Origin of the sequence: Budvicia aquatica DSM 5075 = ATCC 35567 (assembly GCF_000427805.1) — a bacterium.
Classification (GTDB): Bacteria; Pseudomonadota; Gammaproteobacteria; order Enterobacterales; family Enterobacteriaceae; genus Budvicia; species Budvicia aquatica.
Genome location: NZ_ATYS01000002.1, coordinates 1 through 57,671, shown reverse-complemented (window position 1 = coordinate 57,671; position 57,671 = coordinate 1). Strand labels below are relative to the sequence as shown.

The following is a 57,671-nucleotide window of genomic DNA, read 5'->3' as shown; positions in this document are numbered from 1 at the left end:
TTATGTTCCAGCAAAGCCTTAAAGCCTCTTTGCTTCACAGGAGAATGATATGTCTGCTTTTTGTCCGGCCAGCGAAGTAATACTACGCCACACCGACGAATTTACCGAACGTCGCGTACTATTTGCCGGCGACCTACAAGATGAACTGGCCAGCCAGTTTGAAGCTCAGGATGTTCGCGTCCACTGCTCCCAGTATCACCACTGGCGCCAGATTCACCGCGTACTCGGTGACAACACACAGTTTGGTTTATTGCCTCAGCCTGAGCTGGTTAACGGCTGTGACACTTTGATCTATTACTGGCCTAAAAGTAAGCAAGAAGCTCAGTTTCAGCTCAGCTCATTGCTCAGCCAGCTACCGGTCGGCAGTGAAATGTTTATTGTTGGTGAAAACCGCAGCGGCGTTCGCAGTGCAGAAACCCTGCTGTCCGACTTCGGCGGAATTGCCAAAATAGACAGCGCCCGCCGCTGTAGCCTCTATCATTTCCGTTTAGACCATCAGGCACAGTTCAATCTGGCTGAGTGGTGGGATGAATATCAAATTGAAGATACCACGGTTAAAACGTTGCCGGGCGTATTCAGCCGGGACGACCTTGACTTAGGCAGCAAGCTTCTGCTTTCTGTGCTCGACACGGCCAAAGGCAAAGTACTTGACGTGGGCTGTGGTGCCGGCGTGTTATCTGCCGTTTTGGCTAAGTTAGCCCCAGAAATTGAATTAACCTTAAGTGATGTCAGCGCCAGTGCTATTGAATCCAGTAAAGCAACGCTGGAAGCCAATGGCCTGAAGGGCAACGTTATCGCCAGCGACGTATTCTCTGATGTCGAGGGTCGGTTTGACTTAATTATCTCGAATCCGCCGTTCCACGATGGGATGCAAACCAGCCTGACGGCGGCGGAAGCCCTGATTCGCGGAGCAACTAAACACTTGCAGCTTGGCGGGCGATTGATCATTGTTGCTAACGCCTTCCTGCCGTATCCGGATATTCTGGATGCCACCTTCGGCAGCCATGAAGTTCTGGCTCATACCGGACGATTTAAAGTTTATCAGGCAATACACGCACGCCCGACTTATGCACCTAAAGGTAAAAAGCATAAAAATAAGCGTTGATAGTCAGTCATCGGCGGGTTTCAATTAGAATGATTCAACGCTGAGCTTTGCGTTTAAACTAAAATGGCCGGCATTAAATGCCGGCCATTTCTATTTCATCACGACTGAACTGTAGGGTACAGGCGGTGATTAGCTACGAACGGCAATAACTTCGATTTCGACTTTAGCATCTTTCGGTAAGCGGGCGACTTCAACGCAAGAACGTGCAGGGAACGGTGCGTTATGTTCAGTGAAGAAGGCTTCATAAGCGGCATTCACCGTACCGAAATCATTCAGATCTTTAACAAATACGGTTGTTTTAACAATATCAGCCACTTTCAGGCCAGCAGCTTCAACAATCGCTCTCACATTTTCTAAAGACTGGCGCGCCTGAGCTGCCACATCAGCAGGGAACTCACCGGTCTTAGGATCAATAGGAAGCTGGCCAGAGGTAATGATCATGCTACCCAGATCTACGCCCTGAACATAAGGGCCGATTGCTGCTGGTGCTTTGTCAGTATTAATAATACGGGACATGAATTCTCCTTTATTTTTTAATGTATATTAGATAGATCGCGCCCGCTATTATAGAGCGCTTATTGAAAGATGCACTATAAGCCTGCATACAAAGCGTAGAAAATAATGATATTCGTCTATGATTATGCAGAAAAATCAGTCATATAATCTCCATTGCTACCTCGGCTTGGCGCAGCGATATATCCCCAACCAACAAATAAATCTAAAACCGACAGGCCTGTCGGTTAAAACTCAGTGAGTTTATTCCCGGACCCATATAGAATATAAAACGGCATTTCATTTTAAATAGGAGTCGTCATGATTATCGGTAATATCCACCATCTGGAACTTGTCCCTTACCTTCCGACAAAGCTGAAACAAGCTATTGAGTACGTTAAGAAAAATATCACTCAAGACACCCCGTTAGGTAAGCACGATATCGAAGGGAATAACGTATTCGTTTTAGTGTCTAATGACAGTACCGAAGCCTTTGAAAAGCGCCGGGCTGAATACCATGAACGCTATCTAGATATTCAAATCGTGTTAAAAGGTCAGGAAGGAATGACATTCAGTAACCTACCTGCCGGTGAGCCAACGGACAACTGGCTGGCGGATAAAGATATCGCCTTTTTGCCTGCCGGTGAGCAAGAACAGCAAGTGATTCTTCAGGAAGGTGACTTTGTTGTTTTCTATCCGGGGGAAGTTCACAAACCGTTATGTGCTGTCGGTGAACCTGCCCACGTCCGTAAAGCCGTAGTCAAAATGCTGGTCAGCCAACTATAGCAATACTGATTGCTGATGGGATTTCATCTCCATTCGGCTAACCCCGAATGGAGCTTTTAATCATCACTAGCCTAAGGTGGCAACCATCACCGCTTTAATGGTGTGCATACGGTTTTCAGCCTGATCAAACACAATGCTATGGCCTGACTCAAACACATCATCAGTCACTTCCATTCCACCCTGTAAGCCATACTGCTGGGCCATTTGCTTACCCATTACGGTGTTATCATCATGAAATGCCGGCAGGCAGTGCAGGAATTTCACCTGCGGATTTTGGGTCAGTTCGATCATTGCCTGATTAACCTGATAAGACTTCAGTAAGGCAATTCGTTCTTTCCAAACCTCTTTGGGTTCTCCCATTGAGACCCAAACGTCGGTATACAAGTAATCAACGCCGTTGACGCCTTGAGCGACATCTTCGGTTAGCGTTAGCTTAGCGCCGGTGACTGTGGCAACCTGTTGGCAGTGGGAAACCAGAGCAGCATCAGGCCAGCAAGCCTTAGGTGCAACTAAGCGTAAATCGATACCCATCAGGGCGGCTCCTTCAAGTAAAGAGTTCCCCATGTTATTACGCGCATCACCTAAATAGGCCAGCTTCATCTCAGACAGATCTTTACCCGGCAAATGTTCCTGCATCGTCAGTAAGTCAGCCAGAATTTGCGTCGGATGAAATTCGTTGGTCAGACCGTTCCATACCGGAACCCCCGAATATTCAGCTAAAGTCTCTACGATTGTTTGGCCAAATCCGCGATACTGAATACCGTCATACATGCGACCTAATACCCGAGCGGTATCCTTAATCGACTCTTTATGTCCGATCTGGCTACCGCTTGGACCTAAATAGGTCACTCTGGCGCCCTGATCAAAGGCCGCTACTTCAAAGGCGCAGCGAGTGCGGGTAGAGTCTTTTTCAAAGATAAGAGCAATATTTTTACCGGTTAATCGCGGTTGCTCACACCCACCTTTCTTATCTTTTTTTAATTTAGCCGCTAATGTAAGTAATGCAGATATTTCATTTGGTTTAAAATCAAGTAACCGAAGTAGATGACGCTGAGAGAACTGAGGCATATGCATGTCTCCTGAATGCCGATTAAATTGAATATTAACTCAATTTACATGAATTAATATTCACACTCAACCTTACTAAAAAGAAATCTTTAGCTTTAGAGTGGAGCTACTGGTTGCACTGTGTGAGAATACCGTTAATTAACTATCATAAGTGAGACAAATATCATGCCTAATGACGAGCTAAATGCCCTGCTAGACGAACAACGTGAAGAAACCCGCCTGATTATTGAAGAGTTACTGGAAGACGGTAGCGATCCTGATGCGCTGTATGCCATCGAACATCACCTTTCTTCCGAAGATTTCAACATGCTGGAAAAAGCAGCGGTGGAAGCATTTAAGCTAGGTTATGAAGTGACTGACCCTGAAGAGCTTGAAGTTGAAGAAGGGCTGGTGGTCATGTGCTGTGATGTGATCAGCGAAGTCGGCCTGAACGTCGACGTTATTGATAAACAGGTTGAGCAATTAATTCGTTTAGCCGATCGCTTTGAAATCAATTACGACGGTTGGGGTACCTATTTTGAAGATCCTAACGGCAGTGATGATGACGAAGATGAAGACGGTGATGACGAATCGCAGGATCAGGACGATAACGGAACCCGCCATTAATTTTCATTAAATTGAGGTTGATAGCATGGCCAGACAAAATATGCGCTACATTGCCCTGCCGAGCGGAGATGACGTTCCGGTCTTTGGTCAAGGCACTTGGTTTATGGGAGAGCGTAGCTCCGACATTCCACGGGAAATATATACCTTACAGCAGGGTATCGAGCGGGGATTATCTCTAATCGATACGGCAGAAATGTACGCTGACGGTGGTGCTGAGGAAGTCGTCGGCGCTGCCATCAAAGGGCGGCGTGATGATGTATTTTTGGTGAGCAAAGTGCTCCCCGGAAATGCCAGCTTAAAGGGAACGGTGGCGGCCTGTGAAGCCAGCTTAAAGCGTCTGGATACTCATTATATCGACCTCTATTTACTCCATTGGCGCGGCAATATTCCGTTAGAAGAGACGGTCGAAGCCATGGAGAATTTAGTTGAGCAGGGGAAAATTGGTCAATGGGGAGTCAGTAACTTCGACGTCAGCGACTTAGAAGAACTGCTAACCATCGTCGATAATGAGCAACTGACCACTAATCAGGTGTTGTATAACCTCTCACGCCGCGGCATTGAGTACGATATGTTGCCCTGGAGCAGAAGCAATAGCCTGCCGATTATGGCCTATTCGCCGATTGAGCAAGGCCGCCTGTTAGAGCACCCTGCCCTGACTGAAGTAGCTAAACGCCATCATGCCACACCGGCTCAGATAGCGCTGGCTTGGGTAATGCGCGATCACAACGTGATAACCATTCCAAAAGCTTCAACCATTGAGCATATGCAAGAAAATATCGGCAGTTTAGCCATTACGTTACAACATGAAGATTACCTTACGTTAGACGCTGCATTCCCACCTCCTCAGCGTAAAACACCGCTGGAAATGCTCTGACCGTATTAAAACAAAGTGGGTAAGCTGTTGATACATTTTATCCACTTTGTCATTATTTCAACTGGTTTAAATTCTATTTATTTATTTACATCACCATCTTTATTATATAAATCATTTAATTAAACATATCTTCTGGATAAATGCTTATTCTAAGGGCCAATTCAACATAGAAATGCCCGTTTAAGCCAATCATCATTTCTCAAAGGTTGAATATCAGTAGTTGCGTTAATGATTAAATCAATTAATATCGTGGAATCGTTTAATAGAAGTTATCTCCATATTCAGTAAGGATGCATATGAGAAGACTGCCGATTTATCTCGTGCTGGACACTTCCGGCTCGATGACTGGTGAGCCCATTGAAGCCGTAAAAAATGGTGTTCAGACGTTGTTATCAACGCTACGTCAAGATCCCTACGCATTAGAAACCGCTTATTTATCCGTCATCACTTTTGATTCTTCTGCCCGTCAAGTTACCCCACTCACTGAACTACTTAATTTTAAAGCCCCTGACTTAGTTGCCACCGGCACCACTGCGTTCGGTGAAGCGCTGTCACTATTGGGCAGTAGCATTGAGAGTGAAGTACAAAAAACTACGGCAGAAATTAAAGGTGACTGGCGTCCGCTGGTGTTTATTATGACCGACGGCGCACCTACCGATGACTGGCGTAAAGGCTTAGCTGACTTCAAAAAAGCCCGTACCGGCGTAGTCGTTGCCTGTGCCGCCGGCCAACATGCTGACACTTCAGTTCTGCAAGATGTCACTGACGTTGTACTCCAACTCGATACTGCCGATTCGAACTCAATTAAAGCCTTCTTTAAATGGGTTTCAGCCAGTATTTCCGTTGGCAGTCAAAAGATCGACTCAGGGCAAAAAGAAGTGACAGGCCTGAGTGATTTACCCCCACCCCCACCAGAAGTTAACGTTGTACTTTAAAGGAATTAAGGAGAAGTTATGGCTGTTAGTTTAAGCAAAGGACAAGGCGTCAGTCTTAAAAAGAACGAGCACGATCTGTCTACCGTGACAATTGGCTTAGGCTGGGACATCAATGAAGAGAAAAAAGGATTTTTCAGTAGCCTGTTGGGCGGAAAAAGCGAAGAGTACGATTTAGACGTAGCTGCTTTTTTATGTGATGAGAACGGTAAAGTAAAAGATCTGGGTAATGAAAGTGACGGCCGCCCGACGCTGGTCAACGGCGATATCATTTTCTTTAACAGCCAAAAGCATAAATCTGGCCAAATCTGGTTAACCGGCGACAACCGTACCGGCGAAGGTGATGGTGATGACGAGCAAATTATCGTTAAGCTAAACACCCTTGGCGCAGAATATGCCAAAATTATTTTCATCGTGCAGATCTATAATGGTCAGCAGTTGAAGCAGAATTTCGGCAAAGTTAAAAATGCCTACATTCGTGCAGTTGATGCCAAGAATGTTGAAATGGCACGTTTTAACCTGTCCGGCGGTGCGGCGTATGCCGACCAATGTTCACTGCTGTTTGCTGAATTAGTCAGAGAAGAAGGCGGCTGGAAGCTTAATGCTATCGGCGAACCATCACCGTCAGACAGCTTCGTATCTTATCTGAAGGATTACGTTTAATGAGAAGGCTACCCGTCTATATTTTGCTGGATACATCAGGCTCAATGCGAGGGGAGCCTATTCATTCGGTTAATGTCGGTATTCAGGCCATGCTCAATGCACTAAAGCAAGATCCCTATGCTTTAGAGAGCGTACATATTTCGATTATTACCTTCGATAACGAAGCCCGGGAATATGTACCGCTTACCGCACTTGAAAACTTCCAGTTTACCGATATAGAAGTCCCCAGCGCAGGCGGGACCTTTATGGGCGCAGCCCTTGAATTATTGATTGAATGCGTAGATCGCGATGTAAAACGTTCGACAGAAGATCAAAAGGGAGACTGGCGGCCGCTGGTTTTCCTGATGACCGACGGTAGTCCGTCTGACGTCCATGCTTATACCCAGGCTATTCAACAAATCAAGAAACGCCCGTTTGGTTCTATTATTGCCTGTGCGGCGGGACCTAAAGCTAAGCATGAACATTTGACCCAGCTAACCGATCAGGTGGTTTCTCTCGATACGTTAGATTCCGTTGCCTTTTCAAGCTTCTTCAAATGGGTCTCTGCCAGCGTGTCCGTCGGAAGCAGCAGCGCAGGAATTGCTGAAACACAAAGCACCCTACCGCCTCCGCCGCCGGAAATTCAGCTAGTATTATGACCGAACGGCAAAGCTCATGTCATATTGAGCTTTGCCGTTTCTATTTCCGTACTCCGCCTATGTTGAATACCGTTTTATCTCTTTTTTTAACTAAGGATCATTCAAGCTATCGATGGCCTTTAGTTAAAAATCGCCCTCAATTGACACAAAGGATTTTGTTATGAGAAGACTGCCCATTTTTTTCGTTCTCGATTGTTCAGAGTCAATGATCGGAGAAAATCTAAAAAAATTAAATGATGGTCTGCAAATGATCATCAGCGATCTAAAGCGAGATCCTCACGCACTGGAAACCGTCTATATTTCTGTCATTGCCTTTGCCGGGGTAGCAAAAACCATCGCGCCTCTGGTTGAGGTCGTGTCATTTTATCCGCCAAGGCTTCCTTTAGGCGGCGGTACCAATCTCGGCGGCGCATTGGATGAACTGGCCAGCCAAATCGATCGTAATGTGATTAAAACCACCGCCGACCGCAAAGGCGACTGGAAGCCCATTGTTTACCTGCTTACTGACGGTCGCCCGACTGACGATTACACCGCCGCCGTTAAACGCTGGAAAGAACAGCACGCCAAAAAAGCCAATTTGATTGCCATCGGCCTCGGCCTGTCGGCTGATTTAAATATTTTAAGGCAGCTAACGGATAACGTTCTGCTGTTTGAAGACACCAGCGAAGGTGACTTTACCAAGTTTGTGAAATGGATTACTGCGTCAGTGGTTGCCCATAGCCGAAGCGTCGGAGATGAACCACCGCCATTATTAGCAAAGACGGATCAAATCGTCCGCCTGGCTAAAGACGAAGTCGCCCGCGCCTATGATGATAGCTGCGTCACGCTGGTCGGCCGCTGTAATAAAACCCGCCGCCCTTATCTGATTAAATACGAACGCCCGAATGTTAATCTTTCATCGCTGAATTTTAAGGTAAATCTAAACCGGTTTAACTTAACCGGCTGCTTCCCGATAGATGAGGATTATTTTTCATGGAGTGACAACTCGGTGTCGGCATTACAGGTCAATACCTCAGAGCTGGAAGGCGTGCCGGGCTGCCCGCACTGTGGGAATTCAACCGCCTTTGCCGTTTGTGGCTGTGGAAAACTGGTTTGCGTTAATGGTCCGGAAGAAGTGAACTGCCCGTGGTGTCAGAAAAACATCCAGTTCAGAGACAATGGCGGTGACTACGATTTTGATGTGAGCAGAGGAAAAGGTTAATGATAAAAAAAGCTAACAATACCCGATCGCTGCTTAACGCTGCATTGGCACGCCTGATGCCACAGCTATCAGAGCTTGAATTAAGAAGCCTGACGGAACGGCAGGATCTTCAGCAAATTGCCGAACAGTTTATCCTGAGCCTGAGTGAAAAAATCGAACCGTTAAATACATCCTCTTATTTAGATGTTAAAACAACGCCGGATAATGAATCGACGTCATGGGAAATACCGGTTGAACACCATGAGCCGTTATCCGACGTTACTAAAATACCGGCTGCCGCTTTGCCCCTAAAACCGGGACAGATTCCGACGCAGTCACTGACTCCGGCCATCGCACCAAAGGAAGCCCTTATGCCAAAAGCCAACTTTAACTTTGCCAATGCACGGGTCGGGGCAGCCTATTTATCCAAAATTGAATCGTCCTGCCATACCGGTGAGCAGGTGACTATTCAGGAAATTAAATTTAGCCAAGATATTGGCATCACCTTTAATCCTGAAACCCAGGAACTGTCCGGCACGCCAACGACTGACGGTGACTATCGCCTGTTTATTAAATGGACCACTGACGGAAAAGCCTCACATTCAGCAGAGGTACCGATCATTGTCAATCCGGATCCCCGTAGCCTGTGGAAAATTATCGAACCGCCGGCGGATGATAAGTATTTTAAAACCAATACCGACAATCAGATAATTAACGAAAATGGCGTCAGAATTGTGGCAGCCAGCCGCAGAGGACGCTCCCATGAACACGTAGGTACATTCAGAGATGATGATTTCTTCATTGCCCACGATGCCGACAGTGACTGGAGCATCATGATCGTCGCCGACGGTGCGGGCAGCGCACTCAACTCCCGTCAGGGCGCAAAGATTGCCTCAGAAACTGCCGGTAACCATCTCAGCAAACAAATGAAAGGTGAGCTCGGGCAGACGCTCAAGGCGCTGGTTCAGGACTGGCAGCCTGAGTCGCAAAAGCAGGTCGGCCCGCTGTTCTCTGAGTTATATAAAAATGCCGCTACGCTGGCAGTCAAAGCGATAGAGATTGAAGCCATTAATATGGCGCAAACGACCAAGTCTTACTCCACTACCCTGCTGGCAACCGTCTCAATCCGTTTTGGTGATGAGCTATTTGCCGCCGCATTCTGGATGGGCGATGGGGCAATTGCCGCTTACGGCCCTGTGGGTAAAGTACGCTTACTGGGTACACCGGATAGCGGAGAATACGCCGGCCAAACGCGTTTTCTTGATAATGATGCGATCAATGACAGTAGCTTTAATAACCGCATAATGATTGGTAAATGGAAAGATATTACCCACCTTATTCTGATGACCGATGGTGTATCAGATCCCTATTTTGAAACGGATAACGGCCTGCTCTGTGCCGAAAAATGGGATAACTTAGTTAATGAAATTCTGCCTTACCTTCAGCCTGATGAAGCCGCAGAGAAACTAACGGATTGGTTGAGCTTCTTCTCTCCGGGCAATCACGACGACCGCACTATAGCTATCAGTTGGTAGTAGCGATGTCGCTTGGGTAACGGATAACTTGAAACATGCCGGGTAATGCAGAAAGGATAGATTAACAATGACAAATATTATCACGTGTAAAACGGTCGATGATAAAACCGTACAGTATGTCGACAAAATCATCGGCTCCGGAGCCATGAAGGATGTCTATTTTTCGCCTGATAAATCTTACGTGGTGGCCTTCTATAAAACCCCGCAGGATGCACAGGCCAGAGATCGAATTCAGATGATCACCGGCCGGTTTAAACAAAGCATTTTTGAACAGGCCGGCGGGGAATATTGGAAAGACTTATTCTGCTGGCCGACGGATATGATTGAACATGAAGGTAAGCTGGGGATTGTCGTCCCGACTTATCAGAATCATTTCTTCTTTAAATATGGTTCTAAGAATAATGACTTCTTGTCCATCAAAGGACGCGAAAAAGAAGGCAAATGGTTTGCCAGCGCCAATAATCAGAATAAATTCCTCGACCCGCGTGAGCGGGGCGACACCCTCAGCTATCTTAAGGTCTGTATTCTGTTAAGTCGCGCAGTACGACGTATGCACGCTGCCGGGCTCTGTCATAGTGACCTGAGCTATAAAAACGTCCTGATTGACCCTGAACAGGGCCACGCCTGCGTGATTGATATTGATGGCTTAGTGGTACCGGGTAAATACCCGCCTGACGTGGTCGGCACGCCTGACTTTATTGCTCCGGAAGTGGTTAAAACCAGCCATCTGCCTAAAGATGATAAAAATCGCTTTCTGCCCAGCATATCGACGGATCGCCATGCGCTGTCCGTACTAATCTATATGTATCTGTTTTACCGCCACCCGCTGCGCGGCGGGAAGATCCACGATATTGACGATGAACTACGTGATGAATCGCTGTCTATGGGTGAAAAAGCGCTGTTTATTGAGCACCCGACTGACCACAGCAATGCGGTAAAACTCAATCAGGTCAGGGCTTCATCGCTCCCTTGGGCCGATACCAATAAGATCCCTTATACCGTAATGGGGCCTTACCTGTCAGCCCTGTTTGAAAAGGCCTTTATCACCGGCCTGCATGAACCATCAAAGCGGCCAACCGCAGATGAATGGGAAACGGCGCTGGTCAAAACGGTTGATCTGATTCAACCTTGCCAGAACGCGGCCTGTGAACAAAAATGGTACGTTTTCTCCGGTAAAACTCAGCCGGTCTGCCCTTATTGTGCTACCCCTTATAAAGGGAAATTGCCGATCCTTAACCTCTATTCATCGCGTAAAGAAGGCTCCTATCGCCCTGACGATCACCGTTTGATGGTCTGGACCGGCCAATCGCTTTATCAATGGCACGTTAATCGCCTGATAGCACCGAATGAGCGAACCACCGATGAACAAAAGAAACGGGTTGGCTACTTCCAGTTCCATAACGGCCAGTGGTGGCTGGTGAACGAAGGTATTAAAGACTTATTGGTACTACCGGATAAACGCCAAATCGCCGTTGGCGATAAGCTAGAGCTCACCGACGGACTACAGTTTGTACTCTCAACTGAAGAAGGTGGCAGACTGGTTGTCGTGCAAATGGTTGATAATTAATAGCGTCTTTACCCGCTGAAAATAAAAAGGCCGCGAATATCATTCGCGGCCTTTTTAAAATTTAAAGCTAATCAAACAATGATTAGATATTAACGCCATACTGAACGGCTAAAGCACCTAAGCCACCGGCAAACCCTTGACCGATTGCTTTGAATTTCCACTCTGCACCATGCTTGTACAGTTCACCGAAAATCATCGCGGTTTCAGTTGAAGCATCTTCACTCAGGTCAAAACGGGCAATTTCTTGGTTGCCATCGTTATTAACAACGCGCATAAAAGCTGAAGTGACCATACCAAAGTTCTGCTTCAGTTTTTCTGCTTCATGAATAGTTACGGCGAAAACCAGTTTCTTCACGTCTTCTGGGATCTTAGCCAGTGTAATCAGCACTTTTTCATCGTCGCCGTCGCCTTCGCCAGTGCGGTTATCGCCCTGATGAATAACAGAACCACACGGGCTAGTTTTATTGTTGAAGAAAATAAAACCAGAATCGCTAATAACTTTACCCGCTTCATTAACCATAAATACTGACGCATCCAGATCGAAGTCTGCACCGTCGGTAACACGCGTATCCCAACCTAAGCCAACCATCGCTTGGGTCATTGTTGGAGCTTCTTTAGTTAAAGAGACGTTGCCGCCTTTGCTTAATGATACTGCCATGGTGTTTGATTCCTATACGTTGAGTAAGATGTTACAAAATGGGCAGCCTAAGCAGCCCATATTTTAATTAACCAACACTAATACCATATTGGGTTGCCATTGCGGCCAGACCGCCGACATAACCTTGGCCTACAGCGCGGAATTTCCACTCTGCACCGTGTCTATACAGCTCACCGAAAATCATTGCGGTTTCGGTTGATGCATCTTCACTCAGGTCATAGCGTGCAATTTCAATATTGCTTAATTCGTTAACCACGCGGATAAACGCATTAGCTACCTGACCGAAATTCTGGCGGCGGGCTTCAGCATCGTGAATAGTCACGGTAAAGACCACTTTCTCCACGTCTGCCGGAATAGAGGCCAGATTGATCTTTAAAGATTCATCATCGCCATCGCCGTCACCGGTACGGTTATCGCCGGTATGTTCTACAGAACCACAGTTAGACTTGAGGTTGTTGTAGAAAATAAAATCGTTATCACCACGGACTTTACCGTTGGCAGATAATAAAAATGCGGAAGCGTCTAAGTCAAAATCAACGCCATCGGTAGAACGATCATCCCATCCTAGACCAATGAGTACACGAGTCATTTGAGGATCGGCTTTACTTAATGATACGTTTCCGCCTTTCGATAAACTAACACCCATTACTTGCTCCTTTAATTAATTTAGCGTGTGTAATTAAGATACAGACTCTGAATCACTTTCTTCTTTTTCAGGCCAGATTAAACTTGCCAATACTCCAAGCGCTAACATGCCTAATACAATGTATAGACTTGTCGTCGGATCTATTGAATATCCATGTCCGAACAGGTGCCCTGATGCATTCAATGCCAGCTTTGCTGCAATAAAGAATAACAGTGCAATAATTGCTTTTTCCAGATGCACTAAGTACTGCTTCATGGCTTCCAGAACAAAGTACAATGTACGCAGGCCCAGAATAGCAAACATCATCGCACTATAAACAATCAGCGGTTCCCGGCTAACGGCGATTACCGCAGGCACTGAGTCAAATGCAAACATCACGTCACTTAACTCAATCACCACCACGCACAAAAACAGCGGCGTAGCGTAAAACATACCTTTACCAATTTTACCGACCAGGTCGGCATTTTCTGGCTTAGCTAACTCAGTATCCAGCTCTTTCTGATTGAGTAAGAAACGGTTGCCCGCCAGCTTTGGATAAGACGGAAACATCTTTTTCGCCAGGCGATAGGCAAAATGAGATGAGTAATCTTCAATTTCATCATCATCTCCGCCACTGCGAAGCATCATCACGCCGGTAAAGGCTACGATGGCAGCAAACAGCATTTCTACCCATGGGCCCAGAACCAATAGGCCGGTACCAATAACCACAAAGATTGCTCTAAAGACTATCGCACCAATAATTCCCCAGTACAGCAGGCGGTGACGATAGGCGTCAGGTACAGCAAACCATGAGAATATAGCCATCATAACGAACAGGTTATCAACGGAAAGTGCTTTTTCTAGCACATAGCCCGTGATGTAAAGACTTGCAACACTCTGCCCGTGATGGATATACAAATAACCACCAAATACCAGCGCGGCAGCAACCCAGAACAGTGACCAAAGAACGGCACTCTTCAGACTCAATACTGAGTCTTTGCGGTGTGCGTACAAGTCGATAAAAATAGCGGCTAACGCAATACCAATAAAGACTAAGACTGTCTCAATAGGGAAGCCTAATGGCGTTGTTTCCATTCTAATCAATTACCTTCAAATTTATAGGATTACAGACCAAAATCACTCGGGTCCAGATTCAACTCTTTTGCCATTTGTCTGACGACTTTTTGCTCTGACTCGTCGAAGTTACCATCGCTGGCACCTACGGCAATACAGACTCGAATCATCAAACGCGCGGCATCAACGTTATTACGTAGTTTACCTACGGTTTTCAATGCTTCAGCTTCACCAATGGAATGGTCAAACTCAAAGCTCGATACGGTTTTATTAAAAAAGGCAATCACATCGGCCATATCAAAAACCTTCAGTTCATCCGAGTTTTTGATAAAAGTAGCCATTTTCTGCTTTTCTTCACTGCTGACACTGCCATCTGCGGCGGCGACTAAAGCACAGCCGGCAACGGTTGCTTCCATAAAAGCGCGGTTTTTAAATTTACCGATCTCTTTAGTCAGTGTGTCTTTACCTGCCAGAATGGCAGCTTTTAATTTATCTAACATGTTAATCTCTCCGTTATTTTGAACCAGCGGACCAGCGAAACCCCCAGCGGAAGGCATTATCCATATCCTTATGCCCGCTGAAATATTGATTAATTCGTTCAATGCTGATTGCACCATTGTTGTTGACAAGGCGGGCAATCGCACACATACCATTTCTGTTTTGACCTTCCGTCAAACGGGTTTCAATCGGCCCTTGCCCCGGCATGTGAATAGTCACAACGCCATCCGTTTGAGCCCAATTAGGTACCCCTTTATAAATAAAGGCAAAGACTAAAACTTCGTCGATATTCTTCCATTGCGAACCGTTGATATGCAGCCATTCACCATCGGTTACGGCGCCGGTTCTGTCATCGCCCTGTAATTCTATATATGGGGGCGAATTAAAAGAACCAAAGGTGTTGCCCAGCGCCTGTATCACGCCCTGCTCACCATTTTTCAATCGGACAAACACCCCCAGATCCAAATCAATCGCCTTATTTGAACCTAACAGATTGTTTAAAAAGCCTTTACTCTCAACTTTCTGGTTCCAATTTAGGTTAACGCGAATCAGGCCGAAGTCATCTTTCTTGTTAAGATTAACTCTAGGGCTTTCTTTAGTTAATGAAATTTTACTTAAGTTTACAGAAGGTTGGCTTGATGGTGCCGCCGGCGTTGGTGGTACTGGCGTCGGTGCCGGTGCCACGGCAGGCTCATCATCATTCACCTCTACGCCAAAATGCTCAGCTAACGGCTTTAAGCCACCGTTAAACCCCTGAGCAATAAAACGGAATTTCCATTCATTATTACGACGATATAGCTCACCTAAAATAAGTGCAGCCTCCGAGCGACCGGCCATTTCAACATTACTGGCAATCATCACTTCATTATTCGACTCAACCTGCACAGCCAGCTTATTCAAAACCTGAATGGTATCGTTCTTATCACAGGTCAGCGCAAAAGAGATTTTCTGAACGGCGGCTTTGACTTTTTGCAAGTTCACTTCAAAAACTGAGGTTAGCCCTTCTTCAACTAAGCTAACACTGCTGTCATCATTGGTTTTCTGGCCGTAAAAAACCATATCAGCATCACCAGACACTTTGCCATTGTCATACAGACGATAGGCAGAAACGTCAGCGGCTTTGCCTGAGATAATTTTAATTCTTAACGTCGACGATGGGACGGAAGCATTGCCTCCTGCAACTAGTTCTTTCACTGAGAGAGCTCCGATTTAATTTGTGGGATCATATCTTTGACCGTGCGGCCATTAATAGCCGTACCGTGGGCTTTAAAGGTCCAGTCACCGTTATTACGGCTAAGTGAAGCAATAAATACGCCGGTGTGCTCGCCTTGTTCAGTCAGGTTATAACGCACCAACTCTTTACCACTGGAATCAACCACGCGACAGAATGCATTAGCGACTTTATTAAAATTCTGGCCTCTGAAGCTATTTACGGTAAAAGCCAGCGTACTGACATTGGCCGGAAGCTGGTTAAGATTCACGGTAATAACCTCATCATCGCCATCACCTTCACCGGTCAAATTGTCACCGTGGTGAATAACTGAACGACATTTAGACTTGAGCCTCATAAACCACACGTTCTCAAGTAACTGACTATTGGCATCAAGCAAAATACAGGAAGCGTCCAGATCGATGCTGCCGGAACCGGCCAGTTTACCAAAGAAACCTTTGGCCTCTGACTTCACCGGATCCCAGCCCAAACCGATATCAACCTTAGATAACGCAGAAGACATTTTAGTCAGGGATACCGACTGGCGCTTGGTTAATGACACCTTCCCTGACGGACTCACTGCTGGAGAAGGCGAAGTGACCGCTGCTGGTGCTGGTGCTGGTGCTGGTGCTGGTGCTGGTGCTGGTGCTGGTGCTGGTGCTGGTGCTGCATCATCTTCTACTTCAATACCAAAGTGTTCTGCCAATGGTTTTAAACCACCGTTAAAACCCTGGGCAATAAAACGAAACTTCCACTCATCATTGCGGCGATATAGCTCCCCCAAAATTAACGCGGCTTCGCTGCGGCCGGTCAGTTCCATACTGGCCGTGATAAGGCATTGGCTGCCATTATCAACCTGCACAGAAAGCTGATTAAGGGATTGAATTGTTTCGTTCTTATCACAGGTAAGCGCAAAGGCAATCTTTTTGACTGCGGCTTTGACTTTAGCTAAATCCACTTCAAACACGGACGTTAGCCCTTCTTCAATCAGGCTAATACTCAAATCATCATTGGTTTTTTGACCGTAAAAAACCATATCCGCATCACCAGATACTTTTTCATTATCATAGAGACTATAGGCTGAGATGTCGGCGGCTTTGCCGGAGATGATCTTAATTTTTAACACAGAGGACGGTACTGAAGCATTTCCTCCTGCAACTAATTCTTTCACTGATAGCGCTCCGATATAATTTGATAACCATAGCGTCCGTAATCAATTATCGCTATGTTCAGTGTTACAAATTGCCATGCTTACAGATAACATCAAAAAAACCTAGCGTTTGGCATCAGAATCCGTGCTAAGTAGGCATTCAGATTATCTGTTACATAACAGTTTGAATGATCGTTGATTTCAAACTTTATGACACATTATGTTAACACACTAATATATATTTTTTATGACAGCGGGAGGGTTGTGAACCCAATATTAAACTAATAAACCAGCCATTTAATAAGGGATTGGTATATTAACCCACTGAAATCTTACTTTATTTATCAGCGTCTGCTGACAACCAAATGAATTATATAACAAATTCAATATGGCCTCGATAAACCACACATTATCTATCTCAAGCTAACTTACTAATAAATCAACAAAAAAATGCCTTAACAACCCAACAAATTTAATGATTATCATCAAGTTACAAACTAGCACAGTTTGGACTACAAAAATCACAATAAATTCATTTTAATAAATAAAAATACTATTCTCGTCATCTTACTCATAAAAGTGGAAGTTTTTGCTATTAGCATAATGATATACTCGCATCTCAGCACCAATAATTATCCCATAAACGTCTAACAATATAATTCAGAAGTAATAAGGAAACACCTCATGTTGCTGTTTACAGAAGGATTATCCTCTCAAAGAGAGATAATTTCCGGAATTAAGTCGCTCTTCCCTTCCCTATTTATTGTTTCTACCCACTCCCAAGAGCGACCAGAAATTCATGAGTTTTCTGATATTACTGAAGCTGAGCCTAAAGACGTTGATGAAAGGCTGAATTTTTTACGCGATATTATCCGCAAATATGGTATAAAGCTGCTCCACGCAGGCAAACATACATTATGGTATGAGGCCCATCGTAGCCTGATTGAATCCTTAGGCGTTACGCTGGTGACCGGGGTATCAGATGTCGAAATGTTCGATATTGCCGATAGTAAAATTCGGTTTGCACGTCTGATGGAACAATACCGTCTTCCCGTCGTTCCTTCGATTGAAATTACCAGCGCCAGCCAGCTAGAAGATGAGCTTAAATCCCGCCCGTTTGGCCATGACGCGTTATATTGCGTAAAACCGGTTAAAGGCATTTACGGCATGGGTTTCTGGAAGCTTTCTGACGAAGTTCCGCCTGCGCGCTGTTTTTACGATACCGATTCACGCATGGCAAATACCGGCGTGTTTCTGCATGCGATGAAACTCAACGAAGATTTTAAGCCACTGGTATTGATGCCCTATTTAGACGGACCTGAACGCTCTGTTGATATGGTTGTCAAAAACGGAAACGTCGTTAAAGCAGTAGCCCGAGTCAAAAAAGGTTCTTACCAAACGTTTGAAAGCCAAGGCCCGGCTATTGACTTAGCCACTGCCTGTGCATCAGTACTTAAAGCGGACGGTATCGTCAACGTACAGACGCGTAATGCACCCGACGGCAGCCCGGTATTACTGGAAATAAATCTTCGACCATCAGGTGGCATCGGTTATCTGGCGCATTCAGGTATTAATCTACCGGCGGTATTTGTTCAGACCTATCTTGGTTTAGAACCCTTAAGTAACGCCGTGGAACGCCTGATACCTGACATGATGGTTCGTCCTTTAACACAGGCGATTGTCGTTTAATCCCATACGCTGTTTACCCCATATTATCAGGGAATTTAATGTTAAAGATTGAGTTATCAACCGGTGTCATTTCAGTATGCTCAGACGGGCAGGTTGACTTGAGTTCGCTATTTGACATGGCGGAAAGAAATAATCCTAAGCGCTCTTTTTTATTCGTCAGTAAAGTTTTAGGTAAACATATTCCGGTAACGCCATCAGCAATGAAAGCAAGCCATCAAACGCTGGCGAATAAAATTCCTGACCAGTTACCCGAACCAGTTCTATTTATTGGTATGGCTGAAACTGCCGTTGGTCTGGCCGCCGGCGTACACCGGGAATACACAAGATCCGGGCGCAAAGCCTGTTTAGTCACATCAACTCGTCACCCGGTTGACGGCGAGCTGTTTTGTGAATTTAAAGAAAACCATAGCCACGCGACCGACCACCTGATCTATTTACCGCAAGATCCACAGCAGCGTGAACAGTTTTTAAATGCCAAAACCCTGGTTCTGATTGATGATGAAGCGACCACCGGAAATACATTCTTCAATCTTTATCAGGCACTGTCTGCCGCCGGTATATCGCAACTGTCACAGGTTGTCACAGCAACGCTGACCAACTGGAGTGATAACACATTAGGCGCTCGTTTAGACATACCTACCAATGAAGTCAGCCTGGTTTCCGGTTCCTGGTCATGGGAGCCTAAACCTGATGCTCCGGTTCCGGTGATGCCATCAGTTAATGTTACCGCCCGAGGACTAGCGCCGATGGCTAAGCAACAAAACTGGGGAAGGCTGGGATGTGAACATCACCAACGAACGTTAGTCAGCCATCACACCCCGGCGGGCGGTGACAAAGTGCTGATTCTGGGCACCGGTGAGTTTATGTGGCAGCCCTTCATGCTGGGAGAACATCTGGAAGCTGCGGGCGCTGAAGTCTATTTAAGCTCCACAACGCGCTCACCCATTTCTATCGGTAAGGCAATAAAGTGCGGCATTGCTTTCTCTGACAATTACGGACTCGGAATTGCCAACTTTATGTACAATATATTCCCTGATGAATATCAGCATATTATATTGTGCACTGAAACTCCGGCTTCGTTTATTGACCCAAAACTTTGCGCTTATCTGAGCAGTGGTAAGGCTACTCTGGAGATTGCGGTTCATGACTAATAATTCACAGCCTATTGCATTGATCGATCTGGATGACACCATCTTCCAAACTAAACGTAAAATGCTCAATGAGCTGAATCTTGAACCAAAGCATGTTGGTGCTCTCGATCGGGAGTACCAGCCACGCAGTTTTATGAGCGAAAAACAGTTTAACTTTGTTAACTGGTTGCTCAGCACGGCTGAAACTATTCCTGTCACCGCGCGCGGAACCGAAGAGCTATCGAGAGTTCAGGTTCCTTTTACCAGTTGGGCGATTGCAACTCACGGCGCGGTTATTCTTAATCAACATCGCCAACCCGATGAAGAGTGGAAAGCGGTTGTGCAGCAACGGCTAAAGCATATATCGCCATTAGTCATTCAACTGCGGGATGCCTGCGAACAATTACTGGATAAAATGCAGGTCAAAGGCTGGGCCCGGATTAACTATGAATACGATCGGCTGCCGATCTATTTTGTGATGAAACATACCGACAGCACTCAGGCTGAAGCGATCTATCAGGTGGCTGAGCGGCTATTAAAAGAGCAGGATTGCTCAGAATTTTATGTGCATAGCAACGGTAACAACGTCGCATTTTTACCCCATTGTATTGATAAGGGCCAGGCGGTAACTCACCTGCTCAGTCGATTACGCAAAAATGCGCCACACCGCCCGGCTTTGGGGTTTGGAGACAGTACCAGTGACCATCGTTTTCTGCACTTATGCGATTGGTTTGGCATGCCCCAAAATAGCCAGCTTTCACAATTTTTATCCCCATTGATTAAGTAAGTTGGAGTTAATGTGCCACAACGTGGATTTTCCGGATCTTACCCTGCTGACTGGGTTAACTTTCTATTAAACACCGTCAGCACTGAAATGACACCGGTAGAAGAAAAAGAACGACTGATTCAAAGCGGTGAAAAACACTATTCAGACATGCTGAGTGAAGAACCTGAGCCAAGTGAATTTCATCTTGAGCTTTATCAGGGGGCGCTCGAAACAGGAAGCCGCCGGCTAGCCGGTGAAGTTATGGCTTTGGCGAAGGCATTAATCAATAATATGCCTAATCAGGATATTGTTCTGGTGAGCCTGGTCAGAGCCGGAGTGCCATTGGGCGTGCTGTTACATCTGGCGTTAAAAAAATTAGGTGTCACTTCATTTCACTATGGTATCAGTATCATCCGCGATCGCGGCATTGATGATGTCGCCATGAAACAGATAGAACAGCAACACGGCACTCAGGGCACGGTATTTGTTGATGGCTGGACCGGTAAAGGGGCCATTACTCAAGAATTACGTCGCTCACTGTCTGTCCGGCCGGGTTATCCTGAGCAAGATCGACTGGTAGTGCTGGCGGACGTGTGCGGCAGCGCATGGCTGAGTGCATCTACCGATGACTGGCTGATTCCTTTTGGTATTTTAGGTGCGCCGGTCTCCGGGCTGATATCACGTTCAATCTGGTCAGCTGACGATTATCACGGTAGTGTCAGGTGCGATCATTTAGCAAAATTCGACCGTAGTATTTCATTTATTGAAACAGTAACCCAAGAGTGGGATTGTATTGATATTGCAGCCATTGAACCGGCTATTTGTGATGACCCAAGGGTTCTCCCCCTGCTTAAACTAAGTCAGGACACGGTAACATCGCTGGCAGACCGGTATAAGATTAACAACCTTAATCGCATTAAGCCGGGTATTGCAGAAGCGACACGCGCTGTTTTAAGGCGACTTCCCGACCATGTTTTAGTGCGCTCTAGAACCGATAAAGATGTCTCTCTGTTAATGTACCTGACTGAAAAGCTGTCTATTCCCGTTCAGGAAGTCGGAGAAGCCATAGCACCTTATCGGGCAATTACGATCATTAAAAAGGTAGGAAAAGAATGATTACTCCCTACGATTTAGGCGCTACGCTGTATATGCCGGCCACCAGAAACGATTTGTTTCAGGTTATAGCGCAAAAAAAATATCCAAATTTAAAGTCATTAGTTATCTGTCTTGAAGATGCCGTCGTTGAACATGAAATCGAGCTGGGTATCGAAAACCTCAACCAATTGCTAGCCAATGTCGCAGATATTAATCTCAAAGATGCGCCGCTGATATTTATCCGCCCGCGTAATATTCCGATGGCAAAGCGCTTAATTGCCGAACTCGATCTGCACAAGGTTACCGGATTTGTGTTACCTAAGTTCGAATTAACACAGGTTGAAGCATGGGGCCAAACCCTGTCGGCCACTCACCTTCTGGCGATGCCTACGCTGGAAACGGCCGACTGCTTTGATGCCGCTAAGATGAATGTGTTAGCCACCACCATGAGTAGCGATCCCTATTTTTCTAACAAAACTATTGTGGTCAGAATCGGCGGTAATGACCTAATGCACGTATTAGGCATTCGGCGCAATCGCGCTAAAACCCTGTACGATGGCCCGTTAGGTTATGCAATTAAAATGATCGTTTGTACCTTCGGCCCCCATGGGTTTTATATGACTGCACCGGTGTGTGAAATCATCGACTCTCCTGCGGTGCTGCTGGCGGAACTGGAGATTGATAATGAGCACGGTCTGGTGGGTAAAACGGCGATCCATCCCAAACAGATAGAACATATCAATAACGCGTTTAAAGTTCAGGTAACGGACTATCTCGATGCGCTCAAGATCCTCAACAGTAACAGCGCTGTTTTTCAGTCTAACGGCGCGATGTGCGAACCGGCCACCCATCATATGTGGGCTAAAAATATTGTCGCCCGTTCGCAATCTTATGGTTTTATTGATGAAATTTCTCACTCGCTGTATGAACAACATCAGTCAGAAAAAATCCTATAATATCTGATAGAGTCTCCACCTGTACCCTAAAGACTTCAATTACCGCCCGGTAACGGGCGGAATATACAACAACTGGACGTTATACATTGAGCCTAACGATTAAACCGGAATTACGCCGACTCTCACTGACTAACCCACTGCACTGGATAGCCGTCGGATTTGGTTCCGGCCTTTCTCCCAAAGCCCCGGGAACTATGGGTACCATTGCCGCTATTCCCTTTTTTCTGCTGCTTCAGCCATTATCTATTCCGGCTTATCTTGGGGTGCTGCTGGTCGCTTTTGTGATTGGCGTATGGGCATGCCAGTCGGCTACTGATACCATCGGGCAAGAAGATCATGGTGGTCTGGTATGGGATGAGTTTGTCGGACTCTGGATTACCTGCATTGCCCTTCCCCAAGGCTTCGGGTGGATCCTGCTGGCCTTCGTGTTATTTCGCTTCTTCGATATATTGAAACCTTGGCCAATCAATTGGGTTGAAAAACGTTACTCCGGCGGTTTTGGCGTGATGATGGATGATGTCATCGCCGGTGTGATAGCGCTGGCAGTCGTACAGTTGATCAGGTTATTTGTTTAGATAAACGAATGGCTATTTAGTGCAAGGGACTGAGGCTAAAACTGGCGCTGGAATTAAATGACTTTACCAGCCATGAAAAAAGGCCGCTTGCGCGGCCTTTCAGTTTAACTTATACCAATACTACAGCGCTGCTATTGTCGCTTTCTGCTCCAACAGCTTGGCTTTATCTTCCGCAAAGCTCACCAGCCTTTCACGCTCTTTTGCCACTACCGCTTCCGGAGCTCTGGCAACAAAGCCTTCATTTGACAGCTTGCTTTCAATTTTAGCGATCTCATCTTCAATGCGGGTGACTTCTTTTGACAGACGGGCCAGTTCAGCATCTTTATCAATTAAACCGGCCATAGGGATCAACAGCTCAGCCCCTTCAACCAGCTTAGTCACAGAAACCGGACCTTTATCACCTGCGGCCAGAATAGTGATGGATTCCAGACGAGCCAGCGCTTTAATAAAGCTCTCATTGTCAGAGATGCGACGCTGAGCAACACCGCTGGCATCACGCAGCAGAACTTCCAGCATTTTGCTTGGTGCAATATTCATTTCAGCGCGGATATTACGCACGGCGACAATCGCCTGCTTAATCCACTCAAGATCCGCCAGCGCGGCAACATCGGCCAGATTGGCATCATATTCAGGCATCGCCTGCAGCATAATGGTATCAGCCTCAATGCCTTTCAGCAGTTTAACCCGCTGCCAGATAGTCTCGGTGATAAACGGAATAATAGGATGAGCTAAACGTAATAGCGCTTCCAGCACGGTCACCAATGTATGACGAGTTCCGCGCAGTTCTGCTTCAGAACCGCCGTTCATTACCGGTTTGGCTAACTCTAAATACCAGTCGCAGAACTGGTTCCAGGTAAACTCATACAGAATACCGGCCGCCATATCAAAGCGGTAAGTATCAAAGGCCTCACGGTAAGCTTTAACCGTTTGATTAAACTCCGCCAGAATCCAGCGATCGGCCAGAGACAACACCATTTCGCCACCGTTCAGACCACAATCCTGATCTTCAGTATTCATTAAGACAAAACGGCTGGCATTCCATAGCTTATTACAGAAGTTACGGTAGCCTTCAAGGCGTTTCATATCCCAGTTAATATCGCGACCGGTAGAGGCTAATGCCGCCAGCGTAAAGCGCAGGGCATCAGTTCCGTGCGGTTCAATACCGTTAGGGAACTGCTTTTCAGTGCGCTTACGAATTTTCTCCGCCAGCTGTGGCTGCATCATATTACCGGTACGTTTTTCTAACAGATCTTCCAGCGAGATACCGTCAATCATATCCAATGGATCGATAACGTTACCCTTAGACTTAGACATCTTCTGCCCTTCGTCATCGCGGATCAGGCCGGTCATATACACGGTATGGAAGGGTACCTGCGGCTTACCGTTTTCATCTTTGACGAAGTGCATGGTCATCATGATCATGCGGGCAATCCAGAAGAAGATAATGTCAAAGCCGCTGACCACCACGCTTGACGGATGGAAGGCACGCAAATCGGCGGTATCGTTCGGCCAGCCCAGCGTAGAGAAGGTCCACAAACCGGAAGAGAACCAGGTATCCAGCACGTCTTCATCCTGAGTCAGAACAACCTCTGCACCCAGATTATTTTCACTGCGAACTTCCGCTTCATCACGGCCAACGTAAACATTGCCTTCGGCGTCGTACCATGCAGGAATACGATGTCCCCACCATAGCTGACGAGAAATACACCAGTCCTGAATGTCACGCATCCAGCTGAAATACATATTTTCGTACTGCTTAGGTACGAACTGAATTTCGCCCTGTTCAACCGCCTCTACCGCCACTTTGGCTAACGGCGCAGTACGCACGTACCACTGGTCGGTCAGCATAGGTTCAATAACCACGCCGCCGCGATCGCCATAAGGCACGGTCAGATCGTGAGGTTTAATCTCGTCCAGCAGGCCCAACTGTTCAAATGCAGCAACCACGGCTTTACGGGCAGCAAAACGCTCAAGGCCGCGGAACTGCTCAGGAATTTCATCGCTCCACTCAGTGCTCTCTTCGCCGTTAGTATTAAATACTTCAGCGGACTGGCGAATATCGCCGTCAAAAGTCAGCACGTTAATCATTGGCAGAGCGTGGCGCTTACCGACTTCATAGTCGTTAAAGTCATGAGCCGGCGTGATCTTCACACAGCCGGTGCCCTTTTCCATATCGGCATGTTCGTCACCCAGAATCGGAATTCGACGACCAACCAGTGGCAGAATGATCTCTTTGCCAATCAAATCCTTATAACGCGGATCTTCTGGGTTCACCGCTACGCCGGTATCACCAAGTACGGTTTCAGGACGGGTTGTTGCCACCACCAGATAGTCTTTACCTTCGGCCGTTTTAGCACCGTCGGCCAGCGGATAGCGTAAATGCCACATTGAGCCTTTAGACTCACGGTTTTCAACTTCCAGATCGGAAATCGCAGTACGCAGCTTCGGATCCCAGTTAACTAAACGCTTACCGCGGTAAATCAGATCTTCTTTATACAAGCGCACGAACACTTCGCGCACCGCATTAGACAAGCCTTCATCCATCGTGAAGCGCTCGCGCTCCCAGTCGACAGAGTCGCCTAAGCGGCGCATCTGACGGGTAATAGTGCCGCCGGACTCCGCTTTCCACTGCCAAATTTTTTCGATAAATGCATCCCGCCCGTAGTCATGGCGAGTTTTACCTTCTTCAGCCGCAATTTTACGCTCCACCACCATTTGGGTCGCAATGCCCGCATGGTCGGTACCTGCTTGCCACAGGGTATTTTTGCCCTGCATACGCTGGTAGCGAATCATGGCATCCATAATGGTTTGCTGAAAAGCATGACCCATATGCAGGCTGCCGGTCACGTTCGGCGGCGGGATCATGATGCTGTAGCTTTCTTTGCTGGTATCACCGTGCGGCTTAAAATAGCCACTCTCTTCCCAATGTTGGTAGAGTGACTGTTCGATATCTTGCGGGTTGTATGTTTTTTCCATAGTCTTTTTTTACGCTATTCAGTAGTTGGCGGCGTTGCGGTGGACAAGTTAAAACCGACGCTGCGATAAATTTTATAACGTTCGCGCGCCAACTGTTTTAACTCATCTTCATGTGGAACGAAGTCTACCACTTCATAGAAAGCAGTGGCAAAATCCGGAAACTGCGGTAGTAAAGAAATCAGTAAATCTCGCGGAGAATTGCCCCGGCGTTCGGGCCAGCACAGCTCAACGGGAGCGCCATACTTCGGACCTTCGCCGGCCAGATTGTGAGGAACAAACTCCTCAGTATCTCTTTTCCATAACGCTTCATCTAAACGCTGCGCTTGCTCAAGGCTCTCACAGGCGATTAATACTCGTTTTCCCATACGCCAGCGCTGTGCGGCAACCGCACAGGTCAGGGCTTCACAGGCTGATAGCCCTTGTGATGTATTGCTATGGTCGAGCAGATAAAATGTTGCGTTTTTCATAACGGCCGGAAAGCATTCTCGATTTAATGGCTAGGGGCACGCGATGCGTGCCCCTGATGAATCACCTGATAATGGTCATGATAATAACAAATAAGTGATAAAGGCGGCAGCAATAACTGACTCGCCTTGATTCCTCTTACCGGCTTTACCCCTATTGCTGCTATTCGTCGCAGTTCTGACCGGCGCGATTAAGCAGGAACTGAGTCAACAACGCCACCGGACGACCGGTAGCGCCTTTGGCTTTACCGGAACGCCATGCCGTGCCGGCGATATCCAGATGGGCCCAGCTGTACTTACGCGTAAAGCGCGACAGGAAGCACCCTGCGGTAATCGCACCGGCAGGACGGCCACCAATATTGGCCATATCGGCAAAGTTAGACTCTAACTGTTCTTGGAACTCATCGCCCAGCGGTAAGCGCCATGCACGATCGCCGGCCTGTTCAGAAGCCCCCACTAATTCATGCGCCAGTGGATTATGGTTAGACATCAGACCGGTAATCTGATGGCCCAGAGCGATAATACAGGCTCCGGTCAGCGTCGCGATATCGATAACCACTTCCGGCTCAAAACGCTCAACGTAAGTTAATACGTCGCACAGCACTAAACGGCCTTCAGCATCAGTATTGAGTACTTCAACGGTTTGACCAGACATAGTCGTTAAGATATCACCGGGGCGATAAGCCCTGCCACCCGGCATGTTTTCACATCCGGCCAGCACGCCAATGATATTTAACGGCAGTTTTAATTCAGCCGCTGCGCGCATCACCCCGTATACCGAGGCGGCTCCGCACATATCGTACTTCATCTCATCCATGCCTTCGGCTGGTTTAATCGAAATACCGCCGGAGTCAAAGGTCAGCCCTTTACCGACTAATACAATCGGTTTAGCATCCGCATTCGGATTACCTTTATATTCAATCACTGACATCAGAGATTCATTTTGTGAACCCTGACCAACAGCCAGATAGGCATTCATGCCCAACTCTTTCATCTGCTGTTCACCAATGACCCGGGTAATAATATTTTCACTGTAGGCGTCAGCCAACTGACGGGCCTGAGAGGCCAGATAGGCGGCATTACAGATATTTGGCGGCATATTGCCTAAGTCTTTCGCGGCTTTAATACCGGCAGCAATAGCCAAACCGTGTTGAATGGCCCGTTCACCGCAGGTTAATTCACGACGGGTCGGTACGCTAAGTACCATTTTGCGAAGCGGACGACGCGGTTCAACTTTGTTGCTCTTAAGCTGGTCGAAGATATACAGCGCTTCTTTGGTTGTTTCTACCGCCTGACGTACATTCCAGTAGGTATTGCGACCTTTAACGTGAAGCTCGGTTAAGAAACAAACCGCTTCCATTGAGCCAGTATCATTCAGCGTATTAATGGTTTTTTGTACCACTTGCTTATACTGACGCTCATCCAGCTCGCGCTCTTTTCCGCAACCAATCAATAAAATTCGTTCTGAAAGTATGTTAGGCACATGGTGTAACAATAAAGTTTGGCCAACCTTACCTTCCAGTTCACCACGGCGAAGCAGGGCGCTGATATAACCATCGCTGATCTTATCCAGCTGTTCGGCTATAGGTGACAAGCGACGCGGTTCAAAAACACCGACCACGATACAAGCGCTACGCTGTTTTTCCGGGCTACCACTTTTTACACTGAACTCCATGCACTCTCCTGAATCTTAAAGAGACAAGGTAGGCTAATTATGGATAGAATAGATAGATCCATAGGTCACGCCACCCTGTGGTTTTGATTAACACAAAAGGTGTTAATATTTCTGCGCATTAATACTATTATTAGCACTGCAGGCTGCCATTATGATAGATGATGTTGAAAATGGCGAACTAACGATGAAAGTATCGGCTTTCCTGTAAAAAAACAAGTTTTCACAGGCGTAATTAACTTGATAATCATTAGATATCTGATCCGAGAGACGTTCAAGAGCCAAATCGCAATCCTGTTTATTCTATTTTTGATTTTTTTCTGTCAAAAAATGGTGCGGGTTTTGTCGATGGCGGTTGAGGGAGACATCCCCACAAGTTTAGTCTTTTCTTTGCTTGGCCTTGGTATTCCTGAAATGGCGCAGCTGATTCTTCCGCTGAGTCTGTTTTTAGGGATCCTGATGACCTTTAGTAAGCTGTATACGGAAAGTGAAATTACCGTTATGCACGCTTGTGGCCTGGGCAAAAACGTATTGCTGATCGCGGCACTGGTACTATCGCTGTTTACCGGCGCAATGGCTGCTATCAACTCAATCTGGCTTGGCCCGATGTCAGCGGTCAATCAGGAAAAAATTATTGCCGAAGCCAAAGCTAACCCTAATTTGGGTGCTTTAGTTGAAGGCCAGTTTAAACCCTCACAGGACGGTAATGCCGTGCTGTTTGTCGGCAATGTTGACGGTAATAAATTTACTAACGTCTTTCTGGCCCAGCTGCGTCCTTCCGGTAACCAACGCCCTTCCGTGGTGGTGGCTGATAAAGGCTATATTGCCGAAGACCCGAATGGCAATCAGCGCATCTATCTGGATAAAGGCACCCGCTACGAAGGGACTGCATTATTAAGAGACTTTAGGATCACCGATTTTAATCAATATCAGGCCGTTGTTGGTCACCAGGAAGCTATGTTTGACAGCAGTGACGTCGAGCAGGCCAGCTTTGCTTCGCTGCTTGAATCAGATTCTCATCAGGCGAAAGCTGAAATGAACTGGCGCCTGACGCTGATCATTTCCGTGCCGTTGATGGCACTGTTAGTGGTGCCACTGAGTGAAGTTAATCCACGTCAAGGTCGGGTCGTGAGTATGCTACCGGCGATGTTGCTGTATCTGATTTACTTCTTAGTTCAGAGCTCACTAAAGTCTAATGCCAGCCGCGGCAAGCTTGACCCGATGGTCTGGATTTGGGCGGTGAATGCCTTCTACCTGGCCCTCGGCATTATCTTAAATCTGTGGGATACCCTGCCAGCCCGTCGTATACGTGCCCGGTTAAGAGGAACGGCTTAATGTTTAGTGTATTAGACCGTTATATTGGCCGTACCATATTCAGCACCATCATGAGTACGCTATTTCTGCTGGTCAGCCTGTCGGGCATTATTAAGTTTGTCGACCAGCTACGTAAAACCGGCCGCGGCGATTACAACGCTTGGGGGGCAGGTCTTTATACCCTGCTCAGCGTACCAAAAGACATTGAGATCTTCTTCCCGATGGCCGCTCTGCTGGGCGCTTTATTGGGTTTAGGTGCTCTGGCCACCCGCAGTGAATTAGTGGTTATGGAAGCCTCGGGCTTTACCCGCATGCAAATTGCCGCGGCCGTGATGAAAACCGCCATTCCATTGGTATTACTTACCATGGCTGTCGGTGAGTGGGTTGCTCCGGCCGGTGAACAAACCGCCCGTAACATGCGCGCTCAAATGATGTATGGCAACTCGCTGTTATCTACCCGCGACGGTATCTGGGCTAAAGATAAAAATGACTTTATCTATATTCAAAACGTAGCCAAAGAAGATGAACTTTCCGGCGTCAGCATCTATCACTTTGATAATGACCGAAAGCTGCTTTCGGTGCGCTACGCAGGCACGGCAACTTACGATAAAGACAATAAAAAATGGCTGCTAACTCAGGTCGATCAATCGGACCTGAGCCAGCCAAACAAAATTATTGGTACACAGACCCTGAATGATGAATGGGAAACCAACCTGACCCCGGATAAGCTGGGCGTGGTAGCCATGGACCCAGAATCCCTCTCCGCCAGCGGTTTGCATGAATACAGCAAATATCTTAAGCAGAGCGGGCAGGAGTCCAGCCGCTATCAATTAATATTCTGGAATAAAGTCTTATCGCCGCTGTCTGTGGCGGTCATGATGCTAATGGCCCTGTCCTTTATCTTTGGTCCGCTACGCAGCGTGCCTATGGGCGTTCGGGTTGTTATCGGTATTAGCTTTGGTTTTCTTTTCTACGTTCTGAATAAGATCTTTGGCCCGCTGAGCATGGTGGTTAATATGCCGCCGATTCTCGGGGCCATACTGCCAAGCCTGTTGTTCCTGCTGATCAGCCTGTTGTTGCTTAAACGGAAACGATAGCGCCCTTCAAAATCGGGTATAGCGGTCAATCACGGCTATACCCGATTGATTTATTTGTTATATTTTACAAGCCCATTGTTAAAGAACCTTAAAGACGGTTGAAACTCCGCCGACCCGCGACTACCATAGGTAACACACATTGGTACTCAGGGAACGGATAACTCATTACGATGAATCTGCACTTAATAACAAGGCTTTGTCTGATGCTGGCCGTGCTGTTTTCAGCACCCGGTTTCGCCATGTCTGCAGATCAATCACCCTGTCATCCTTTAGTTACCAGCGTGTTAGCACAGCAGCCTGACCAGCATCATATGCCTTCAGCAGACCATTGTTTCAGTGCCTCCCACTGTATGATGTGTGCTTCCATTACCTCAGCCACCACGGTGATACCCACCCAGCCGGTAGCTCACCCGCGCTATGCCGCGGTGGTTAACGATTGGCCTTCATTATCGTTACTGCCGGAGCTGCACCCTCCCCGTTACGCATTCAGTTAAATCTGTCGGGCTTAGCCCCAACAATATTACTGCGACACCAGGCCGGATTTATTTGCGGCTGTCGTAACTGACTGAATATGGAGATGGCCAATGCACAAGCCAGTGGCATTAAGCCGGACCGCGAAAAGGGTATCATTATGAATCGTCGAATTTTCTTAACCAAGCTGGCCGCAGCCATCGGCACGCTGAGCATCACTAACGTCATGGCTCAGCCTCATCAGATGGGCAATATGCCGATGTCCGGGCATGGTATGAAAGGTATGAATATGTCCGGCCAAAATATGGGGCATATGTCGTCAAGCGGCGGAAATTTACTGCCGGAATCGGCCTTACCGAAAAACCTTCCGCTTCCCGAGCTTCAATCGCTGGGGAATACCAGCAGCCGTCCCGGCTATTTTTTTTCCTTTCTAGAGGCAAAGCCGGTCACGCTGCAGCTTACACCGGAAGTCTCTACCGAGTTTTGGGCCTATAATGATCAAATTCCCGGCCCGGCAATTGAAGTTTTTGAAGGGGACACCGTCCAAATTACCCTGAAAAATAGTCTACCTCAGCCGACAACCATTCACTGGCACGGATTACCGGTACCGCCTGACCAAGACGGCAATCCTCAGGATGAAGTGCTACCTGGGGCATCACACACCTATAGATTTACCCTGCCTGAAGGCAGTGCCGGTACTTATTGGTATCATCCGCACGGGCATGAAACCGTGGCCGAACAGGCTTTCAGAGGGCTGGCCGGGGTATTTATTGTTAAGCCTAAACGCGACCCGCTGGCCGATATTCCGGTTCAGAACTGGCTAATGTCAGACCTGAAACTGGCCGCCGACGGTCAGATTGCGCCAAACTCGATGATGGACTGGATGAACGGCCGCGAAGGCCAGTTTGTATTAATTAACGGAGCCCACCAGCCACAGATTACTATCAATACCGCGACCCGTGCCCGATTGTGGAATGCCTGCTCCGGCCGTTATCTCAATCTGGCCCTTAGCGATGCCGATATCTATCTGATTGGCACGGACGGCGGGCGGTTGGAACAACCTCACAAGCTGACCTCGCTGCTGCTGACCCCCGGTGAACGTGCAGAGATTCTGATCGTTCCGAAAAAGAGCACTCAGGTGAGTTTAAAAGCGCTGGCCTACGATCGCGGAAAAATGGGTCGACACGCGCCGGAAGTGACGCGCGATCTGGCATCCGTGGTGATGACGTCCGCTGCCCTTCCGACCTTGCCTGAGAAGCTAACAACGCTGCCGCAGCTGGGTGAAGCAACGGCCACTAAAACGCTGGAATATACCGAAACTATGGCAATGGGCAACGGCCAACACGGTATGAACTTTCTGATTAACGGTAAGAAACATGATATGAACCGCATCGATTTAACCAGCAAAGTCGGCGAAGTCGAAGAATGGGAGATCTTCAACAACTCTCATATGGATCATAATTTCCACCTGCACGGTACCCAGTTTACCGTCGTTAATTATCAGCTAGACGGCCGCACCCGGGCACCTGACTATATCGGCCATAAGGACACCATTAACCTGCGCCCTTATGAACGCGTGCGGATCAAAATGGTCCAGAACCATAAGGGATTACGTATGTACCACTGCCATATTCTGGAGCATGAAACATTGGGGATGATGGGGCAGTTGAATGTCGTTTAACTTGCAGTAAATGATAAAAAGGCCCGGACATAAGCTGTCAGGGCCTGTTTGAATAACAACGAATTGTGTCTGTGAAATGAAACGGAGTATAAAAGAACAACTCTCTTATTTTAGTTCTATTACTTATCCAAAGTTCAGGTTAATCATAAACTCACACACATCCCATTCAGCTAGTTTTGGTCCATTCTCACTGCAAAGTCACCATCATCTAAAACGAATACCTTACACCTAATCGAATGCGGTACTGCTCGCTGTTATAATAATTCCAGCGGTCCAACCACTGCAATTCGAGGTAAGGCATCCAGTTTTGATCAACTTTATAACTGAATTTATTAGTAATTTCCCAATGGTGGTCTTTATCATTTTTGCTGTTGAAATCATTAACACGCAGGAACAGGTGAGGTTCAAAAGTATAGGACAAAGCATCCGTCACTTTGAAATTCCAATAGTTGGCTAATTCATGTGTATCGTTTTTATTCATATCACCATTGAGATCCATAGTGTCATAATTACTATGATTATAGCGATACCGGAACGTCAGATTAAAAGTTGGAGTAAATTTATAGTTGATATCCAAATAAGCAGCCCCCCCTGAACCATCACGATTATCATTAATTAATCCTCCGGGTTGAATAGTTAACTTATCTGTAGGTTTAAATAGCGGATACCAACCTTCAATTTCATTATAACTATGTTTAATTTCATCCCATTTACCAACGTTATAGGCATTGGTAAACATTAGCCCAGCCCCCATGTCAAAGTTATATCCCCCACGCAGAATAACTTCATTTAAGTCAGATGCAGTATTATAAGCAGTTCGGGTTTCGACATATGCACCAGCAAAAACAGGTGCTGATATAACGGAGGATAATATTATTGCAGTAGTCAGTTTTTTCATGATAACTCCATTTTTTAGGCATAAAGGGGCCGTCCCCTTAAAGGGCTGTGAATAACGGCTATTATTTTTATATAGTTATTACAGAGGTTTTATTTTCATCCAAACCATGTTCAGACATATTATTTTTCTTTCGCTTATCAATCTCCTCAATAATTAAAGCAAAACGTTCTTCATTAAGTTTATAAAACAGCCCCATGGTTAAAGCAGCGATAATCGCCAGCACACACGGCCAAATAAAAATAAGCTGACGTAAGCCCAGTAACGTAGCGCTATTTTGAATAGCATTAGGAATATAACCAATTTGCGTAAGCATAATACCCGGTAGAAAACCGGCAAGAGCCGCTGAAATCTTTCGTGAAAAGGTATATCCCGTATAAACAGCACCTTCGGTACGAATACCCGTTTTCCACTCGCCATAATCAACCGTATCGGGGACCAGAGCCCAGTTCAGACTATTAACAAAGGCGGTACCAAAAAATGCCATACAGGAAAACAGTACAAAAGATAATGAACTGCTACCCCACAGGAAATTCAGCACATCGCCAACAGCCCATAACGTTAACCCGCCAAGATAGACCTGCTTTTTACCAAACAATTTCACAGCCTTGGGAACAAGGAATACGCCTATCAGAATGCATCCCATACTAAAAAAACCCATCCACGAAAGCAGGTGAATGTCGTTCAGCACGTACTGAGTGTAATAGACTTGAATCGCCAATTTGATATTAAATGCAGCCAATGTGCACAAATTGGCAATACACAACACCAACAGTGGTGGGTTACGAAATATGGCGTAGAACGATTGTAAAATACTAGGTTTATGACTCTCGGGCGGGATTTCCACATAGCGTTCTTTTACTCCGCTATAGCATCGCCACATACAAAACAGACCACAGGTGGCGAAAATCAGAGCACTAACAAAATAGCCTAAAGAAGAAGAACCGGAAAATAACGCCTGAATGGGCATAAATGCTACTGTGCATAACAACAACCCGATAGTTGCTCCTCCCTGGCGCCAAGCGGCGAGCTGTGCACGCTCATGAGGATTTTTAGTGATGGCAGGAACCATTGCACCGTAGGAGCAATTCATCAGACTATAAAATAGCCCGAACATCATAAACAACACCGTCGCAAGCGCTGTTTTCACCGTCAGGTTAAAGTCATTGGTTATAAATTGAGCGGTAGCAACCAGCGCAACAGGTACCGATGCATAAAGAATAAACGGTCTGAATTTACCCTCCTTACCGATATTACGACGTGAATCCAGTAATACCCCCGTAAACATATCGGTAAAGGCGGTAAAAAACTTTGCCACTAAAAAGATAATACCACCATAAAAAGCAGGCATCCCAAGCTCATCGGTATAGAACTTCAACAGATATAATGTACCAATGCACAGCATCAAATTAGAGCCAAAATCGCCCATTCCGTAAGAATATTTCTCACGCAAGCTCAGTTTCAGGGTCAACGGATCATGGTTATATAAATCCTTCATAATCGATCCTCATGGCGCTCATAAAGAGCGCCATCATATTGAATGCATTACGCCAGACGTTTACGAGTTTCTATCTCAGAAATAATGCGAACATACATTTTTTCATTGAGGTTATAGAAACAGCCCATTGCCACAATAGTGATTGCCGCTAGTACGCTAGGGTAAATAAAGATCAACTGGCGCAAGCCTTCCTGAGTGCTAGCCGACTGCACTACGTTTGGCACATAATCGATCTGCGTCAACATCCAGCCAGGGAAGAACCCTGCTAGCGCTTGTGACACCTTACGAAAGAAGGTGAAACCGGTATATACCGTACCCTCTGAGCGCACCCCAGTGCGCCACTCACCGTATTCCACCGTATCGGAAACCAGCGCCCAGTTAAGGCTATTTACAAAAGCAGAACCAAAAAATGCCAGACATGAGAATCCGATGAAACTCAAGGAGTCACCACCAAAAAAGTAGTTCAGGATATCACCAACGATCCAAACTGACAGGCCACCAATATAGACTTTCTTCTTGCCAAATCGCCGTACTGCACCGGGCATTAAAAAGACGCCGATGAAGATGCACCCCATACTAAAAAAGCCCATATATGAGAGCAGGATAGGATCGTTTAGCACGTATTGGGTGTAATAGACCTGAATAGCAAGTTTGACGTTAAATGCTCCAAGCGTGCACAGATTGGCAATACAGAGGATGAAGAGCGGACGGTTGCCCGCAATAGCGCGAAAGGACTGTAACAGGCCTGGTTTTTGTGTCGTATTTACAGGCGGTGCTTCAACGTAGCGTTCTTTCACGCCAGCAAAACACCACCACATAAAGAACAGGCCGAACAAAGAAAAAATTGTGGCGGCAAAAATATAGCTGAGTTGAGGATTGCCCTCAATTAAGTTCATCACTGGCACAAAGCCAACGGTACACAATAACAGGCCGAGCGTAGCGCCGCCTTGACGCCATGCAGCTAACGATGCACGTTCATCCGGGTTTTTGGTAATGGCCGGAACCATAGCGCCATATGAACAGTTCATCATGCTAAAGAACAATCCATACATCATAAACAGTAGCGTTGCTACCACGGTTTTACCCGTTATCTCAAACGGCGTACCAACAAAGTTGGCGACCGCCAATAATGACACTGGAAACGCGGCGTATAAGACAAAGGGCCGAAATTTACCTTTAGGGCCAATTTTACGCCGTGAATCCAGCATAATACCGGTTCCTATATCGGTAAAAGCAGTAAAGAACTTGGCAATCAGGAAGATGATACCGCCATAAGTCCCGGGCAATTCAAGAACGTCTGTATAGAACTTCAGTAAGTACAGGGTACCTATATCCAGCAGAATATTAGAACCTAAATCGCCCATTCCATAGGCCAATTTTTCTTTGAATGGTAAGCGTAAAGTAGCCGGTTCTGTCGAGGTTTGACTCATTATTATTCTCCTTCAGCCCGCCGGTTCACTCCGACGGGCTAGCCTTATCAGATGTGACGTAATGAACTGAACAGCGCTGCCCATTCGCTATTTGCACGATAAAACACGGGAGGTTTGCCAATCGGCGCATCTACCGTTACCTCACCACCTAAATGTGTTTCCCCAGTCCAAAGATTGATCCACGCGTCCTGAGGGAGATATAACGACCAGTTAGCAGAGCCCTCCTCATACACTGGAGCAACCAGCAGATCGCGACCGAACAGATACTGATATTTCAGCGTGTAGGCGTGGGCATCATCCTCGTAGTGCAAGAAAAGCGGACGCATTACCGGCAAACCAGTTTGTGAGTTTTGTTCTACAGCCTGTTTGATATAAGGCTTCAGGGTGGTGAATACGCTGGTCATGCGAGCAAAATGGGCAATAGTTTCAGCATCACTATCAAACTGCCAGTTGTCACCAGGACGGTTGCCTTCGTGGGTTCGCATCATCGGCGTGAAGGCACAAAAATCACACCAGCGCAGCAACAGCTCTTTAGTGCGTTTCATTTCAAACAAGGTTGTATAACCACCAATATCGCTATGGTGTAAACCATGTCCGCTCATTGCTAGAGACAAGGCAGCTGGTACTACGGATGCAAGTCCATCATCGAGGCTCCAGTCTACGTTCTGGTCGCCCGCCCACATCATTACCGAATATTTCTGACTGTGGGTGTAACCGGCACGCATAAAGAACAGAATTTCACCGAGTTTGCCAGTCTCCTGTAGGGCTTCGTAGTTACACTTTGCCCACAATGCTGGCCAAGCGTTATGCATAATCTCCGCACTAACACCATTATGCAGATATGTATCGGTCGGCAAGTATTCACCAAAGTCAGCCATCCAGCCACCACAGCCCAATTCGATTAAATTCTTTTTAATAACACCTTTGAACCAGTCATAAGCATCCGGGTTAGTAAGATCCACGACGCCCGCATAGAACTCGCCAAACTCGACGTGATAATCCTCACCATTAGCATCTTTAGTAAGATAACCGTGTTTTGCCGCCTCTTCACACAGGTCGCGATCGCTGGCGACATAGGGATTAATATAGGAGAGGAACTGCACACCTTCTTTGTTCCACTGTCCGATACGCGTATCCAACTGAGGATAGATATCCTTATTCCACTTCCAGTTCCACATCACACGCTTGCCAAAGGAGGTCATGCGAATGCCAGACCAATCCTGCGCCCAAATCCCATTGACCTTCACGCCACCGTTACGCATAGCATCAAGCTTTTGCTGGCAAACTTCGGTACCGCCCTGAATACCCAACGTTACCCCGTTATAAACCCAGTCCGGCAATTCAGGCTGGCGACCTAACAGCGCCGTAAGTTTTTCCAACAGGCTAATATAGCTATCGGCACATTCGAAACGCAATGTCGCGTTATCTTCCCACAGAGCCAGTTCGTGATATTCCGGAGCACTGAAATCGAAATTCATATAGCAACTATTATCAACGTGACAGTAGTATTTCTGTGTGCTGACAAATGTTGGCTGTGGAAAGAAAGTCCAGTAGTAATCACCGCCGGCATTCTCTTTGCAGTCAGCTTGCCAAGTAACGTAAGTTTGCTTATTACGCCCTACTCCCTGTTCACTGGTCCACAACGGGAAAGGTTTGCCACGTAAATCAAAGTATGAGAATTGCTCACCACAGCCATAGATGTGATCGTCCGGTTGCGCGACTAGCCGTAGCCAAATACGGTTGTGCGTCCGATCGTCATTTTTTAGTGTAATTTTCAGGCGACCTTGTTCATCGGTAGTAATTACAAGCGTTGAACCAAGAGTATTCCCTCGACTAAAGTACACCGTCCAACCATCCGGCTGTGCAATAATCGAGGTGTCAGTAAGGGCAATTTTTTCATTCAGACGATCTTTAATGTTGAAGTTGCCACGGAACATTTCTATATCCGCTTCGCCACCGCCAATCCATAAGCAGGGAGCCTGCTCTGTATGCCGTAAGATCGTACGCTGTTGATAAGTTAGTCGAAATCCATCATCTAACGTCGTTAGTTCGAGATTAGATAAATTACGCTGTAGTGTATCCACTATAACCTCCATAATATTTGGGTATCTTATTGATATTGTTATTACCAGTTGTTATCGCATCAGCTTTACCCGGCTTATTTAATACCTATGGCAAAAAACAGATGATGCGACTCATCTGGAGCAAGTGAAATTAAGTCTATTAGGGAATTAAATGCATTCGGAGGACAGCTCATAGGCTCTACGGCCAATCCCAACCGATTTAATTTGTCGCCAGTGTAAACCTGTAACCATGGCTGTTCGGACCGTAAGTAAACCGCCATATTCTGTTGCTGGCTGGTTATGATTACTTCCCACTCAGCCATGGTTTCAGGTATAGCGGTTTTGAACGTATGATCGATCCTAATCGCACCAATTTGCTTTGCTGTTAAAAAATTCAAACCAAATTGCTCTGCAATGAAAAAATATGAAGGACTAAGTTGCTTATCAGCCTCAAACACCTGATTAGCAGGGATGGTTAGCCGATAGTTATCTACCTTATCTAAATTGCAGGTTAAATAAGGGTGAACGCCGACACCATAAGGCGCAGGCTTATCACCAATGTTTTTTGTTGCAATATCAGCAGTTAAACCTACTTCAGCATCCAGTTGATAAGTGACTGTTGAAACAAGCATAAAGGGATAGCCATAGCTCGGTGGTAAATACGCCGTCAGAGTTACGGTTGAGTCGGTTTGCTCAGTAACTTGCCAATCTCGCCAGGCTAAAAAACCATGAATAGCAGCGTTTGATTCGTGGTCATTAATGGGAAGCTTAAATTCGATACCATCATGATGGTAGCAACCATTAGCTACGCGATTAGGCCAAGGAACTAACACTTTTCCCATATGCGCTAACGGCATTTCTTCTGGTTTATGCGGTACCACCAAATGGCGTCCTTGATGGGTCAGTTCAGCTATTCCGGCGCCAACAGAAACGATTTTTGCCTGATAATTTCCCGTAACAAGTACGATAGTTTTTCCACTACTATGCATAGCCAACTTCCTTGCAAAATATCGTATTTACCTAGCGTTTATATCCAACAGACCGGCGGCAACGGCAGGTGCTAATCCCGGAGCCAGCGGTAATCTTGGAATGACTAAACAGTGCAACAGATGGTAAATATCCTGCTTGCCGTCCCACACTTTGGTCGTCACTTTGTTATCAGTATCCAGCTCCTGCCACCATGAACCATTTTCATAATCCATTAAATATTTAGTACAGTAATCCCACCACTTCTGGTACCAGGCTTCATACTGTGCATCACCAGTAACGGAATAAAGGGCGTAGGCAGTACCCATTGCTTCAACAATCGGCCAGCGCACTCTTTCTCGCACTATCGGTTTTCCTTCCCAGTCAACGGAGTAGACAAAACCATCCGCACCATCAGGTGCCCAGGCATCACGAATCGTGGCATGAAATAAGCCTTTCGCATCATCTAATAACCAGTCAGGAGGTGTTTCAAAACGAGCTTCTAACGCAGCTCGAAGGTGTAACATCAGGCGAGCCCATTCGATCCAATGCCCAGGAGTTCCCCCATAGGCTCGAAAGCGGTGAGCTGGATTTTCTTTGTTGTAGTCCCGGATAGGGGCCCATTGCGCATCAAAATGTTCATTGACTCGATATTCACCACTTCTGGCAACGTCATGAATAATCACTGAGGCAATCCGTAACGCCCGATCGAGCCACTTGCGGTCGTGAGTAACATCGTAAACAATCAGAAAAGCTTCTACAGCGTGCATATTGGCGTTGCCACCACGGTAATCTTCAGTTTCGTTAAACGCTTCGTCCCAAGACTCCAGACACATCTGCTCTTGTTCGCTCCAGAAGTACTTTTCGATAATAGCGATAGCATCATCTAACAATTTTCGAGCTTTAGGATGCCCAGTCGTTACAGCACTGGCAGCCCCCAATAAGACAAAAAAATGCTGATATCCCTGTTTTGATGCATCAACAACCCCGTCATCATTAACGCAGGCGTACCAACCACCATATTCGTTATCTAATAAAGCACCGTTAAGGGCGTTAATACCATGATCGACAAGTTGATACGCGCCAGGGCGCCCCATCGACGCAGCAACAGAATAAACGTGCAGCATACGAGCGGTAATCCACAGATGCGTACCCATATCGGCCCTAACTCGACCATTATTCCCCAGCCAACCGAATCCTGTAGAAACTGCCGCATTCTTACCGAAATCAAAAACTCTGTCAGTCTCTTGCTCCAGCCAGCGATTGTGACTTAACGTATTAAACCATTTCATAATCCAGCATCCCTAATTAGCTACGGCGAGCCATTATTTCATCAACAATCTCGCCTAATCGCTGTAGCTTAGGTACCGAGATATCTCTTAGCATAAGTTCAGTGTCAGGTAAGCCAACTACCGATGACCATACGGCGCGACCAGCTAGAAAGCCAGATGCTCCGGCAGTCATTGCAACGCGGACCGCTCGAGGAAACAGTTTTTCATCGACACCTGAAGAGAGGATGACCCAAGGCATATTGATATGTTCATTTAGCTTTTGAGATGCAGTAAGAAGTTCTTGCTGTGAGCCTTTACCAGACAGTGGCATTTCCACTTTGTAAAGGTCAGCACCACTGTCACCCAATTCTCTTGCAGCATCGATAATGGCTTGTTCACGATCGAACTTATCACCACAACGCGGCGGCCGAACAACGGGTTCAATAATGCTAACTAGGCCATTGGCATGACATAGCTGGTTAAATTCTTTAACCATACTCAACCGTTGTTGTGGATCCTCATCGCTACGCCATAACACCAATAACTTCAGTGCTTTTCCGCCGTCTTTTTTAACCGCTTGTGGATTGATATTTTTATCAATCACTACGCTGTCAACAGGAATACCATTTCCTGGAATAAACTCATCTACAGCAACAATCATTGAACAGCTTTTTGCGATAGCCTTTTGCTCGACGACTTGCTTATAACAAAATTGCTGATCAACCAAGATAGCTGAAGCATATGGTGATAATATTTTGGCAGCGTTAACTTTGAAATCCGTTAAGACTTGATCGCTTACCGGGGCTTTGATGCCCGCCGCAACAAACATTAAGCGCATTGCTTCTCGCTGATCAACGGCCAACATGGCAAAACCACCAGAAGGTCGGGTAATGTCTTTAATGGTGTAGCTATTCATTCATATATCCTTAGTTAAATCGTTACAGTTTTACTTTTGGGCTTAATCCGGCACAGATTCGAACCTGTTCTAAAATAGCTGTCCAGTCCTGCTTACCCCGACCGGCGGCGCGAGCCTGGTTGTAAACCTCCCGAGAGGCAGCACCGAGCGGCATCGGAACGTGGAGCTGATTGGCTACGTCGAGTGCAATCCCCAAATCTTTGTGTGCAAGGTCGATCATAAAGGCCGGTGAAAGATCGCCTTTTAGCACCTTATTCGGCCAAGAGGTGGTGAAGTGTCCCTTACCGGCCGGAGTTCCGCTCATTACCTGAAGCGCCACATCAAAAGGCAGTCCCAGCGCCTCACACAGCACCGCAGCCTCGGCCGACAGCGCGTTCAGTGCAATGCTCATATAGTTATTGATCAGTTTGACTCTGATCCCCATGCCCGGCCCTTGGCAGTTCACCAACTCAGAGCCCATGCACATCAGAATGTCGTTAGCCCGCGCTACCTGCTCTGCGGTTCCGCCGGCCAGAATCAGTAGCGTTCCGGTAACGGCCTGCTCAGACGTACGGCCTACCGGTGCGTCCATATAGCTGAATCCGCGCTGTTGCATTTCCCGGCATAAGCTATCGCTCTGAAGCGGGTGAATGGTTGACATATCAATCACCAGCGCTCGCGGTGACAATGTCTCTGCTACGCCGTTTTCCCCGAATAATACGCGCTGAACTAAATCACCGTTTGGCAGCATGGTAATAACAAACTCAGCCCCTTTGGCCGCCTGCGCCGGACTGGCCGCCGCTTTTGCCCCGCAACTGACTAATCCCTCTACCGCCTGCGGGCTAATGTCATATACTGTCAACTGATGACCTTGTTTAATCAGGTTGGCAGCCATCGGCGATCCCATCTGCCCTAACCCGATAAATGCGATAAGCGCCATTCTCCACCTCCTGATCGTTATTGATAACTAATGTTCATTTTTGTCATATTCTGGAACTGAAATGATGTTATTTGTAATTTTAAGTAATTAAAGTGACACTCATCACTCTTTTAACATTTATTTGAATTAAAATGGACAGATAAAATCAATATCTGACATTTAGACCCAACGTAATTCAGGTAGCATTGAGGCGGCAAGTCAGTGAGACCACAGGAGCATAGATAACGATGTGACTGAGGTAAGCCGACCCAGCCAACAAAAATGCCGCTTGAGGTATGACGGGGATATCAACCAAGGAGTCTGACAATGATAAAAATCGCGTGTGTTGGCATAGCGGTTCAGGATCGCCTGTATTACGTTGAAAACCTGCCCGATGGCGGCGGAAAATATGTTGCACAGGACTATAAAGAGATCGGCGGTGGCCCGGCAGCAACGGCGGCGGTAGCCGCAGCCCGACTGGGGGCCAGCGTTGATTTTATCGGTCGCGTCGGTGATGACGCAGCTGGTCAAACGCTGCTCAGTGAGCTAGAGAATGCCGGGGTCAATACGGCACTGACCCGAGTTGTTCATCAGGCACGCTCTACCCAGTCCGCCATTTTGGTTGATAAACAGGGTGAGAGAATCATTATTAACTACCCGAGCCCTGACCTGCCCACTGATACCGGCTGGATGGAAACCATCGATTTTAGCCAATATGACATGGTGTTGGCCGACGTTCGCTGGCATGAAGGTACCGAGTTTGCCTTTACTCGGGCCAGAGCCGCCGGAGTAACAACCCTGCTAGATGCAGACGTTACACCACAGAGCATTTTGTCCTTAATCCGGCTGGCTGATCATGCCGCATTCTCTGAACCGGGGTTGATTAAAGCCACCGGTGAAAAAAATATGACAAAAGCGCTCAAGCTGGCTGACGAAATGACATCGGGTATTGTGTATGTCACTCAGGGTAAATCCGGCTGCTCTTGGCTGGAACAACAGGCCTTATGTCAGCAAGATGGATTTAAGGTCGAAGTGGTTGATACCACGGGCGCCGGGGATGTCTTCCACGGTTCGCTGGCTTTTGCGCTGGCAGAAAACCAACCGATAGATCGTGCCGTACGTTTCGCTAATGCGGTGGCAGCACTAAAATGTACCCGCCCCGGCGGACGTGCAGGTATTCCGGATCGCGATCAAACAGACGCATTTTTGTCACTTTTTGTATAATATGAAGCCTGAATGCTTTGAGGTGCAGAGCAATAAAGCCAGCGTGCTGCCCCAAAAAGGCGAGCGACACGGCAATGCTGCTGCAACTTGAAGTATCAGGGGTTATGTCTATTTGTGGGAGATTTAGGATGAGTTTGACTGAATTAACGGGGAATCCGAGACACGATCATTTAATTACCCTGATAACCGAACGCGGTTATATGAATATTGAAGATCTGGCTCTGATACTGGATGTTTCTACTCAAACAGTGCGCCGTGATATTCGCAAGCTCAGCGATATGGGCCTGATATCACGCCACCACGGAGGCGCAGGCAGAGCATCAAGCGTCATAAATACTGCGTTTGAACAGCGGGAAATCTCCTATACCAACGAGAAAATGGCCATTGCCAGAGATATCGCTGACTATATCTCCGATGGCTCGACCCTGTTTATTACCATCGGTACCACCGTTGAGCATATTGCCAGAGCGCTGGAAGTACGTAAAAACCTGCGTATTATCACCAACAGCCTGCGGGTAGCCCATATTCTCTATAAGCATACCGAATTTGAAGTGATGGTTCCCGGCGGCACCATCCGCCCGCATAACGGCGGCATTATCGGCCCCAGCGCCGTCGCGTTTGTCGAAGGGTTCCGTGCAGACTATCTGATTACCAGCATGGGCGCGCTTGAAAACGATGGCACCATTCTGGAGTTTGACGTGAACGAAGCGGCGATTGTCAAAGCGATGATTGCCCACTCTCGCCACCTGTTATTGGCTGCGGATCATACTAAATATCACTCTTCAGCCGCGGTTGAAATTGGGAATGTCAGCCAGGCCTCAGCCTTATTTACCGATCAACAGCCTCCGGCTCAGCTGGCCTCTCGCCTGAAGCAAAGCCAGGTTGAAGTTCATATTTCTTCTCTGGATGACTTTGACTAAGCTATTTATGAAAGTGATATCCCCCCTCTCCTCGTCATCCCCGCGAAAGCGGGGATCCAGGTTTTAACTAACAAACTTATACTCGGCCTAAGGGCTGGATGACTCGCTTCGCTCCCCCTTCAGGCCATTCGCGATGCGAATGTTTGCTTCGCCTACGGCTACGCGTTCCGTTTTTCAACGGGATGACGAAAAGGCCCACCTCCGTCATCCTCGCGAAAGCGAGGATCCTGGTTTTCGCTAACCAACTAGCACTTGGCCTAAGGGATGGATGACTCGCTTCGCTCACCCTTCGGACCATTCGCGATGCGAATGTTTACTTCGCCTACGGTTAAGCGTTCCGTTTTTCAACAGGATGACGAAAATGGGGGCTGATATGATGCAGAGGTGCTTAACTATCCGCTCTTTTTAATACGTACAGGCGAATACAGAACAAGCCTGGCGTTAACTCTCCAACTCCGCAAACTTAGTGCGGATTTTATCTTCCGGCAAATCAATACCGATAAATACCATCGTACTCTTACGTTCTTCATCCGGTTGCCATTCGGTGTCCCAGTCGGCGCTATACAGACGCTGTACGCCCTGAAACAGCAGACGACGGGGATCGCCATTGATGGATAAGATGCCTTTATAACGCAGCAGATTATCTGCAAACTCCAGCAGCAGGCTTTCCATTAAGTCTGAAATTTGTTTCAGCTCAACCGGCTGGTGATGATAAATCACAATCGACTGAATATTATTTTGCGGCTGTGGAATACGGCGAAATAGCGGAGTCGGCTCGGTAATATCAATTTTATCATTCAGCACAAAGCCGTCGATATCAAACAATATGCTGAGGTCAATCTCGCCGTGGGTCACCTGATAAACCGGTGCACGGGAGTTGATTAATCGTAAGCGCTGAATTAACCCTTCACAATCCGCTGCTACGTCGGTTTTAGTCAGTAATAGGCGGTCTGCATAACCAACCTGAGCCTGTGAGATAGTAAACTTGTTCAGCTGCTCATCGGCATGTACCGCGTCAACTAAGGTAAGGATGCCATCCAGCAGGAAGCGTTGACAGATAACCGGATGTGAGAAAAAGGTTTGGATAATCGGACCGGGATCGGCCATACCGGTACATTCAATAATCAGCCGGTCAAACTCAAGCTGGCCTTGATCGACCCCGTCTAACAGATCGAGCAGAGCGTCTTCCAGTTCATTGGATTTACTGCAACAGATACAGCCGTTGCTGAGGGTAGTGATACGGCTGGCACGATCGCCGATAATGGTGTTATCGATCGGCACTTCGCCAAATTCGTTTTCGATAACGGCAATTTTGTAGCCGTGGTTTTCGTTCAGGATATGGCGTAATAGGGTGGTTTTACCTGCACCCAAAAAGCCGGTAAGAATAGTGACTGCAATGGGTTTCATATTCGTTCCTTAGTATTTTAGCAGCAGCGCATGCCGCCTTCGCCACTTCCGCCGTAACGGGCTTCCTGACGTTCACGGAAAAACTCTTCATAGGTCATTACCGGTTTGTCCGGATGATTAGTTTTCATATGCTGGACATACGTATCATAGTCAGGGACACCGATTAACATACGGGCCGCCTGTCCTAGATATTTACCTGCCTGACCGAGATTTCCGAACATGTCTTTCTCCGGGGAAAATGTATCTACCGTAGCGATTTTCCGTAAGTCCAATTGGATAGAGGGCACAGCATTTGCCGTGCCCTTTGGTATCAAGTCTTCAATAAATACGGGATAATTTGCATTATACCCGTATTCGTTAAACCACCATTAGTGATGAGACGACACTTGAACCCCGCCTTCAGGAACCGGTACATAAGGGGTTTCCTGATCGGTACGTTCCGGGTTTTTGTGTGCTGCGATAGCCGTTCTAAAGCCGTAGAAAATGATGCTGTAAACCACTAACAGGAACAGGATGCTCAGACCGGCATTGGTATAGTTGTTAATAACAATGTGGTTCATATTAGCAATCTGCTGTGCTGTCAGATCGGCACCGCCTTCAGCGATTTTACGTTTGTAATCGTTGGCTAGGTAGAAGAAGCCTTCCAGCTGTGGATTGTCGCTGAACAGTTTCAGACCCAGTGCATAAGTAGTACAGATCAGTAACCAAACGGCCGGGATAACGGTAACCCAAATGTACTTGGCACGCTTCATCTTAATCAGTACAACGGTACCCAGTACCAGCGCCACTGCGGCTAACATCTGGTTAGAAATACCGAACAACGGCCACAGGCTCTTCACGCCGCCCAGTGGATCGACTACGCCTTGATACAGCAGGTAGCCCCACAGACCAACGCAGCCGGCAGTACCGATGATACCGGCAACCAGAGAGTCAGTTTTCTTCAGGAACGGCACGAAGTTACCCAGTAAGTCTTGCAGCATAAAGCGGCCAGAACGGGTACCTGCATCCAGTGCGGTCAAAATAAACAGTGCTTCGAACAGAATACCAAAGTGGTACCAGAAGCCCATATCTGCTGCCGGAATGATTTGGTGGAATACGTGAGCAATACCAACGGCTAACGTCGGAGCACCGCCGGCACGGTTCAGTACTGAAGGTTCACCGATATCTTTCGCCGTTTGTAAGATCTGCTCAGGGCTGATAACAAATCCCCAAGAGCTAACGGTCGCTGCCGCCTGAGTGGTGACGCCGCGCAATGACTCCATGATCATTGGCGCATCAGCCGTACCCAGTCTGTGCAGATCCGGCATGGTAATGCCTAACGCTGCCGGAGGGGTGTTCATGGCAAAGTACAGGCCCGGCTCGATAATAGAAGCCGCTACCAGTGCCATAATTGCCACGAAAGATTCCATCAACATTGCGCCATAGCCGATAAAACGCGCGTCTGTTTCGCAGGCCAGCAGCTTTGGAGTCGTACCGGAAGCGATTAATGCGTGGAAGCCGGAAACCGCACCACAGGCAATAGTAATAAATAAGAACGGGAACAGTGAGCCTTTCCAGACCGGTCCGGTGCCATCAACGAACTGCGTCACGGCAGGCATTTTTAAATCTGGGTTAAGGATAACAATACCAATGGCTAAGCCAACGATAACGCCGATTTTCAGGAAGGTCGCCAGATAGTCGCGCGGTGCCAGAATTAACCATACCGGCAGCAAAGCAGAAACAAAGGCATAACCAATCAGCGTATAGGTGATGGTGGTATCTTTAAAGGTTAACGCCGGGCCCCAATACGGGTCGTGAGCGATAACGCCACCGAACCAGATTGATGCAACCAGCAAGACAATACCAATAACGGAGATTTCACCCACGCGGCCCAGGCGCAGAAAGCGCATATAAACGCCCATAAACAGCGCGATCGGTACCGTGGAACACACGGTGAACACACCCCACGGGCTTTCAGCCAAGGCTTTAACCACGATCAGGGCAAGTACCGCCAGAATGATGATCATAATCAGAAAGCAGCCAAACAGCGCAATGGTACCCGGAACCGGACCCATTTCCTTTTTAATGATCTCACCTAAAGAGCCACCGTTACGGCGCGTTGAGATAAACAGCACCATAAAGTCTTGTACCGCACCCGCCAACACAACCCCGGCCAGCAGCCAAAGGGTACCGGGTAAATAACCGACCTGAGCGGCAAGTACAGGACCTACCAGAGGACCGGCACCGGCGATAGCAGCAAAGTGGTGACCGAATAATACGTTTTTGTTAGTCGGTACGTAGTTTAAGCCATCGTTATTAACAACGGCCGGCGTTGCTCTGGTGGCATCCAGCTTCATCACCTTAGTGGCGATATACAGGCTGTAGTAACGATAAGCCACCAGATACACAGAGATCGAAGCAACAATAATCCATAGGGCGCTGATGCTTTCACCACGGCGTAGTGCAACTACACCCAGGCAACCTGCACCGAGCATAGCTAACAGCACCCAAGGGATGTGCTTTAATATCCCTTCTTTTTTCATGAGGTATCCTTTTTATTTCTATTGGTAAAACTGAATCATTGGCCCGGTTTTATATTTTTTTAATAAGCGGCTGCTTAATCCGGACAAAGGTAATTACGCCCCCAGTAAAGGAGGAGTGCAGTTGTGACGGGGCATTATCATGAGTCTGATAAAAGGATAATATGACAATTTCAGTCAGCGGTTTGATCTGCCGACTAAGCGGTTAAAATCGAATGGTGAATGGTTATAGAAGAAATGAGTGGTTTTATAGAATAATCGACTATTTTGTGCGCTGCATCACACTAATTGCCATTACGCCTAATTAATCGTCAATGAGTGGATAGCGCTATTATTCTTTTTTATCCCTTTAATCAGTTGAAATAACCCGCCGGTAAACCTGAGCAGTATTTTGATACCGGCCTGACCTATCGATGATGCCTGCCGGTTGCTTATTTTAAAGGCAGTTAAGTGAATTTTAAGGGATAAGTCTTGCGCGGCACCGTCGGCTAGGTATAATGCCAACGTTTTCCGCATTCTACTCAGTGCCTGAGTGGCGAAATCGGTAGACGCAGTTGATTCAAAATCAACCGCCTTCGGGCATGCCGGTTCGATTCCGGCCTCAGGCACCATTAGAATGTAAATAGACCTCAACTGAGGTCTTTTTTTATGTCTGAAATCCCAGTTCTGCAAGCCTTTCCGTGCCTTTTCACTCAACTTACGTATACTCGATTCAACCCACATCAGCTTCTATTTGCGGGTACAAATGCGGGTATATTCCGGTTCGATAAATAATGTACCCGCAAAAACAATAGAAAGAAGCAAGGACTACGGCTCTAACCGATGTAAAAGTACGTACAGCAAAGGCGTCAGAAAAAGCCCATAAGCTTACCGATGGCGGAGGGCTTATTCTTCTCGTCCATCCAAACGGTTCAAAATACTGGCGACTGCGTTATTACTTTGGCGGTAAAGAAAAAATGTTGGCTTTCGGTGTCTACCCTGAAATATCACTTTCAGAGGCAAGGCAAAAACGCGATGAAGCAAAAAAATTAATTGCGAACGGCATCGATCCAAATGAACAGAAAAAAGCCGCCAAGATAGAACAATCGAATGCTCATACCTTTGCTGAAATAGCCAGAGCTTGGCATAGCAGCAATAAAAAATGGTCACCTGCTCATGTAGCAAGAATCCTTAGAACTCTTGAGCTAGAGATTTTCCCTTCTATTGGTGATCGTCATATCGCAGATTTAAAAACTTGCGATTTATTAGTCCCTATAAAGCGAGTCGAGCAATCTGGTCGATTAGAGGTCACCGCACGCTTACAACAGCGTACTACGGCGATCATGCGCTATGCCGTACAGAACGGCATTATCGACTACAACCCAGCGCAGGATTTAACTGGAGCTATTGCTACCGGCAAGAAAGTCCACCGCCCAGCCCTTCCTTTTGAACGAATCCCTGAGCTACTTACCCGGCTGGATAACTACCAGGGAAGATACCTAACCACCCTAGCAGTGAAATTGACCTTACTCATCTTTATCCGTTCCAGTGAACTGCGCTTTGCTCGTTGGTCAGAAATCGATTTTGAACGAGCGCTTTGGACAATACCGAGAGAACGAGAAGAACTGGAAGGTGTTAAACACTCACACAGAGGCTCTAAGATGAGAACAACTCACCTTGTTCCCCTAAGTAGACAGGCCATGGAGATCTTAAAACAGATACACCAAATCAGCGGTGACCATGAGCTTATCTTTATTGGTGATCATAACGCTAATAAACCAATGAGTGAAAATACGGTGAATAAGGCTTTACGCGTAATGGGCTATGACACCAAGACAGAAGTCTGTGGTCATGGCTTCCGTACCATGGCCTGTAGTGCATTAATTGAGTCTGGGCTGTGGTCTAGGGATGGCGTTGAACGACAAATGAGCCATCAGGAGCGTGACGGGGTTCGTGCTGCATATATTCACAAGGCCCAGCACTTAGATGAACGCCGGTTGATGGTGCAGTGGTGGGCGGATTATTTGGACGAGAATAGAAAAAAAGAAACTAGCCCATACGAATTAGCTAAATTGACCAGACTAACTAAACACTAAATTTTATCTAAACCAAGAGGTGGCCTGTGCCGCCTCTTTTTTTGTCTCGTGAATTTACACTCTAAGTGCAACGAATAAAAAAAGTGTTCATAGTCGCGTGTCCACTAATAGTGGGTAAGATCAACAAAGATATTTGCACAATGGTAGAAAAACACACTAGAATACTAATTAAATTCAGTATGTTAATTAGTATGAAAAGCTCTGCATCATAGGTAAGCATTGTCATGTGTGGGGAAAAACATGATGTGGACCACACTTGTCCCCCTAAAAATAAGGGAAAGTGCGCGTTTTTGTAGTACACTAAATACCATATGGTTTTTATTATGTTTGGATGAGATAAATGAATGTAATAACATTTAATGAAATAGAATCTACCGTAGCTGCCAATGATCAGGTTGATTCTATTTGTATTGAATTAACAACATTTAATTTTGATAATGTAATTTCATTTGAAGGCAGGAAGAAAAATAAAGAAGTTCTGGATGCATTTATTGAAATCATGAATGCTGATATAATTTTTGATTAGGTAATCATCAATGGTAGAAGCAGCCCAAAAAACACCGCAAAAGCGAGATAAAAAAAAAGACTCCATATCAACATCATCAATGGAGTTCCTGAATTCACGACAATCAAAAGATATCTATCTTGGATTGTGTGGATATGTTGGATGCGGAATGAGAACGATAAACGAAATTGCTGAAGAAATATCCAAAGAGTGGGATTACAATGTTGTGCACATCCGAATAAGTGCACTTCTGGAAAGCCCATTATATTTTGAACTGAAAGCACTAACGGCATCCAAAAGCACTCAAGTTAACAGACATCTAAAACTTCAAGATATTGCCAATAAACTTCGCAAACATTACAACAGAAATGAATTACTGGCAGAAGCGGCGATTGCTGCAATCGCCACAGAGAAGATAAACATTGATTATACTAATGATGCCTATAAAGGCACAGTATTCATCATTGATCAATTCAAAAGACCAGAAGAAGTAGAGTTATTCAGGGTCATATACCAGCACAATTTCTACTTATTAGGAGTTTTGCGCGATTTAGATTACCGAATACCGAATCTCATTGCTGACGAATCGACAAAGGATGATCTCCATTTAATTATCAATATTGATAATAAATCCTCTCATCAGCATGGACAAAGAACTGGAGAAACCATTCTTGATTCAGATTTTTTCATTAAAAATAACTTCAGTCAAAAAAGTGAATTAAAGAAGAAGATTGAACGTTTTTTTGGTCTTATTCATGGTAAAAACGGTTTAACACCGACATTTAACGAAAAAGGCATGTACGCTGCTTTTTCAACATCATTACAATCAGCTTGTCTGTCGCGTCAGGTAGGGGCGGCACTGTTTGATGATGAAGGGAATCTGCTCGCAGTAGGCAAGAACGACGTACCTAAAGCTGGTGGCGGATTGTATAGCAGTGATGACTTTGATAACGATCATCGATGCGTTCACAAAAGTGGTAAGTGTTATAATGATACAAACAAACTAAAAATTAAAGAACGCATAAAAAATGTATTATCAAATGAAGTCAGTGCTGTGTTAGGTATTTCCGCGGGACAAACTGTTGCCGATATTAATCTGGCCCGACTTTTAAACAGCTTAGACAAAATTGCAGAAGGTATTTACAAAGATAGTAAAATTTCAAGCGTGATGGAGTACTCCAGATCAATTCATGCTGAAATGGACGTAATTACTTCGATGGCCAGAAAACAAAATGGCGATACTAAAGATAAAATTCTTTATACGACCACCTATCCTTGCCATAACTGTGCAAGACATATTGTCGCTGCAGGAATAAAAAAAGTAGTCTATATAGAGCCATTTGATAAAAGTCTTGCCCTTGACCTTCATAATGATGCAATAACAAAGAATGAAGAATCATCTAAAGTGATATTTTGTGACTTTGAAGGTGTATCACCACGTCGCTACAATAAATTTTTCAGACCAACAGATGAACGCAAAGATGATGAAACAGGAACTGCGAACAAATTTAATGTACGCTACAAAAATCATATAGATGTTCAATATCTTGATGATTACAGAAAATATGAGTCCGCTGTTGCTAAGAAATTTATAACAGAAATTGCCAAACCAGAGCCACAGCAATAACAGTCTCCTCTCCTTATTGCAGTAAGGATAAGGAGAGGGATTTTTATAGCCATAATGACTTGCTCCTCATCGATTGGCAAACAACGATGTTAGTAATGAGTTAATTAGAATCCGATAATTATTGTCATTTTCTGACTCAGTATGCCTGGTCCTCGCTCAAACCTGACTGTCCGATTAAGTCGTATACTGCCAAAGAGCAATATCAGATCGGGTCTGAGCTAATACAACAAGTTCTGTTAACACCAAGCGATTTTGTCGTACTTTAATTACCACGCGATTCTGTCGTAATCGCTAATTACCAAGGGAAATTGACGGTTAATTAATAACCGTGCTCTTTAAATGTTTTTGTACATTTGAGGAACGCTAAGGATGATCACGTTGAACTCCAAAGCTCAATTGACCGTGGATATCATGCTAAAGTGGCTGAGCGTAAAATCACTATTGCTAATGCCGCTAAGCTCCTTAATAAATCCAGACGTACCATTGAACGCTATCTCCAGCTTTATCCTAGCGGTTCAAAATACTAAATAGATTATATCCTTATCGTACGTTTTCGTTCCGCAGGACCTCAAACCTCGCAAAGCTGTAACAGCCCTGCCCTCTGAAAAATAAAGCCCCTAATATCCTATATTAGAGGCTTCAGTTATCACTTAACCAATATATTAGAAGCTAAAGCGATACCCACCGTTAATCTGATTCTGTTTAAACTGGCTACCGTTAACCTGTTCCAGATCTAAATAAAGATTATGCTGCTTGCCAATGCCTACGCTGGCACCAACACCGTTTGCCCACCAGTCACCTTTGAAGGAGTGAGCTTCTTTATTGCCATTTAAACGGTAGTCAGTATCACCGCTAAACTCATGAACATAGCTACTCTTAAAATAAAAATTAACCGGGGTAGCTCCTTTCTTTACATCATAGCCAATCAGTCCGCCAATTCGCCCCAGAGTAGAAGTGTAACTGGATAGGTCCACTTTTAAGCCGTTGGAATTTTTAAAGTGGCTGCTGTCTTGCCAGGCTACGGTTAACTGGGTTTGTGGCTCGATATAGAACCCGCTGTTTTCAGGCGTAAAGTGAAAACGCTTACCGGTTTCAACCGACAGTGATATACCGTTAGATGATGCACTGCCATCAACCCCATTAGCGGCGGTATCTTTTACGTTAATTTCGTTACGCATGCGGTTATATTTCAGCAAAGTATCAACGTACAGACCGCCGTTATCCAAATAACCGGCATACAGACCGACATGGCGGTTTCTCATATCGCCGTCACCGTTTTGGTAATCCTGATTAGAATTGCTTTGCCCCAGAGCAGCACCCAGATAAATCATGCCGTTGGCAGACTGCCACTGTTTATCGGCACCTAACTGCGTGCCGTTATAAGTCATATCGAATCCGCTTAGTTTACCGCTGCCAAACGACGTAAAGTTACCGGCATAGCCGCGTAACCAGACGTTGCCGTCAACGTCAGTGCTACGCAACTGCCCCATACGCTGCATCAGGGTTTGGGTTTCCGCATAGTTCATCAAATAACCGACGTTCAGACTATTGGCCGAAGCATTGGCGGTTGAGGTAATCGGCGGATTGGGTTTATTGGTTCCGTTGTCAGGAGCCGGCGTTGGATCGGGCTCAGGTGGAACCAACCCTGCGCTATATAATTCCCAGTCATTACCGTCCTGATGCAGCTTATACAGATAGCCACCCAGTTCAACGTTATTGGTCAGGGCGAAGTTGCCATTACCATCAGCGGTTTGGATAATTTTCAGCACTTCGGTACCATCAGTAGACTCACTACCGTTATTCACCACGGTAACCTGATGATTACCAGCGGTAGTGCCGGTTACTGAAAGTAGGTCACCAACGCCTTCGACAATACTGCTGCGCATAACGAAGTGGCCATTACCGCCCAGGTTGCCTACCTGTAAACTTCCATTATTGGTGCCAGTAAAAACCACTGTAGAGTCATTAGATAACTGTAAATTATTCACCGAGGAATCATCCGTCACATTCCACCGGCTGTTGTCCATGGTCAGATTAACAATACCGCCACTGTCCTGTGCAGTGACGCCATTAATCAGTGAACCGGCGGACAGAGATAAATCAATTAATCCTGAATCCTTAGCCTGAATGTCACCATTGATTCGCATGACCCCAGTACCTTCAATTAATGAAGCAGAACTGTTAGCGAACATCGCCACTGAGGAAGAATCAACATTGGTATTTCCGGTCAGAGTAACTCTACCACCGCCACTGGCAACAATACCATATGAGTTATCCGCTGAAGTAATGACCGAGGTATCCGTCGCATTGATCAAACCAGTGTTTAATGCCCATAGCCCATAACCCCCTTCCATATTGGCCTGAGCATCAACTCGATACAGGTTAACAACCGTTCCAGCCTGTTGTGCGCTAACCCCACGACGATAACCAACGATTTTACTGTCATAGACAGTGACGGTCGGGGCTGATACACCAGAAATTAAAGTACTGGAGGCCATAAGGCCATCACTTTGATCGGATATCAGTAAGCTGCCAGCACCGATAACAGTGTTACCGGACCCAATTCCCATCGCATTGGCTTCGCTACCCGTAGTATGAATGGTCAGTAAATTGGCTTTAAATTGGGTTTCTGCACTTCCTACTAGCCATACGCCTTGAGATCTGGTGCCTGAAGTGGTGATAACCGAGTTACTGCCTAAATCGACGCTGTTAATTCCTTTACTACTAACACTAATACCATGGTTAGAGTTCCCGATGGTATCAATAGTCAAGTTATTCGCCTTAAAACTGGAGGTTAATCCAGCGTTTCCTAATAGCATCACGCCAGAAGATCCTGTAGCACTGATGATGCTAGCTGTACCCAGATTGATATCGACATTACTAGCACCTGCAATAGAGCCCGAACTAGAAATTCCATAGCCATTAGTTGTTTTAATGGTTAACCCATTCGCTCTGACCGTGCTATTGCCGTAAAGCAAGATGCCAGCCCCCGTTGAGCCAGAGATGGTCGTAATTTTACCGCCGTTACCCAAATTAATGATTGCCGTTCCCGTACCAAATTCAGCTGCTTTAATTCCGTTGGCTCTGGTACTTCCTTCTGCGGTAATGTTCACATTATCGGCAATCAACGAACCGTTGCTACCGAGAGCTACGGCAGTGGTAAGCTGGCCCGACACATTAATCAGGCTGTCGCTTCCCAAATCAATCACACTGTTAGTTCCCCCCTCTATGCCGTTTACGGCAGTCGTCCCCTTAACCGTTATATTCAGCTCAGATCCTGAGAAACTCGTTGAACCCGATAATGCTACGCCACTAGCTTTATGGCTACCGGTGACATTCAGAGTAGATCCTGTGCCAAATACGTGGGAGGAACTACCGCTGTTAAAAAATTTAAGACCAATGGTAGGTATGTAATCCTCATCCGGAATACCGTTTACCGTAACGTCAATTTTACCGCTGCCAATCTGCAGCCCCGTAGTATCAGCGCTATCTGATAAAATGCCGATAATATCATTGGTTTCTATTTGATCATCAGCATTCACTACCTGCGCGGATAAGTCCACGGTATTAACAAAATCGGTAGCATAGGTGAAAGGTGATGCAATAACGCTGCCTGCAACGAGAAGGGATGATGCAACATATTGAGCACATATCTTCATTAAGTCAGTCCTTAACAGTAAATTCCTAATTAGTTATCTTGATAATTATTCATTAGGTGATATTAAATAAAATTGTTTTTTTTAAAAAAAGAGTCGCAATGGTAAAGAGTCGTGATTATAAGATCATTAGTCTCAAGTTCAAATAAGAAATTATTTAAAACCCAACTCTAATGAGTTAATTAATTATATTGCAAATAATTTGCACCTTATTAACTTTCTGCTTCTTGGTGGTAAAGAGGAGTTCTTTCAAGCTAAATAGGTAACCAGTGAGTAAAATGAGAATTAGAAGATCTAACTAAACCGCCAACAGTTTCCCGAAGTCCATAGCGTTATAGATAAAGCCGATCAAGAAATACACACATGGGGGGGGAATGTATTACATTGTTTAATAATACTATTTTCACACCCAAAGTCACTTTTATCTCACTGCACTTAATATAATAACTAATGGTTATCATTTTATCCACAGCGCTATAACTACCAACAACACACATTGCCTATATTGCTCTAATCCCAGAATAGGGTTCCATTCCTGCATAGGCTGAATGAATTGAAGAAAGTAAAAGTACAGAAGAGATAGATAAAGAAAAGCATGGAATTTTAATATTCACAGATATCAAAACTCTAGTAATTCCTTAATAAAAAATACACATTTAACACACAAAAAAGTTGTTGAAATTACACTAATCAACAACAAAATCACAACCTATAGCTAGCAATATATACCTAAGCATTAAAAAAAGGGTTTTAGATCGCTTAAATTAATTTTATAGATAATAATTCTTATATTATTTAATTAATTCAGATTTGAATATTACTCGCAGAAATTATTTCATGCTGTTTTATATTTCATTATTATGCCAGCTTAAGCTGATAAAAATACCCAACTACAATATCGTCATCCCGGCGAAAGCCGGAACGCGAGCCGTAGGTGAAGCAAACATTCGCGTAGCGAATGGCCCAAAGGCTGGACCCCGTTTTTCAACCTGTCTCTTGATCAGATCTCCTGATCAAGAGACTTCGCCAGCCTGTAGCCTTCAACTATATCCTGAAGTTTGAACCNCCCCTCCCATATCACTATCCAGCCAGCCCGTCCCGTGCGTTTGCTATCATGCCAGTGACCCATTTTAGCCAACGACAGATACGCCCATTTCAGGTTCGGTGCCTTTTTCGGCAACTCTTTTCCTTCCTGTTTGACCCACAGTAACTTCCATTCGATTGGACTCAACACCTGCTCACACGACTCGTTTT

General features: G+C 46.2%; 50 protein-coding genes, 1 tRNA gene and 2 pseudogenes. 27 read left to right on the top strand and 26 right to left on the bottom strand.

The window, feature by feature from the left end; translation table 11 throughout:
* Nucleotides 1–49 precede the first annotated feature (49 nt).
* Nucleotides 50–1,105 (top strand): 16S rRNA (guanine(1207)-N(2))-methyltransferase RsmC, encoded by a 1,056-nt coding sequence (gene rsmC / locus YWE_RS0101875; RefSeq protein WP_029092982.1) that lies wholly within the window; start codon nt 50–52, stop codon nt 1,103–1,105.
* Between the two features lie 129 nt (nt 1,106–1,234).
* Here the strand turns inward: rsmC and ridA are convergent, their stop codons facing one another.
* On the bottom strand, nt 1,235–1,621 hold the full coding sequence (gene ridA / locus YWE_RS0101870) for a 2-iminobutanoate/2-iminopropanoate deaminase (protein ID WP_029092981.1): 387 nt from the start codon (nt 1,619–1,621) through the stop codon (nt 1,235–1,237).
* A 297-nt stretch (nt 1,622–1,918) separates the two neighbouring features.
* Here ridA and YWE_RS0101865 point away from each other — a divergent pair, with 297 nt between their 5' ends.
* Entirely contained in the window at nt 1,919–2,383 is a 465-nt protein-coding gene (locus tag YWE_RS0101865) for a NanQ anomerase/TabA/YiaL family protein (protein WP_029092980.1), read from the top strand.
* Between the two features lie 66 nt (nt 2,384–2,449).
* Here YWE_RS0101865 and argF read toward each other — a convergent pair whose 3' ends face one another.
* Nucleotides 2,450–3,451, bottom strand: a complete 1,002-nt coding sequence (gene argF / locus YWE_RS0101860) for an ornithine carbamoyltransferase (RefSeq protein WP_029092979.1) — start codon at nt 3,449–3,451, stop codon at nt 2,450–2,452.
* A gap of 165 nt (nt 3,452–3,616) precedes the next feature.
* Between argF and rraB the strand changes: the two genes are divergently transcribed.
* The 8 genes from rraB to YWE_RS0101820 all read left to right on the top strand — a co-directional run bounded on the left by rraB (nt 3,617) and on the right by YWE_RS0101820 (nt 11,446).
* Nucleotides 3,617–4,057 carry a ribonuclease E inhibitor RraB gene (rraB, locus tag YWE_RS0101855; protein WP_029092978.1) on the top strand — a complete coding sequence of 147 codons (441 nt, stop codon included), beginning with the start codon at nt 3,617–3,619 and terminating at the stop codon, nt 4,055–4,057.
* A gap of 25 nt (nt 4,058–4,082) precedes the next feature.
* Nucleotides 4,083–4,931, top strand: coding sequence for an aldo/keto reductase (locus tag YWE_RS0101850; protein ID WP_029092977.1), 849 nt, complete (start codon nt 4,083–4,085; stop codon nt 4,929–4,931).
* Between the two features lie 296 nt (nt 4,932–5,227).
* Nucleotides 5,228–5,866: a vWA domain-containing protein gene (locus YWE_RS0101845; protein WP_029092976.1), complete on the top strand. Its 639-nt coding sequence runs from the start codon at nt 5,228–5,230 to the stop codon at nt 5,864–5,866.
* Nucleotides 5,867–5,884: 18 nt separating this feature from the next.
* Nucleotides 5,885–6,526, top strand: a complete 642-nt coding sequence (locus tag YWE_RS0101840; RefSeq protein WP_029092975.1) for a TerD family protein — start codon at nt 5,885–5,887, stop codon at nt 6,524–6,526.
* Nucleotides 6,526–7,164: a vWA domain-containing protein gene (locus YWE_RS0101835; RefSeq protein WP_029092974.1), complete on the top strand. Its 639-nt coding sequence runs from the start codon at nt 6,526–6,528 to the stop codon at nt 7,162–7,164. Before YWE_RS0101840 ends, YWE_RS0101835 begins: the two co-directional genes overlap by 1 nt.
* A gap of 160 nt (nt 7,165–7,324) precedes the next feature.
* On the top strand, nt 7,325–8,365 hold the full coding sequence (locus YWE_RS0101830; RefSeq protein ID WP_029092973.1) for a TerY-C metal binding domain-containing protein: 1,041 nt from the start codon (nt 7,325–7,327) through the stop codon (nt 8,363–8,365).
* A complete protein-coding gene (locus tag YWE_RS26330; RefSeq protein ID WP_227659928.1) occupies nt 8,365–9,879 on the top strand; it encodes a PP2C family serine/threonine-protein phosphatase in 1,515 nt (504 codons plus the stop codon). The genes YWE_RS0101830 and YWE_RS26330 overlap by 1 nt, the downstream gene beginning before the upstream one ends.
* Before the next feature lie 67 nt (nt 9,880–9,946).
* Complete coding sequence (locus tag YWE_RS0101820; RefSeq protein WP_029092972.1) at nt 9,947–11,446, top strand: helix-hairpin-helix domain-containing protein; 1,500 nt, start codon at nt 9,947–9,949, stop codon at nt 11,444–11,446.
* A gap of 82 nt (nt 11,447–11,528) precedes the next feature.
* Here YWE_RS0101820 and YWE_RS0101815 read toward each other — a convergent pair whose 3' ends face one another.
* The 7 genes and pseudogenes from YWE_RS0101815 to YWE_RS31320 form a co-directional block, all read right to left on the bottom strand.
* Nucleotides 11,529–12,104: a TerD family protein gene (locus YWE_RS0101815; RefSeq protein ID WP_029092971.1), complete on the bottom strand. Its 576-nt coding sequence runs from the start codon at nt 12,102–12,104 to the stop codon at nt 11,529–11,531.
* 67 nt (nt 12,105–12,171) lie between these two features.
* Nucleotides 12,172–12,750, bottom strand: a complete 579-nt coding sequence (locus tag YWE_RS0101810; RefSeq protein WP_029092970.1) for a TerD family protein — start codon at nt 12,748–12,750, stop codon at nt 12,172–12,174.
* A 33-nt stretch (nt 12,751–12,783) separates the two neighbouring features.
* Entirely contained in the window at nt 12,784–13,824 is a 1,041-nt protein-coding gene (locus YWE_RS0101805) for a TerC/Alx family metal homeostasis membrane protein (protein ID WP_029092969.1), read from the bottom strand.
* A 29-nt stretch (nt 13,825–13,853) separates the two neighbouring features.
* Entirely contained in the window at nt 13,854–14,309 is a 456-nt protein-coding gene (locus YWE_RS0101800; RefSeq protein ID WP_153071449.1) for a tellurite resistance TerB family protein, read from the bottom strand.
* Between the two features lie 7 nt (nt 14,310–14,316).
* On the bottom strand, nt 14,317–15,495 hold the full coding sequence (locus YWE_RS0101795) for a TerD family protein (RefSeq protein WP_036014751.1): 1,179 nt from the start codon (nt 15,493–15,495) through the stop codon (nt 14,317–14,319).
* Nucleotides 15,492–16,091, bottom strand: a complete 600-nt coding sequence (locus YWE_RS31325) for a TerD family protein (RefSeq protein WP_029092966.1) — start codon at nt 16,089–16,091, stop codon at nt 15,492–15,494. Before YWE_RS31325 ends, YWE_RS0101795 begins: the two co-directional genes overlap by 4 nt.
* A 123-nt stretch (nt 16,092–16,214) precedes the next feature.
* Nucleotides 16,215–16,637, bottom strand: a pseudogene (locus YWE_RS31320) (TerD family protein); the annotation flags it as partial.
* A 708-nt stretch (nt 16,638–17,345) separates the two neighbouring features.
* On the opposite strand from YWE_RS31320, the gene YWE_RS0101785 reads away from it, so the two are divergent.
* The 6 genes from YWE_RS0101785 to YWE_RS0101760 all read left to right on the top strand — a co-directional run bounded on the left by YWE_RS0101785 (nt 17,346) and on the right by YWE_RS0101760 (nt 22,872).
* Nucleotides 17,346–18,350 (top strand): ATP-grasp domain-containing protein, encoded by a 1,005-nt coding sequence (locus YWE_RS0101785; protein ID WP_051323135.1) that lies wholly within the window; start codon nt 17,346–17,348, stop codon nt 18,348–18,350.
* 38 nt (nt 18,351–18,388) lie between these two features.
* Entirely contained in the window at nt 18,389–19,501 is a 1,113-nt protein-coding gene (locus YWE_RS0101780; protein WP_051323134.1) for a phosphoribosyltransferase domain-containing protein, read from the top strand.
* On the top strand, nt 19,494–20,267 hold the full coding sequence (locus tag YWE_RS0101775) for an HAD family hydrolase (protein ID WP_029092963.1): 774 nt from the start codon (nt 19,494–19,496) through the stop codon (nt 20,265–20,267). The genes YWE_RS0101780 and YWE_RS0101775 overlap by 8 nt, the downstream gene beginning before the upstream one ends.
* A gap of 12 nt (nt 20,268–20,279) precedes the next feature.
* Nucleotides 20,280–21,362, top strand: coding sequence for a cysteine protease StiP domain-containing protein (locus YWE_RS0101770; RefSeq protein WP_029092962.1), 1,083 nt, complete (start codon nt 20,280–20,282; stop codon nt 21,360–21,362).
* Complete coding sequence (locus tag YWE_RS26325) at nt 21,359–22,297, top strand: HpcH/HpaI aldolase/citrate lyase family protein (protein ID WP_051323133.1); 939 nt, start codon at nt 21,359–21,361, stop codon at nt 22,295–22,297. The genes YWE_RS0101770 and YWE_RS26325 overlap by 4 nt, the downstream gene beginning before the upstream one ends.
* A gap of 86 nt (nt 22,298–22,383) precedes the next feature.
* Nucleotides 22,384–22,872, top strand: coding sequence for a phosphatidylglycerophosphatase A family protein (locus YWE_RS0101760; RefSeq protein ID WP_029092961.1), 489 nt, complete (start codon nt 22,384–22,386; stop codon nt 22,870–22,872).
* Between the two features lie 120 nt (nt 22,873–22,992).
* Here the strand turns inward: YWE_RS0101760 and YWE_RS0101755 are convergent, their stop codons facing one another.
* From YWE_RS0101755 to pepA, 3 genes are all read right to left on the bottom strand, one after another.
* Nucleotides 22,993–25,848: a valine--tRNA ligase gene (locus YWE_RS0101755; RefSeq protein WP_029092960.1), complete on the bottom strand. Its 2,856-nt coding sequence runs from the start codon at nt 25,846–25,848 to the stop codon at nt 22,993–22,995.
* Between the two features lie 14 nt (nt 25,849–25,862).
* On the bottom strand, nt 25,863–26,315 hold the full coding sequence (locus YWE_RS0101750; RefSeq protein WP_029092959.1) for a DNA polymerase III subunit chi: 453 nt from the start codon (nt 26,313–26,315) through the stop codon (nt 25,863–25,865).
* Between the two features lie 160 nt (nt 26,316–26,475).
* Nucleotides 26,476–27,987, bottom strand: coding sequence for a leucyl aminopeptidase (pepA, locus tag YWE_RS0101745; protein WP_029092958.1), 1,512 nt, complete (start codon nt 27,985–27,987; stop codon nt 26,476–26,478).
* Nucleotides 27,988–28,224: 237 nt separating this feature from the next.
* Here pepA and lptF point away from each other — a divergent pair, with 237 nt between their 5' ends.
* The 4 genes from lptF to YWE_RS26320 all read left to right on the top strand — a co-directional run bounded on the left by lptF (nt 28,225) and on the right by YWE_RS26320 (nt 32,547).
* The gene (gene lptF, locus YWE_RS0101740) at nt 28,225–29,319 is read left to right on the top strand and encodes an LPS export ABC transporter permease LptF (RefSeq protein WP_029092957.1); all 1,095 of its coding nucleotides are present in this window, start codon (nt 28,225–28,227) and stop codon (nt 29,317–29,319) included.
* Nucleotides 29,319–30,395, top strand: a complete 1,077-nt coding sequence (gene lptG, locus YWE_RS0101735; RefSeq protein ID WP_029092956.1) for an LPS export ABC transporter permease LptG — start codon at nt 29,319–29,321, stop codon at nt 30,393–30,395. Before lptF ends, lptG begins: the two co-directional genes overlap by 1 nt.
* A gap of 170 nt (nt 30,396–30,565) precedes the next feature.
* Nucleotides 30,566–30,889, top strand: a complete 324-nt coding sequence (locus YWE_RS0101730) for a hypothetical protein (protein ID WP_127526436.1) — start codon at nt 30,566–30,568, stop codon at nt 30,887–30,889.
* A gap of 137 nt (nt 30,890–31,026) precedes the next feature.
* A complete protein-coding gene (locus YWE_RS26320; RefSeq protein WP_036014860.1) occupies nt 31,027–32,547 on the top strand; it encodes a multicopper oxidase family protein in 1,521 nt (506 codons plus the stop codon).
* Nucleotides 32,548–32,755: 208 nt separating this feature from the next.
* Here YWE_RS26320 and ompL read toward each other — a convergent pair whose 3' ends face one another.
* From ompL to yihU, 8 genes are all read right to left on the bottom strand, one after another.
* The gene (gene ompL, locus YWE_RS0101720; protein ID WP_029092954.1) at nt 32,756–33,445 is read right to left on the bottom strand and encodes a porin OmpL; all 690 of its coding nucleotides are present in this window, start codon (nt 33,443–33,445) and stop codon (nt 32,756–32,758) included.
* A 67-nt stretch (nt 33,446–33,512) separates the two neighbouring features.
* Complete coding sequence (locus tag YWE_RS0101715) at nt 33,513–34,940, bottom strand: MFS transporter (protein WP_029092953.1); 1,428 nt, start codon at nt 34,938–34,940, stop codon at nt 33,513–33,515.
* 47 nt (nt 34,941–34,987) lie between these two features.
* Nucleotides 34,988–36,370 carry an MFS transporter gene (locus YWE_RS0101710; protein WP_029092952.1) on the bottom strand — a complete coding sequence of 461 codons (1,383 nt, stop codon included), beginning with the start codon at nt 36,368–36,370 and terminating at the stop codon, nt 34,988–34,990.
* Between the two features lie 47 nt (nt 36,371–36,417).
* Nucleotides 36,418–38,466, bottom strand: coding sequence for an alpha-glucosidase (locus tag YWE_RS0101705; RefSeq protein WP_161628757.1), 2,049 nt, complete (start codon nt 38,464–38,466; stop codon nt 36,418–36,420).
* 62 nt (nt 38,467–38,528) lie between these two features.
* On the bottom strand, nt 38,529–39,422 hold the full coding sequence (locus tag YWE_RS0101700) for an aldose-1-epimerase (protein WP_036014746.1): 894 nt from the start codon (nt 39,420–39,422) through the stop codon (nt 38,529–38,531).
* A gap of 27 nt (nt 39,423–39,449) precedes the next feature.
* Nucleotides 39,450–40,691: a sulfoquinovose isomerase gene (gene yihS, locus YWE_RS0101695; RefSeq protein WP_029092949.1), complete on the bottom strand. Its 1,242-nt coding sequence runs from the start codon at nt 40,689–40,691 to the stop codon at nt 39,450–39,452.
* Nucleotides 40,692–40,707: 16 nt separating this feature from the next.
* A complete protein-coding gene (gene yihT / locus YWE_RS0101690) occupies nt 40,708–41,586 on the bottom strand; it encodes a sulfofructosephosphate aldolase (RefSeq protein ID WP_029092948.1) in 879 nt (292 codons plus the stop codon).
* 22 nt (nt 41,587–41,608) lie between these two features.
* Nucleotides 41,609–42,505, bottom strand: coding sequence for a sulfolactaldehyde 3-reductase (yihU, locus tag YWE_RS0101685; protein WP_029092947.1), 897 nt, complete (start codon nt 42,503–42,505; stop codon nt 41,609–41,611).
* A 306-nt stretch (nt 42,506–42,811) separates the two neighbouring features.
* Here yihU and YWE_RS0101680 point away from each other — a divergent pair, with 306 nt between their 5' ends.
* Nucleotides 42,812–43,708: a sugar kinase gene (locus tag YWE_RS0101680; protein WP_029092946.1), complete on the top strand. Its 897-nt coding sequence runs from the start codon at nt 42,812–42,814 to the stop codon at nt 43,706–43,708.
* Between the two features lie 128 nt (nt 43,709–43,836).
* Nucleotides 43,837–44,628: a DeoR/GlpR family DNA-binding transcription regulator gene (locus tag YWE_RS0101675; protein WP_029092945.1), complete on the top strand. Its 792-nt coding sequence runs from the start codon at nt 43,837–43,839 to the stop codon at nt 44,626–44,628.
* 441 nt (nt 44,629–45,069) lie between these two features.
* On the opposite strand, the gene yjiA is transcribed toward YWE_RS0101675, so the two are convergent.
* From yjiA to YWE_RS0101655, 4 genes are all read right to left on the bottom strand, one after another.
* Nucleotides 45,070–46,035 carry a GTPase gene (gene yjiA, locus YWE_RS0101670; protein WP_029092944.1) on the bottom strand — a complete coding sequence of 322 codons (966 nt, stop codon included), beginning with the start codon at nt 46,033–46,035 and terminating at the stop codon, nt 45,070–45,072.
* 17 nt (nt 46,036–46,052) lie between these two features.
* Nucleotides 46,053–46,256, bottom strand: a complete 204-nt coding sequence (locus YWE_RS0101665; RefSeq protein ID WP_029092943.1) for a YbdD/YjiX family protein — start codon at nt 46,254–46,256, stop codon at nt 46,053–46,055.
* Nucleotides 46,257–46,403: 147 nt separating this feature from the next.
* The gene (locus YWE_RS0101660) at nt 46,404–48,557 is read right to left on the bottom strand and encodes a carbon starvation CstA family protein (RefSeq protein ID WP_029092942.1); all 2,154 of its coding nucleotides are present in this window, start codon (nt 48,555–48,557) and stop codon (nt 46,404–46,406) included.
* 297 nt (nt 48,558–48,854) lie between these two features.
* Nucleotides 48,855–49,070 carry a hypothetical protein gene (locus YWE_RS0101655; protein WP_029092941.1) on the bottom strand — a complete coding sequence of 72 codons (216 nt, stop codon included), beginning with the start codon at nt 49,068–49,070 and terminating at the stop codon, nt 48,855–48,857.
* Between the two features lie 10 nt (nt 49,071–49,080).
* Between YWE_RS0101655 and YWE_RS0101650 the strand changes: the two genes are divergently transcribed.
* The 5 genes and pseudogenes from YWE_RS0101650 to YWE_RS31060 all read left to right on the top strand — a co-directional run bounded on the left by YWE_RS0101650 (nt 49,081) and on the right by YWE_RS31060 (nt 53,288).
* Nucleotides 49,081–49,165 (top strand) — tRNA-Leu (locus tag YWE_RS0101650).
* 201 nt (nt 49,166–49,366) lie between these two features.
* Nucleotides 49,367–50,629, top strand: a pseudogene (locus YWE_RS26315) (tyrosine-type recombinase/integrase); the annotation flags it as partial.
* Nucleotides 50,630–50,969: 340 nt separating this feature from the next.
* Entirely contained in the window at nt 50,970–51,155 is a 186-nt protein-coding gene (locus tag YWE_RS0101640) for a hypothetical protein (RefSeq protein ID WP_029092940.1), read from the top strand.
* Between the two features lie 10 nt (nt 51,156–51,165).
* Nucleotides 51,166–52,761, top strand: a complete 1,596-nt coding sequence (locus YWE_RS0101635; protein ID WP_029092939.1) for an anti-phage dCTP deaminase — start codon at nt 51,166–51,168, stop codon at nt 52,759–52,761.
* Nucleotides 52,762–53,114: 353 nt separating this feature from the next.
* Nucleotides 53,115–53,288: a hypothetical protein gene (locus tag YWE_RS31060; protein WP_154661399.1), complete on the top strand. Its 174-nt coding sequence runs from the start codon at nt 53,115–53,117 to the stop codon at nt 53,286–53,288.
* A 135-nt stretch (nt 53,289–53,423) separates the two neighbouring features.
* Here the strand turns inward: YWE_RS31060 and YWE_RS26310 are convergent, their stop codons facing one another.
* Complete coding sequence (locus tag YWE_RS26310) at nt 53,424–56,420, bottom strand: autotransporter outer membrane beta-barrel domain-containing protein (RefSeq protein ID WP_051323132.1); 2,997 nt, start codon at nt 56,418–56,420, stop codon at nt 53,424–53,426.
* Between the two features lie 997 nt (nt 56,421–57,417).
* Nucleotides 57,418–57,671: IS4 family transposase (locus YWE_RS0101620; RefSeq protein ID WP_029092938.1), on the bottom strand; the 254-nt coding region annotated here is incomplete at its 5' end.

Bases quoted from the DNA above. Each gene is read 5' to 3' on its own strand.
- rsmC (WP_029092982.1), top strand. From the start codon at position 50: ATGTCTGCTTTTTGTCCGGCCAGCGAAGTAATACTACGCCACACCGAC.
- ridA (WP_029092981.1), bottom strand. From the start codon at position 1,621: ATGTCCCGTATTATTAATACTGACAAAGCACCAGCAGCAATCGGCCCT.
- YWE_RS0101865 (WP_029092980.1), top strand. From the start codon at position 1,919: ATGATTATCGGTAATATCCACCATCTGGAACTTGTCCCTTACCTTCCG.
- argF (WP_029092979.1), bottom strand. From the start codon at position 3,451: ATGCCTCAGTTCTCTCAGCGTCATCTACTTCGGTTACTTGATTTTAAA.
- rraB (WP_029092978.1), top strand. From the start codon at position 3,617: ATGCCTAATGACGAGCTAAATGCCCTGCTAGACGAACAACGTGAAGAA.
- YWE_RS0101850 (WP_029092977.1), top strand. From the start codon at position 4,083: ATGGCCAGACAAAATATGCGCTACATTGCCCTGCCGAGCGGAGATGAC.
- YWE_RS0101845 (WP_029092976.1), top strand. From the start codon at position 5,228: ATGAGAAGACTGCCGATTTATCTCGTGCTGGACACTTCCGGCTCGATG.
- YWE_RS0101840 (WP_029092975.1), top strand. From the start codon at position 5,885: ATGGCTGTTAGTTTAAGCAAAGGACAAGGCGTCAGTCTTAAAAAGAAC.
- YWE_RS0101835 (WP_029092974.1), top strand. From the start codon at position 6,526: ATGAGAAGGCTACCCGTCTATATTTTGCTGGATACATCAGGCTCAATG.
- YWE_RS0101830 (WP_029092973.1), top strand. From the start codon at position 7,325: ATGAGAAGACTGCCCATTTTTTTCGTTCTCGATTGTTCAGAGTCAATG.
- YWE_RS26330 (WP_227659928.1), top strand. From the start codon at position 8,365: ATGATAAAAAAAGCTAACAATACCCGATCGCTGCTTAACGCTGCATTG.
- YWE_RS0101820 (WP_029092972.1), top strand. From the start codon at position 9,947: ATGACAAATATTATCACGTGTAAAACGGTCGATGATAAAACCGTACAG.
- YWE_RS0101815 (WP_029092971.1), bottom strand. From the start codon at position 12,104: ATGGCAGTATCATTAAGCAAAGGCGGCAACGTCTCTTTAACTAAAGAA.
- YWE_RS0101810 (WP_029092970.1), bottom strand. From the start codon at position 12,750: ATGGGTGTTAGTTTATCGAAAGGCGGAAACGTATCATTAAGTAAAGCC.
- YWE_RS0101805 (WP_029092969.1), bottom strand. From the start codon at position 13,824: ATGGAAACAACGCCATTAGGCTTCCCTATTGAGACAGTCTTAGTCTTT.
- YWE_RS0101785 (WP_051323135.1), top strand. From the start codon at position 17,346: ATGTTGCTGTTTACAGAAGGATTATCCTCTCAAAGAGAGATAATTTCC.
- YWE_RS0101780 (WP_051323134.1), top strand. From the start codon at position 18,389: ATGTTAAAGATTGAGTTATCAACCGGTGTCATTTCAGTATGCTCAGAC.
- YWE_RS0101775 (WP_029092963.1), top strand. From the start codon at position 19,494: ATGACTAATAATTCACAGCCTATTGCATTGATCGATCTGGATGACACC.
- YWE_RS26325 (WP_051323133.1), top strand. From the start codon at position 21,359: ATGATTACTCCCTACGATTTAGGCGCTACGCTGTATATGCCGGCCACC.
- YWE_RS0101755 (WP_029092960.1), bottom strand. From the start codon at position 25,848: ATGGAAAAAACATACAACCCGCAAGATATCGAACAGTCACTCTACCAA.
- YWE_RS0101750 (WP_029092959.1), bottom strand. From the start codon at position 26,315: ATGAAAAACGCAACATTTTATCTGCTCGACCATAGCAATACATCACAA.
- pepA (WP_029092958.1), bottom strand. From the start codon at position 27,987: ATGGAGTTCAGTGTAAAAAGTGGTAGCCCGGAAAAACAGCGTAGCGCT.
- lptG (WP_029092956.1), top strand. From the start codon at position 29,319: ATGTTTAGTGTATTAGACCGTTATATTGGCCGTACCATATTCAGCACC.
- YWE_RS0101730 (WP_127526436.1), top strand. From the start codon at position 30,566: ATGAATCTGCACTTAATAACAAGGCTTTGTCTGATGCTGGCCGTGCTG.
- YWE_RS26320 (WP_036014860.1), top strand. From the start codon at position 31,027: ATGAATCGTCGAATTTTCTTAACCAAGCTGGCCGCAGCCATCGGCACG.
- ompL (WP_029092954.1), bottom strand. From the start codon at position 33,445: ATGAAAAAACTGACTACTGCAATAATATTATCCTCCGTTATATCAGCA.
- YWE_RS0101715 (WP_029092953.1), bottom strand. From the start codon at position 34,940: ATGAAGGATTTATATAACCATGATCCGTTGACCCTGAAACTGAGCTTG.
- YWE_RS0101710 (WP_029092952.1), bottom strand. From the start codon at position 36,370: ATGAGTCAAACCTCGACAGAACCGGCTACTTTACGCTTACCATTCAAA.
- YWE_RS0101705 (WP_161628757.1), bottom strand. From the start codon at position 38,466: ATGGAGGTTATAGTGGATACACTACAGCGTAATTTATCTAATCTCGAA.
- YWE_RS0101700 (WP_036014746.1), bottom strand. From the start codon at position 39,422: ATGCATAGTAGTGGAAAAACTATCGTACTTGTTACGGGAAATTATCAG.
- yihS (WP_029092949.1), bottom strand. From the start codon at position 40,691: ATGAAATGGTTTAATACGTTAAGTCACAATCGCTGGCTGGAGCAAGAG.
- yihT (WP_029092948.1), bottom strand. From the start codon at position 41,586: ATGAATAGCTACACCATTAAAGACATTACCCGACCTTCTGGTGGTTTT.
- yihU (WP_029092947.1), bottom strand. From the start codon at position 42,505: ATGGCGCTTATCGCATTTATCGGGTTAGGGCAGATGGGATCGCCGATG.
- YWE_RS0101680 (WP_029092946.1), top strand. From the start codon at position 42,812: ATGATAAAAATCGCGTGTGTTGGCATAGCGGTTCAGGATCGCCTGTAT.
- YWE_RS0101675 (WP_029092945.1), top strand. From the start codon at position 43,837: ATGAGTTTGACTGAATTAACGGGGAATCCGAGACACGATCATTTAATT.
- yjiA (WP_029092944.1), bottom strand. From the start codon at position 46,035: ATGAAACCCATTGCAGTCACTATTCTTACCGGCTTTTTGGGTGCAGGT.
- YWE_RS0101665 (WP_029092943.1), bottom strand. From the start codon at position 46,256: ATGTTCGGAAATCTCGGTCAGGCAGGTAAATATCTAGGACAGGCGGCC.
- YWE_RS0101660 (WP_029092942.1), bottom strand. From the start codon at position 48,557: ATGAAAAAAGAAGGGATATTAAAGCACATCCCTTGGGTGCTGTTAGCT.
- YWE_RS0101655 (WP_029092941.1), bottom strand. From the start codon at position 49,070: ATGCGGAAAACGTTGGCATTATACCTAGCCGACGGTGCCGCGCAAGAC.
- YWE_RS0101640 (WP_029092940.1), top strand. From the start codon at position 50,970: ATGAATGTAATAACATTTAATGAAATAGAATCTACCGTAGCTGCCAAT.
- YWE_RS0101635 (WP_029092939.1), top strand. From the start codon at position 51,166: ATGGTAGAAGCAGCCCAAAAAACACCGCAAAAGCGAGATAAAAAAAAA.
- YWE_RS26310 (WP_051323132.1), bottom strand. From the start codon at position 56,420: ATGAAGATATGTGCTCAATATGTTGCATCATCCCTTCTCGTTGCAGGC.